General features: G+C 66.4%; 30 protein-coding genes and 1 tRNA gene. 11 read left to right on the top strand and 20 right to left on the bottom strand.

Going from position 1 to position 42,469, the window contains the following annotated elements:
* Window positions 1-210: 210 nt before the first annotated feature.
* Window positions 211-639, bottom strand: a complete 429-nt coding sequence (locus tag ACEU5R_RS21140; protein ID WP_392411512.1) for a VOC family protein — start codon at window positions 637-639, stop codon at window positions 211-213.
* Window positions 640-841: 202 nt separating this feature from the next.
* On the opposite strand from ACEU5R_RS21140, the gene ACEU5R_RS21135 reads away from it, so the two are divergent.
* The 6 genes from ACEU5R_RS21135 to ACEU5R_RS21110 all read left to right on the top strand — a co-directional run bounded on the left by ACEU5R_RS21135 (window position 842) and on the right by ACEU5R_RS21110 (window position 14,856).
* On the top strand, window positions 842-1,774 hold the full coding sequence (locus ACEU5R_RS21135; RefSeq protein WP_392411511.1) for a hypothetical protein: 933 nt from the start codon (window positions 842-844) through the stop codon (window positions 1,772-1,774).
* Between the two features lie 381 nt (window positions 1,775-2,155).
* A complete protein-coding gene (locus tag ACEU5R_RS21130; RefSeq protein ID WP_392411510.1) occupies window positions 2,156-3,697 on the top strand; it encodes a TolC family protein in 1,542 nt (513 codons plus the stop codon).
* Complete coding sequence (locus tag ACEU5R_RS21125) at window positions 3,694-4,542, top strand: efflux RND transporter periplasmic adaptor subunit (RefSeq protein ID WP_392411509.1); 849 nt, start codon at window positions 3,694-3,696, stop codon at window positions 4,540-4,542. The genes ACEU5R_RS21130 and ACEU5R_RS21125 overlap by 4 nt, the downstream gene beginning before the upstream one ends.
* A gap of 51 nt (window positions 4,543-4,593) precedes the next feature.
* The gene (locus tag ACEU5R_RS21120; protein WP_392411508.1) at window positions 4,594-11,340 is read left to right on the top strand and encodes a DUF4347 domain-containing protein; all 6,747 of its coding nucleotides are present in this window, start codon (window positions 4,594-4,596) and stop codon (window positions 11,338-11,340) included.
* A 31-nt stretch (window positions 11,341-11,371) separates the two neighbouring features.
* Complete coding sequence (locus ACEU5R_RS21115) at window positions 11,372-12,742, top strand: efflux RND transporter periplasmic adaptor subunit (protein ID WP_392411507.1); 1,371 nt, start codon at window positions 11,372-11,374, stop codon at window positions 12,740-12,742.
* A complete protein-coding gene (locus tag ACEU5R_RS21110; RefSeq protein ID WP_392411506.1) occupies window positions 12,739-14,856 on the top strand; it encodes an HlyD family efflux transporter periplasmic adaptor subunit in 2,118 nt (705 codons plus the stop codon). The genes ACEU5R_RS21115 and ACEU5R_RS21110 overlap by 4 nt, the downstream gene beginning before the upstream one ends.
* Before the next feature lie 43 nt (window positions 14,857-14,899).
* On the opposite strand, the gene ACEU5R_RS21105 is transcribed toward ACEU5R_RS21110, so the two are convergent.
* Together ACEU5R_RS21105 and ACEU5R_RS21100 are read right to left on the bottom strand one after the other, a co-directional pair.
* Window positions 14,900-15,958 carry a diguanylate cyclase gene (locus ACEU5R_RS21105; protein ID WP_392411505.1) on the bottom strand — a complete coding sequence of 353 codons (1,059 nt, stop codon included), beginning with the start codon at window positions 15,956-15,958 and terminating at the stop codon, window positions 14,900-14,902.
* A gap of 104 nt (window positions 15,959-16,062) precedes the next feature.
* Window positions 16,063-16,983: a LysR substrate-binding domain-containing protein gene (locus ACEU5R_RS21100; protein WP_392411504.1), complete on the bottom strand. Its 921-nt coding sequence runs from the start codon at window positions 16,981-16,983 to the stop codon at window positions 16,063-16,065.
* Between the two features lie 101 nt (window positions 16,984-17,084).
* Between ACEU5R_RS21100 and ACEU5R_RS21095 the strand changes: the two genes are divergently transcribed.
* From ACEU5R_RS21095 to ACEU5R_RS21085, 3 genes are all read left to right on the top strand, one after another.
* Window positions 17,085-17,912, top strand: coding sequence for an aminotransferase class IV family protein (locus ACEU5R_RS21095; RefSeq protein ID WP_392411503.1), 828 nt, complete (start codon window positions 17,085-17,087; stop codon window positions 17,910-17,912).
* Window positions 17,913-17,977: 65 nt separating this feature from the next.
* A complete protein-coding gene (locus ACEU5R_RS21090; RefSeq protein WP_392411502.1) occupies window positions 17,978-18,349 on the top strand; it encodes a tRNA-binding protein in 372 nt (123 codons plus the stop codon).
* Window positions 18,350-18,357: 8 nt separating this feature from the next.
* A complete protein-coding gene (locus tag ACEU5R_RS21085) occupies window positions 18,358-18,657 on the top strand; it encodes a hypothetical protein (protein ID WP_392411501.1) in 300 nt (99 codons plus the stop codon).
* 141 nt (window positions 18,658-18,798) lie between these two features.
* Here ACEU5R_RS21085 and ACEU5R_RS21080 read toward each other — a convergent pair whose 3' ends face one another.
* The 3 genes from ACEU5R_RS21080 to ACEU5R_RS21070 all read right to left on the bottom strand — a co-directional run bounded on the left by ACEU5R_RS21080 (window position 18,799) and on the right by ACEU5R_RS21070 (window position 20,948).
* Window positions 18,799-19,398 (bottom strand): nitroreductase family protein, encoded by a 600-nt coding sequence (locus ACEU5R_RS21080; RefSeq protein ID WP_103272973.1) that lies wholly within the window; start codon window positions 19,396-19,398, stop codon window positions 18,799-18,801.
* Window positions 19,399-19,662: 264 nt separating this feature from the next.
* Window positions 19,663-20,025 carry a cupin domain-containing protein gene (locus ACEU5R_RS21075; protein WP_392411500.1) on the bottom strand — a complete coding sequence of 121 codons (363 nt, stop codon included), beginning with the start codon at window positions 20,023-20,025 and terminating at the stop codon, window positions 19,663-19,665.
* Between the two features lie 107 nt (window positions 20,026-20,132).
* Window positions 20,133-20,948, bottom strand: a complete 816-nt coding sequence (locus ACEU5R_RS21070; protein ID WP_392411499.1) for an AraC family transcriptional regulator — start codon at window positions 20,946-20,948, stop codon at window positions 20,133-20,135.
* 302 nt (window positions 20,949-21,250) lie between these two features.
* On the opposite strand from ACEU5R_RS21070, the gene ACEU5R_RS21065 reads away from it, so the two are divergent.
* A complete protein-coding gene (locus ACEU5R_RS21065; protein ID WP_392411497.1) occupies window positions 21,251-21,721 on the top strand; it encodes a tripartite tricarboxylate transporter TctB family protein in 471 nt (156 codons plus the stop codon).
* A 6-nt stretch (window positions 21,722-21,727) separates the two neighbouring features.
* Entirely contained in the window at window positions 21,728-23,254 is a 1,527-nt protein-coding gene (locus ACEU5R_RS21060) for a tripartite tricarboxylate transporter permease (protein WP_103272969.1), read from the top strand.
* A 361-nt stretch (window positions 23,255-23,615) separates the two neighbouring features.
* Here the strand turns inward: ACEU5R_RS21060 and ACEU5R_RS21055 are convergent, their stop codons facing one another.
* The 14 genes from ACEU5R_RS21055 to tpiA form a co-directional block, all read right to left on the bottom strand.
* Complete coding sequence (locus ACEU5R_RS21055; RefSeq protein ID WP_392411495.1) at window positions 23,616-24,827, bottom strand: hypothetical protein; 1,212 nt, start codon at window positions 24,825-24,827, stop codon at window positions 23,616-23,618.
* Window positions 24,828-24,909: 82 nt separating this feature from the next.
* The gene (locus ACEU5R_RS21050) at window positions 24,910-25,413 is read right to left on the bottom strand and encodes a hypothetical protein (RefSeq protein WP_103272966.1); all 504 of its coding nucleotides are present in this window, start codon (window positions 25,411-25,413) and stop codon (window positions 24,910-24,912) included.
* The gene (locus ACEU5R_RS21045) at window positions 25,410-26,147 is read right to left on the bottom strand and encodes a hypothetical protein (protein ID WP_392411494.1); all 738 of its coding nucleotides are present in this window, start codon (window positions 26,145-26,147) and stop codon (window positions 25,410-25,412) included. The genes ACEU5R_RS21050 and ACEU5R_RS21045 overlap by 4 nt, the downstream gene beginning before the upstream one ends.
* Window positions 26,148-26,163: 16 nt before the next feature.
* Complete coding sequence (locus ACEU5R_RS21040; RefSeq protein WP_199770986.1) at window positions 26,164-27,774, bottom strand: SUMF1/EgtB/PvdO family nonheme iron enzyme; 1,611 nt, start codon at window positions 27,772-27,774, stop codon at window positions 26,164-26,166.
* A complete protein-coding gene (locus ACEU5R_RS21035) occupies window positions 27,764-28,975 on the bottom strand; it encodes an ABC transporter permease (protein ID WP_103272963.1) in 1,212 nt (403 codons plus the stop codon). Before ACEU5R_RS21035 ends, ACEU5R_RS21040 begins: the two co-directional genes overlap by 11 nt.
* Window positions 28,975-29,676, bottom strand: coding sequence for an ABC transporter ATP-binding protein (locus ACEU5R_RS21030; protein WP_392411493.1), 702 nt, complete (start codon window positions 29,674-29,676; stop codon window positions 28,975-28,977). The genes ACEU5R_RS21035 and ACEU5R_RS21030 overlap by 1 nt, the downstream gene beginning before the upstream one ends.
* Window positions 29,677-29,686: 10 nt before the next feature.
* Window positions 29,687-31,651 carry a vWA domain-containing protein gene (locus ACEU5R_RS21025; RefSeq protein WP_103272961.1) on the bottom strand — a complete coding sequence of 655 codons (1,965 nt, stop codon included), beginning with the start codon at window positions 31,649-31,651 and terminating at the stop codon, window positions 29,687-29,689.
* Window positions 31,648-32,646 carry a hypothetical protein gene (locus ACEU5R_RS21020; protein WP_392411492.1) on the bottom strand — a complete coding sequence of 333 codons (999 nt, stop codon included), beginning with the start codon at window positions 32,644-32,646 and terminating at the stop codon, window positions 31,648-31,650. Before ACEU5R_RS21020 ends, ACEU5R_RS21025 begins: the two co-directional genes overlap by 4 nt.
* A gap of 3 nt (window positions 32,647-32,649) precedes the next feature.
* Window positions 32,650-35,349: a virulence factor SrfC family protein gene (locus tag ACEU5R_RS21015; RefSeq protein ID WP_103272959.1), complete on the bottom strand. Its 2,700-nt coding sequence runs from the start codon at window positions 35,347-35,349 to the stop codon at window positions 32,650-32,652.
* 18 nt (window positions 35,350-35,367) lie between these two features.
* Window positions 35,368-38,529, bottom strand: coding sequence for a virulence factor SrfB (locus ACEU5R_RS21010; protein ID WP_103272958.1), 3,162 nt, complete (start codon window positions 38,527-38,529; stop codon window positions 35,368-35,370).
* Between the two features lie 18 nt (window positions 38,530-38,547).
* Window positions 38,548-39,954: an SrfA family protein gene (locus ACEU5R_RS21005; protein ID WP_392411491.1), complete on the bottom strand. Its 1,407-nt coding sequence runs from the start codon at window positions 39,952-39,954 to the stop codon at window positions 38,548-38,550.
* Between the two features lie 677 nt (window positions 39,955-40,631).
* Window positions 40,632-40,716 (bottom strand) — tRNA-Leu (locus ACEU5R_RS21000).
* A gap of 252 nt (window positions 40,717-40,968) precedes the next feature.
* Entirely contained in the window at window positions 40,969-41,448 is a 480-nt protein-coding gene (gene secG, locus ACEU5R_RS20995) for a preprotein translocase subunit SecG (RefSeq protein ID WP_392411490.1), read from the bottom strand.
* A 23-nt stretch (window positions 41,449-41,471) separates the two neighbouring features.
* Window positions 41,472-42,218: a triose-phosphate isomerase gene (gene tpiA, locus ACEU5R_RS20990; protein WP_392411489.1), complete on the bottom strand. Its 747-nt coding sequence runs from the start codon at window positions 42,216-42,218 to the stop codon at window positions 41,472-41,474.
* Between the last annotated feature and the right edge of the window lie 251 nt (window positions 42,219-42,469).

Here is a 42,469-nt window from a genome sequence, read left to right as displayed (position 1 = left end):
CCCCCCCCCCCCCCCGCCGCCGCGCCTCCGGGAAACTGGAACCACAGCGCGCCGGCGCCCCAGGCGGCCAGCGGCAGCAGGCAGACGCCGGCCAGCAGGCGCAACCAGGGGGAAGGACGGCGATAAACGGCGTTCGGGGCTTGGAGCATAGGCAGGAGGATCAAGGCGCCGGGCCGGACGTTGCGCGCACGGCGGGCGCGGCGCCATCGTTCAGAACGTCACCTTGACCGAGGGCGCGCTGCGGCGGGCTTCGCCATGGAAGACCGCCTCGATATTGTTGCCGTCCGGGTCCAGCACGAAGGCGCCATAGTAGCCGGGATGATAGGGCCGGTAGCCGGGCGCGCCATTGTCCTTGCCGCCGTGGGCCAGCGCGGCCTGATGAAAGGCGTCCACCATGGCGGTGTCGCGGGCCTGGAAGGCAAGATGATGGCGGCCGGTCAGTTGCCCCTGCGCGGCCGGGCTGGCGGCGGTGGACACGAACAGTTCGTCGGCCCAGAAGAAGCTGTCGCTGACGCCGCCCATGGGCACGCCCAGCACGTCGAACACCGCCTGGTAGAAGCGCTGGCTGGCCGGCAGGTCTCGCACCACCAGATGAACGTGGTCGATGAGGCGGCCTCGGTGGATTTCGTTGGTCTCCATGCGGTGCTCCGGGAATGCGCTGAGGGTGGGCTGGAAGGGAAATCGGCGCTACGAATATAGCGCCATATCATGTCGGAGCGATGCGCGCCGCGCCCCTCTACAATCAGCGATCCGCGCACCTTCCTTGCCCTGTCGCCGGCCGAGATCGAACGTCGGTCCGGCAAGGGCCGCGCCCGCCTGCCTCTCATCGGATCCGTCCATCATGCGCCTGCGCCTTGCCGCCCTGCTGACCGCCCCCTTCGCGCTCGCCCTGCCCGCCGTCCATGCCCAGACCACGGTCAAATCGCTGGATCAGGTGCGCGACGTCATCCAGACCGACGCGGCCAGGCAGATGTTCGACCAGCAGATGTCGGGCAAGCCCGCGCCGGACGGTTTCGGCACGGCGCTGCCGGCCGGCTTCACGGCGGACTTCCTGCTGCGGCAGCTGGCGCCCGGCCAGCCCGCCGACCGGCTGGTGCTGGCCGGCGCCAAGCCCTGGCCGCAGCGCGAGCGCGCCTACGTCGGCGTGGTCTGCCTGGCGGCCTCGGCCGAAGCGGCGGCGCAGTCGGCCAAGTATTCGCGCAACGAATGCGTGGCCTTGTCCGGCAGCGACGGCGATCAGAAGTCCGTGTGGTTCGGCGTATTCGAAACCGGGGCGGACGGCGCGCCCGCGCTGGTCGCGCGCACCGAAACCCCGGTGTCCGTAGAGACCGACTGGGAAGACTCCAATATCGATCCGCCCATCGACCTGGCGATGCAGGACGCGGGCAAGCCCATGCTGGCCGCGCCGCAAAGCTGGAAGCGCTTCGACCTGGCGCGCTACCAGATCCGTCCGGACGAAACCGCCTTCGGCGTGCGCGCCGGCTGGAGCGAGGGCTATTCCGGCGGCGGCGCCGATTTCGAGGCGCTGTACCTGTTCCGCATCGAGGGCCGCGCGCTGCGCGTGGTGTTCGCCCAGCCGATGGCGTTCTACAAGATGCTGGCCGGCGACTGGAACCCCGACGGCACGCGCGAGCATATCGAGTCGGACGCGAGCAACACGCTGTCCCTGTTGCCCGGCAAGACCGATGGCTACTTCGACATCCAGCTGCGCCAGCAGAAGGGTGTCTGGAAGCAGACCTTGAAGTGGTCGGCGGCACGCCAGCGCTACGAGTGAGCGGGCCGGCCGCCCGCGAGAGTCGGTTCCGCGCCTTGCGGCAGGCGAAGGCAGAACTTCGGGCGGACATGGCGAACCGGACGCGCAGCGTACTCAACACAATCCGTGGCGTGACGCGATGACGTCCGGCAAACTTCGCCGGCCCAGGCTATTTCGCAACAATCGCGACCGGTGACGACAATCCCCAATTGTGGAATTTGTTACTGCTGCCTTAGGATTCGTCCTCGCTGAACCGTTAACACCTTAGGGCTGTTCCAGGACTGCTGCGTCCTGCCAGCTTCGGACTCTCGGCAAACCCCGCTGTTGCTCCATGTTCTGCCGCCAGGGTATGGCTTTCGCACGTCTCAACCATACAAGTAACAAGAAACTACAAACAAGACGATGAATATTTCCATACAAGGCCGTTCCTTGCGCCTGCCCCCGCTGCGCCTGCGCCTGTGGGGCGTGATCGGCGCCGGCGCGCTGCTGTCGGGCTGCGCCAGCTTCACCGCCCAGCCGCTGAGCGCGGATGACATCAAGACCCAGGTGCAGGCCGACCGCCAGGCCCTGGCCAGGGACGTGGCGCCGGTCAGCGGTCCGGTGCCGCTGGAAGAAGCGATCGCGCGCGCCATCAAGTACAACGCCGGCCAGCGCCTGCGGGCGATGGAGGAAGCGGTGGCGCAGGGCACCTATGATGTGTCCACCTTCGACATGCTGCCCAAGCTGGTGGCGTCGGCCGGCTACCGCTACCGCGACAAGGACCTGATCACCCGCAGCACGGACTCGGTGACGGGGCAGCCCTCGCTGGCGCATCCCTACATCTCGACCGACCGCGACTACACGCAGAGCGCCCTGACGCTGTCCTGGAGCCTGCTGGATTTCGGCCAGAGCTATTACGCCGCGCACCAGAACGCCGACCGCGTGCGCATCGCCGCCGAGCGCCGCCGCAAGGCCATCTACACGCTGGTGCAGGATGTGCGCACCGCCTACTGGCGCGTGGTCGCCAGCCAGGCGCTGGAAAGCTCGCTGCGCTCGGCCCGTGACCAGGCGGAAAAAGCGCTGGCCGACGCCCGCAAGGCCGAGGCCGAGCAGCTGCGCTCGCCGCTGGAGCCGCTGCGCTACCAGCGCCAGCTGCTGGAGAACGTGCGCCTGCTGGAAGCCATCCAGGAAGAACTGTCGGCGTCCCGCATCGAGCTGGCGTCGCTGATGGGCCTGCCGCCTGGCATGGACACCCAGAACCTGCGCGTGGTGGAGCCCGCTTTCAACCCCCGCCCGCAATGGCTGGAACAGCCGGTCGAGGACCTGGAAGCGCGCGCGCTGATGCTGAATCCTGACCTGCGCGAAAGCCTGTACAACGCCCGCATCGCCCAGGAAGAGACCAAGCGCGTGCTGTTGCGCATGTTCCCCGGCCTGTCGTTCAACTACTCGCTGAACAAGAGCAACGACAGCTACCTGATCAACGACCATTGGCGCGAAGCCGGCGTGCAGGTCTCGTTCAACCTGTTGAGCCTGCTGTCCGCGCCGCAGCAATGGAAGCTGGCCAAGGACGGCGTGTCGCTGGCCGACCAGAAGCGGCTGGCCACGCAGATGGCCGTGCTGGCGCAGCTGCACATCGCCCGCCTGCAATTCGGCAACGCGATGAACCAATACCAGCGCGCCGACGAGATCGCCGGCGTGGACCAGCGCATCGCCCGCCATGTCGACAATCAGGTGCGGGCGCAGAAGCAGGCCGGTCTGGAACAGGTCTCGCAACAGGCCGGCGCCATCCTGTCGTCGCTGCGCCGCTACCAGGCCCTGTCCAACATGCAGGCCGCCGCCGCGCGCCTGCAGGCCACGCTGGGACTGGAGCCCGCGATCGACGGTTCGGACGCCATGCCGCTGCCCGAACTGACCGCCTCCGTCGCCCGCGGCCTGTCGCAATGGGAAAGCGGAAAACTGCCATGATTCTCCAGGACGCCGCGCGGCGCGGAACCGGCCTGGCCCGCCTGATCGGTCTGGCCTGGGCCCTGGGACTGGCCAACGTCGCGCCGGCAACGGCGCAGCCGCAGACGCCGACGCAGGCGCAACCCGCATCGGCGTTGCCGGCCATCCCCGCGCCCGCGCCAAGCGGCGCGCTGGAGCCGCGCGACATCCGCGCCCAGCTCGCGCCCCGGCAATACACCACGCTGGCGGCCGAGATCGGCGCCAAGGTGCAGCGCCTGGCCGTGACCGAGGGCGGCGCGTTCAAGAAGGACCAGCTGCTGGTGCAATTCGATTGCAGCCTGCAGCAGGCCCAGCTGAACAAGGCCCATGCCGGCCAGAACGCCGCCGACAAGACCTGGCGCGCCAACCAGCGGCTGGCCCAGCTCAATTCGGTGGGCAAGGTCGAACTGGAGACCTCGCAGGCGGAAGTGCAGAAGGCCGCCGCCGAGGTGGCCGCGAGCAAGGCGCTGCTGGACAAGTGCCGCGTGACCGCGCCCTACGCGGGCCGCGTGGCCGAGCAGAAGATCCGCGAACAGCAGTACGCGCAGCCGGGCCAGCCGCTGCTGGACATCATCGACGATACGGCGCTGGAACTGGAGTTCCTCGTGCCGTCGCGCTGGCTGGTCTGGCTCAAGCCGGGCGCGGCGTTCCAGGTGCGCATCGACGAAACCGGCAAGACCTATCCCGCCAAGGTGCAATGGCTGGCCGCCCGGGTCGACCCGGTGAGCCAGTCCATCAAGGTGAACGCCGGCATCGACGGGCATTTCGACGACCTGATCGCCGGCATGAGCGGACAGGTGCTGATGGAACCGCCGCCGGTCCGCTGACCCGTCCGGGCCGCCGGCCCGCTCCGAATTCCCTGCAAGACAGGACATACCATGACCTCGAACCAACGCTCCCTGTGGAATAAGGTCGCTCCGGCCATCAAGCGCGCGCTGCTCGGCGCGCGTCCGGATGCGGCGGGCCTGCCGGCGGCCGCGCGCCTGCCGGCCGCGCGCCCGCTGGCGCTGGAACAACGCTTCATGTTCGACGCCGCCGCCGTGGCCGCCACAGCCGACGCCGCTCATGCCGCCCGGCCGGAGGCCGCCCCGCCGGCCGAGGCGCAACGCCCCGATGCCGCGCGGCAGGCCGACGCCACGCCGGCCGGCGCCGACCTGGCCCGCGTGGCCATGGCCGCGGAAGCGCCGCGTCGCGAGATCGTGTTCGTGGACAACCAGGTCAAGGACTACCAGCAGCTGGTCGCGCAGGTCCGGCCCGGCACCGAAGTCATCGTGCTGGACAAGACCCGCGATGGCTTGCAGCAGATCGCCGACGCGCTGCGCGGCCGCAGTGGCATCGACGCGATCCACATCATCGGCCACGGCGCCGAAGGCAGCATGCGCCTGGGCTCGGTGGAGCTGAACGCCGCCGCGCTCAACGCACGCCAGGCGCAGCTGACCCAGATCGGCGCGGCGCTGACCGAACAGGGCGACATCCTGCTCTATGGCTGCGACATCGGCGCCAACGCCAAGGGCGCCGAACTGCTGTCGCGGCTGGCGCAGCTGACGCACGCCGACGTGGCCGCCTCCAGCGACCGCACGGGCGCGGCCGCCCGGGGCGGGAACTGGACGCTGGAAGCGGCCAGCGGCAAGATCGAAACGGCGGCGCTGTCCTTCGCGTACAACGACCTGCTGGCCGCCCCGCCCAGCCAGGACTTCGAAAGCTGGAACCGATCGCCCAACGGCTCAGCCGTCCTGCTCCTGGACGGCCTCAAATACCGCACCGACGGCGGCTCCGTCATCGACGTGACGGACGCGATGGACTATTTCGGGGAAACCTTCACCGGCTTTTCCGGCAAGGTCCTGCTGAGCAACATCTCCGGCAATCCCAGCACGGGATCGACCTTTCTGGAATTCGGCTCGCAGGACCGGGCGAACAACTTCGCGCTCAAATCGCTGACGATCAACGCTTTCGACAATGCCAGCGGTTTTGCCCAAAAGTACGTGATCTCCGGATACGACGACAGCTCCGGAACGAACGCGCTCGTGCAGATCAGCATCGACCTCACCACCAGCGGCACATACGGCACCGGCGACTGGGCCATCACCTATACCAAGGGCTCCTCGACCTACAGCGCCGGCACGCTGGTGTTCGGCAGCGCCTGGGGCAATCTGGATACGGTGCGCCTGACCGCCAACGACCGCAACCGGCCGGCGAGCCTCGCGCTGGACTCCATCACGCTGGGCGCGCCCGTGATTGTCGACGCGCCCCCGGTGGTCACGCCCTCGGCCGGTTCGTCGACCTACAGCAACGGCAACGGCCTGCCGGTGCAGGTGGACGCCAGCCTGACGCTGACCGATGCCGACAGCGCCAGCCTGTCCCACGCCACGGTTTCCCTGACCGGCGGCAGCTTCCACAGCGGCGAGGACGTGCTCGCCTTCGTCAACACCAACAGCGCGCTGTACGGCAACATCGTCAGCAGCTGGAACGCCAGCACCGGCGTGCTCACGCTCACCTCTTCAGGCAGCCTCGCCACGGTGGCCCAGTGGGAGGCTGCGCTGCGGGCGGTGATTTACCACGATAGCTCGACCATGCCGTACCAGGGCGACCGGACGATCACCTTCGTGGTCAATGACGGCACGTCCGACAGCTCGCCCGTCAGCAAGATCATGAAAATACTGCCCAACAGTCCGCCAGTCATCGGCAATCTGAGCGGCGACGCGGTGACCTATACCGAGAAAGGCGCCCCCGTGAGGCTGGACGCCGGCGCGCAGGTCACGGTGACCGACAGCGACACGCCCAACTTCAACAGCGGCAATCTCACCGTGCAGATGGTCAACAACGCCCGCGCCAACCAGGACGTTCTGGGCATAGACACCAGCGGCGCCATCAGCCTGTCCAATGGCGTGACCGTGGGTAGCGTGGTGAGCGTGTCGGGTGTGGCCATCGGCGTGATCGCTCCCAGTGGCGACGGCGCCAACGGAAACAAACTGATCGTGACCTTCAACGCCAACGCGACGCAGGCGCGCGTGGCCTTGCTGATGTCGGCGCTGACCTACAAGAACACCAGCAGCGATCCCTACACGGCCACCCGCAGCATCGTCTTCGGCATTTACGACGGGCGCGGCGGCAGCGCCTCGGCTGTCGTCAGCGTCGACATCGCGGCGGTGAACGATGCGCCAACACTCTCGGCCACGCCGCTCAACCCTGTCCATGTGCCAGGCGGAACGGGCGTGGCGCTATTCAGCGGCGCCAGCATCGACCCGGGCGAAGCCGGGCAGAACATCAGGCTCATTACCTTCACCGTGTCGGGCCTGGCGGACGGCGCCAGCGAACGCCTGACGATCGACGGCTCCACCATCGCGCTGGTGAACAACACCACCGTCACCACCAGCGGCCTGGGCCTGAGCGTGACGGTCACCGTCATCGGCAACACGGCGACGATCACGGTCAGCTCGGCCGGCATCAGCGCCGCCACGGCCAACGGCGTGCTCAACGGCATCACCTACCAGGACGCCAGGGCCTCGGCCTCCGGCGGCGCCCGCGTCGTGACGCTGACCGGCGTCACGGACAGCGGCGGCACCGCCAATGGCGGCGTGGACACCGCCGTCCTGTCGCTGGCGTCCACCATCACCCTGCCCTATGCGCCCGTGGTGACGCCCAGCGCCGGAAACCCGGAATTCACCATCAAGGGCTCCACGTCCGTGCCGGTGGCCGTGGACGGCGGCATCACGCTCAGCGACAGCGACAGCGCCACGCTGAGCCGGGCCGTCATCGCCATCGTCGGCAATCTCCAATCCAGCGACATGCTGCTGTTCACGGCCATGAACGGCATCTCCGGCAGCTACAGCGCCGGCGTGCTGACGCTGAGCGGCTCGGCCACGGTGGCGCAGTGGGAAGCCGCGCTGCGCTCGATCCGCTATACCAACAACGACGCCGGCGCCAGCACCGCCACGCGCACGATCTCCATCGTGGTCAGCGACGGCTCGCGCGACAGCGACAACGTCACGCGCTCCATCACGGTCAAGCAATTCGATCCCGCGCCCGTCGTGACGCCCTCCGCCGGGGCCACCTCCTTCCTGAGCAAGGGCGGCGGCTCGCATGCCGTCGCCGTCGACGCCGGCCTGACCTTGTCCGATCCGGACAGCACGACGCTGGCCAGCGCCCGGATCACCATCGGCAACCTGCAAGCGGGCGATGTGCTGGGTTTCGTCAACGACGGAGCCACCATGGGCAACGTCGTGGGATTCTATGATCCGACCACCGGCATCCTCACCCTGACGTCCGCCGGCGGCCTGGCCACGGTCGCGCAATGGCAGGCGGCGCTGCGCGCGATCACTTTCGTCAATACCCGCGAAAGCACGCCCGTGGCCTCGCGCTCGATCAGCTTCCAGGTGTCGGACGGCGTCAATAGCAGCGTCGTCGCGGCCAAGAGCATCGACGTGCAGGACGGCAATATCCCGCCGGTGCTGACGCTGCCGTCGACACTGAATTTCAGCGAGGACACGTCCGGCTTCATCACCGGCATCTCCGTGTCCGACGCGGACGCGGGCAGCGGCAGCGTCACCCTGACGCTGAGCGTGCCCGCCGGACGGCTTTATGCGCTCACCAGCGGCGGCGTCACCGTGCAGGGTTCGGGCACCGGCGTGCTGGTCCTGTCGGGCTCGGTGGCCAACCTGAATGCCTTCATCGCCGCCTTGGAAGTCAGCTTCCTGGCCGCGCCCAACGCCAATGGCGACATCACGCTCAGCGTCACGATCAACGACAACGGCAACACCGGCACGGACGGCGCGGAAACCGCCAGCGGCACGGTCACCCTGCGCGTCGCGGCGGTCAACGATGCGCCCGTCATCACCGTGCCGTCCGGCATCAGCCTGACCGAGGACATCGCCGGCGCCATCACCGGCATCTCGTTCAGCGACGTGGACGCCGGCGCCGGCCAGCTGACCGTCACCCTGTCCGTGACGGCCGGCGCGCTGTCGGCCAGCAGCGGCTCGGGCATCGTCATCGGCGGCACGGCGACCGCCATGACGCTGACCGGCACGCTGGCAGACCTGAACGCCTTCATCGCGGCGAGCAAGGTGCTCTATACGCCCGCCGCCAATGCCACGGGCGTGGTCACACTGACCGTCAGCATCAACGACAACGGCAACACCGGCTCGGGCGGCAGCCTGAGCGACACCAAGACCGTCGACCTGAACATCGCGGCGGTCAATGACGCGCCGACAATCGCCGTTCCGGTACGGCTTGATTTCAGCGAGGACACGGCCGGCGCCGTCACCGGCATCTCGATCGCCGACGTGGACGCGGGCGGCAGCGTCGTCACCCTGACCCTGGCCGTGCCCGCCGGCACGCTCGCGGCGCTCAACGCCAACGGCGTCACCGTCACCGGCTCCGGCAGCGGCACGCTGGTGCTGACCGGCTCGATCGCCGACATCAACGCCTTCATCGCCGCCAGCCGCGTCAGCTACCTGTCGGCGCCCAACGCCAACGGCGACGTCACGCTGACGGCCACCGTCAACGACCTGGGCAACACCGGCTCCGGCGGCGCCCTCTCCGCCAGCGACACGGTCGTCCTGCGCATCGCGGCGGTCAACGACGCGCCCGTCATCACCGTGCCGTCCAGCATCAGCCTGACCGAGGACACGGCCGGCGTCATCACGGGCATCACGGTGAGCGACGTGGACGCCGGCAGCGGCCTGCTGACCGTCACCCTGTCCGTGCCGTCCGGCACGCTGTCGGCCATCAGCGGCAACGGCGTCACCGTCGGCGGCAGCGCCGGCGCGCTGACCCTGACCGGCTCGCAGGCCGACCTGAACGCCTTCATCGCCGCCGGCGGCCTGCGCTACCTGCCCGGCGCCAACATCGCCGGCCAGGTCACGCTGAGCGTCAGCGTCAACGACAATGGCAACACCGGCTCCGGCGGCGGCCAGACCGCCAGCGCCAGCATCACGCTCGACATCGCGGCGGTCAATGATGCGCCCGTCAACATCGTGCCGGGTTCGCAGCAGACGGCCGGCGGTTCTCCGCTGGTGTTCGATGCCGCGCATGGCAATGCCATCCGTATCCAGGACGTGGACGCCGGCGGCGGCCAACTGCTGGTGACGCTGTCGGCGGACCACGGCCTGCTGCGCCTGTCGCGCGTCGCCGGTCTGACGTTCATGAACGGCACGGCCAATGGCTCGGCCACGCTGACGTTCACCGGCACGCTGGCCGACATCAACGCCGCGCTGGACGGGCTGGTCTACGAAGCCGCGGCCAACTATGTCGGCCCCGCGACCTTGCGGATCGTCACCGACGACCAGGGCAACAGCGGCAGCGGCGGCGCGCTCAGCGCCACCAGCAGCATCGCCATCGCCGTGACGCCCAGCGACGTCACGCCGCCCTCGGCGACGCTGACGCTGGCCGATGCGCTGCTGGCCGCCGGCCAGAGCACGCGGCTGACGATCCGTTTCAGCGAGGCGATCCAGTCGCTGGACGCCAGCGCCTTCACCCTGCCCGGCGGCACGCTCGCCGGGCTGTCCTCGGCCGACGGCGGCCTGACCTGGACCGCCACCTATACGCCGGCCGCCGGCGCGGATCTGTCCAACGCCGTCATCGCGCTGGACCTGCGCCAGGTGCGCGATCTGGCCGGCAACGCCGGCAGCGGCAGCGCGCTGTCCGGCGCCTTGCGCATCGACACGCAGCCGCCGGCCAGTCCGGCGCTCAACCTGGAACAGCGCGCGCTCGATCCGTCCGGCGGCCTGCTCAGCGGCAACGGCGTGCTGCGCGTCGACGGCCTGGAAAGCGGCGGCCGCTGGCAGTATTCGCTGGATGGCGGCGCCAGCTGGCGCGATGGCCAGGGCAGCCAGCTGACGCTGGATGCGCCCGGCACGCACGCGGTGCAAGTGCGGCAGTGGGACGCGGCCGGCAATGTCTCGGCCGTCTCGTCGCTGTCCTTCTCCGTCCAGGGCCAGGTGCCGCCCTACGTGCATCCCACGCCCCCGCCCGGAACGCTCCTGCCGCCGCTGGCCCCGCCCGTGGCAAGCCTGTCGCCAGTCGCCGATCCGCGCGACGAATTCCTGCCCTCGCTCGGCGGCGCGCAGGCCGGCTCGCGCTCTCCCGCGCACGCGTCGCCGCTGGCCTGGGCGATGGACGAGCACGGGGCCCGGCAGGCCCCCGCGCCGCGCGCCACGGACGAACGGCCGGCCGCCGCCGTCTATGCGCCGCAGCGCATCGGCGCCAGCGATGCGCCGGGCCAGGAACTCGTGGTCCTGCGCGGCCTGACCACGCTCGCGCTGGAGCCCGGCGCGGCGCTGGACCTGCGCATCCCGTCCTCGGTCTTTGGCCACACGCGGGCCGACGCCAGGATCCAGCTGTCGTTGACGCTGGAAGATGGCCGCGCCCTGCCCGCCTGGATCCGCTTCGATGCGCGCAGCGGCCGCCTGCAGGCGGAGCCGCCGCGCGGCTTCGCGGGCGAGATCGCGCTGCGCCTGACGGCGCGCGACGAACGCGGCAACGAGGCCTCGACCGTGTTCAAGCTGAGCGCGGGCCGCCATGCGGCCGAGCGCCAGGCGCCCGCCGGCCGCTCCGGCCTGGCCGAGCAGATGCAGCGCGCCACGCAGGCCCGCACGGCGGCCGGCGCGGCGCAGCGGCTGCGGGGATGAACCATGACGCATGACGGGGTCGCGCTTGAACATGCCTGAAGCGCCCGAAGCCGCCAGCCCGGCGGTGCTGCTGCTGGAGCTGGGCCACCGCGCCCGGCTCGCCGCCAGCCTGCCCGAGCTGGAATTCCTGCTGGTCAACGATACGCGGCTGCTGGCGCCCTACCGGCAGGCCGCCCTGTGGCGCGAAGCCGGCGGCGTGGCCGCGCTGTCGGGCGTGGTGCAGCCCGACCGCAACGCGCCCTATGCGCAATGGCTGGCGCGCGCCTGCGCACACCTGGCGCGGGCGGACGGCGATACGGCGCGCGCGGTCTCGGCCGCTGACCTGCCGGACGAACTCGGCGCGCAATGGCGCGAATGGCTGCCGCCGCAGGGCGTGTGGCTGCCGCTACGCATGCTTGAGGAACCGGATGCCCGCCCCGCAGGCGGCCTGCTGCTGGCCGGCGCCGATCCCGTCGCGCCGACGCTGCTGCCGCTGCTGACCGAGTGGAGCCGCATCTGGTGCCATGCATGGCGGGCCTTGCAGCGCGCCCGGCCCTGGTCCTGGGACGCCTGGCGCAACCGCGCCCGCTCGCGGCCCGCCGCGGCGGGGCGCGGCTGGCGCCGCCCCGGCCTGTGGGCCGCCTGCGCACTGCTGGCGGCTGGCGCGATTCCGGTGCGCCTGTCGGTGCTGGCGCCGGGCGAACTGGTCGCCGCGCAACCCGCCGTGCTGCGCGCGCCGCTGGACGGCGTGGTCGCGCAGATCCACGTGCAGCCCAACCAGATCGTGAAGCAGGGCCAGCCCCTGTTCAGCCTGGACGAGGCCCAGATCGCCAGCCGCCTGCAGGTGGCGCAACAGGCGCTGAGCACGGCCGAAGCCGAATACCGGCAGTTCGCCCAGATGGCGCTGGGCGATCCGCGCTCCAAGGCGCAGCTGGCGGCGCTGGCCGGCAAGATCGGCGAGCGCCGGGCCGAGCAGGCCTTCCTGGCCGAGCAACTGGGCCGCGCCAGCGTGACAGCGCCCCGGGACGGCATGGTGCTGTTCGATTCGCCGTCGGAGTGGATAGGCAAACCGGTGCAGACCGGCGAACGCGTCATGCGCGTGGCCGATCCGGACGCGGTGGAGATCGAGGCCTGGGTGCCGGTGGGCGACGCCATTCCGCTGGCCGAGGGCGCGCCGCTGCGGCTGTATCTGGCCGCCGACCCGCTGACGGCCGTGCAGGGCCGCGTGCGCTACATGGCCTATGACGCCGTGGCGCGGCCCGACGGCAGCTACGCCTATCGCCTGCGCGCCTCGCTGGATCAGGCGCAGGGACCGCGCATCGGCCTGAAGGGCACCGCCAAGCTGCAAGGCGAGCGCGTGCCGCTGGCCTATTGGATCCTGCGCAAGCCCTGGGCGGCCATCCGCCAGTTCGTGGCGCTATGACGCCGGCCACGCCCCTGCCGCCGCTGCGCGACGAACTGGACCTGCTGCCCGGCCCGGCCCTGCCGGACGGCCAGCCCAGCTGGACACTGCACGATCCGGTGCGCAACCTGTTCTTCCAGATCGACTGGGCCAGTTTCGAGATCCTGCAGCGCTGGCGGCTGCGCTGGCCCGGCGTGATCGCGCGGCGCATCCAGGCCGAGACCACGCTGCGCGCCGAACCGGACGATGTCGAGGCCATGCACCGCTTCCTGGCGCAGCACGAGCTGTTGCAGCCGGCCGCGCTGACCGCGGCTGAACTGGCCGAGCAGCGCCAGCGCCGCCGCGCCGGCTGGTCGCAATGGCTGCTGCACAACTATCTGTTCTTCCGCGTGCCGCTGCTGCGCCCGGACCGCTGGTTGACGCGCTGGACGCCAAGGCTGGCCTTCCTGTACGGGCCGGCCTTCCGCTGGCTGACGCTGGCCGCGCTGCTGGCCGGGATGTGGGGCGTGTCGCGTTCCTGGGACGCTTTCACCGCCACGCTGGTGGACATGCTGAGCTGGGAAGGGCTGGCCGCCTACGGCCTGACGCTGGCGGCGGTGAAGACGCTGCACGAGTTCGGCCATGGCGTGACGGCCAAGCGCTATGGCTGCCGCGTGCCGACCATGGGCGTGGCCTTCCTGGTGCTGTGGCCCGTGGCCTATACCGACACCAACGAGGTATGGAAGCTGACGCGCCGCGACCAGCGCCTGAAGGTCGCGGCGGCGGGTATCGCCACCGAGCTGACCATCGCCGTCTGGGCCATGCTGGCCTGGGTCTGGCTGCCGGACGGCCCGCTGCGCGCGATGGCCTTCCTGCTGGCCACCACCACCTGGGTCAGCACCGTGCTGATCAACGCCAGCCCGTTCATGCGCTTCGACGGCTACTTCCTGCTGTCGGATTTCCTGCAGATGCCGAACCTGCATGCCCGCGCCTTCGCGCTGGCGCGCTGGGACCTGCGCGAACGGCTGTTCGCGCTGGGCGAGCCGGCGCCGGAGCACTTTCCCGCCGCGCGGCGGCGCGGACTGATCCTGTTCGCCTGGGCCACCTGGATCTACCGCCTGGTCCTGTTCCTGGGCATCGCGGCCCTGGTCTATCACTTCTTCATCAAGGCCCTGGGCATCTTTCTTTTCCTGGTGGAAATCGTGTGGTTCATCGCCCGTCCCCTGTGGTCCGAGATCGGCGCATGGCGGCAGCGCGGCGCGGCCATCGGCGGCAGCCGGCGCGCGCGCTGGAGCGCGCTGCTGTTGATCCTGATCGTGCTGGGCGCCTTCGCGCCCTGGCCCGTGCCGGTGCGCGGCAGCGGCCTGTTGCAAGCGCGCGAGCAATGGCCGCTGCATGCGCCGGAAGCGTCGCGACTGGCCTCGCCCCCGCCGACCGAGGGGCACGCGCTGCAGGCCCATGAGGACGCTTTCATGCTGGACACGCCTTCGCTGGCCGCCAGCGCCGCGCAAAGCCAGGCGCGCTCGCTGCAACTGGCGCGGCAGTCCGCCGCCGCCGGCTTCGATCCCGAATTGCGACGCGACTGGCAGGTGCTGCGCGAGCGCCAGGCCGAGGCGCAGGCGCAGCAGGTCGCGGTGGACAGCGAAGCGGCGCGCTACCGCCTGGAAGCGCCAGGCGCCGGCCGGCTGCGCGACCGTGATCCGGACCTGCGCCAGGGCGACTGGCTGGGCCGCCGCGAGCTGCTGGGACGCGTCGTGAGCGCGGGCCCGCTGCAGGTGGTGGCGTATGTGCCCGAGGATGCCTTGCCGCGCCTGCGCGCCGGCCAGACGGCGCGCTTCATCGCCGATGGCGGCGCCGGACCGGACCTGGATCTGCGCGTGCGCAGCATCGACCAGGACGCCACCCGCGTGCTGCAGGAAGCGGTGCTGTCCGCCCCCGCCGGCGGCGACGTGCAGGTGCGCGCGTCGCAGAACCTGCTCTACCCGGAACGGCCGGTGTACCGGGTGATGCTGGACGTGGAAAGCGCCGATCCGCCCGCCCAGGCGCGCCAGCACAGCTGGCGCGGCCGGGTCAGCATCCATGGCGATTGGGAAGCTCCCGGCGCGCGCCTGCTGCGCACGGCGGCCAGCGTGTTCTGGCGGGAAGCGGGCTTCTAGGAACTGGCGCGTTGGCGCCGGGCGGTCACGCCGCCGGCCGCGCTCAGTGCATCACGCGCGCGCCCTTGCGCGCCCGCTTGACCACGTACATGCGCGTATCGGCCAGCCTGACCGCCTCTTCGGCGCTCAGGCCGCGCGGATCCAGCGCCACCACGCCGACGCTGGCGCCGTCGTAGGGCAGCGTGATCTCGCCCAGCTGGAAGTTGCCGAGCGTGGCCGCGGCCGTGCGGTCCTCCAGCGCGCGCGCGGCCTCTTCGGCCTCTCCGCGCAGGACCTCGTGGCCGATGGGACCGGCGTCGCCGCGCGCCAGGGCCGGCCCCGGGCCGATCAGCACGAACTCGTCGCCGCCCAGCCGGCCCAGCATGTCGGAGGCGCGCAGAGACGCGGCCAGCCGGCGCCCCATTTCCTGCAGGAAGATGTCGCCGTTCTGGTGGCCGTGGGCGTCATTGATGGACTTGAAGCCGTCCAGGTCGATCACGCCGACCAGGATGCTGCCGCCCTCGCGCAGCGCGCGGCCCTGCAGGCGCTCCAGCTCTTCGTAGATGGCGCGGCGATTAGGCAGGCCGGTGAGCGGATCGCTCAGCGCATACGACAGCAGCCGCACATTGGCCGAGCGCAGCTGCTCGACCAGTTGCTCGCGTTCCATGAAATTGGCGAGCATGGCGGAGAACAGCTTGAGCACGGCTTCGGCCTGCGGCGCGACGGCCTGCTGGCTGGCGCTGGCGCCGCACAGCGTGCCCAGCAGCGTGCCGTCGTCGGCGCGCACCGGCGCGCTGACGTAGGTCTGGATGCCGAGCTTGCGCGCGGACTCGGAGTCCGGCCAGCAGCTCGCGACATCGCTGGTGCTGGTGCGCCCTTCGTCCAGCGCGCGCTTGCACAGCGTGTCGGCCCAGGGCACGTCCAGGCCTTCGGGGATCTGCATGTCGCCTTCATTGCGCGCATAGCGCACGTGCTGGACGCCGGCCTGCAGGTCGATCGAGGTCAGGTAGGTGGACTCCAGCCCGGTGATGACCCCGAGCATGTCCAGCAACGGACGCGCCAGTTCCTCGACACTCTTGGCGTTGGGCAGGGTCGTCGACAATTCCGAGAGTATCCGGTCCACGGCGGTTCCTTTGCGAGAAGCTGGGGCGCGACGGCCATCTGCCGCGTGCGCGGGCCGGCCATGTTTGATTATGCACGGATGGCGGCGCGCGCCGCGCGGCGATTTCAGGCATCGGAACGCCCCAATTCCGCCAGCATCCAGTCGCGCAGCGCCGCCACGCCCGGCGCGTTGGCGCCGGATTCGGGATAGGCCAGGTGATAGGCGTGGTCGCCGCCCGCCGTCACGCCCACGTCGAACAGCTGGACCAGCCGGCCCTCGGCCAGCTCGCGCGCGACCAGTTCCCGCTCCACCAGGCCGACCGCGCCGCCGTCCATGACGGCCTGCGCCACATGGCTGGATTCTGTGAAGGCGACGCAGCCGCTGTCGTCGAAATCCGGCACGCCGGCGGCGGCCATCCACAGCGCCCAGTTGGGCCAGACCACGCCGCCGGGCCGGCAATCCACGTAGCACAGCGTATGCGCGGCCAGGTCGCGCGGCTGACGCGGCGCCGGGCCGGCTTCGAGCAGGCGCGGGCTGCAGACCGGCACCACCACCGTGCTGAACAGCCGGTGCGTCACGATGCCGGGATAGCGGCCCGCGCCATATCGGATGGCCGCGTCCAGGTCATGGGCGTCGAAGTCGCGCAGCGCATCGCTGATATCGAAGCTCAGCTCCCATTGCGGATGCGCGGCGCGAAAGCGCGGCAGGCGCGGCAGCAGCCAGTTCGTGGCGAAGCGCGCGCCCACCGACAGGCGCAGCGTCTGCTGGCCGCGCGCCAGCCGCCGCGCCCGGGCGGTGGCGCGGCGCAGGCCGTCCAGCGCGTCGGCGGCGGCGCCGGCCAGCGCCTCGCCCGCCGGCGTCAGCCGGATGCTGCGGCTGGTGCGCGCGAACAGCGCCAGGCCGAGCTGCGCCTCGATGTCCTTGATCTGGTAGCTGACGGCGGCGGGCGTCAGGCCGAGTTCGTCTGCGGCGCGACTGAAGTTCAGGTGGCGGGCGGCGGCCTCGAAGGTGCGCAAGGCCCGGCCGGCGGGAAAGACGCGACTCATAATTTTCAAATTTTTCTTGATGATGCTTCGAAAAATACTCGTTTCCCATGGCTGCATCAATAAGGGATATTGAACGCCATCTCATTCCGTACACGCACCCCATGACGACAGATCCGCTTTCCCCGAATACCCGCTATGTCTCTCAGGTCGACGGCCACGACGCAGACGCCGCCGCGCTGGCGCCGCTGGCCTTCGCCGGCTATGCCCACTTCACCGCCCTGCAGATCCGCGACGGCCGCGCGCGCGGCCTGGACCTGCATCTGGCCCGGCTGCGGGCAGGCTCGCAGGCGCTGTATGGGCAAGCGCTGCCCGACGAAGCCGTGCTGGCGCACCTGCGCGCCGCGATCCAGGCCGGGCCGCCGGACCTGTCGCTGACGGCCACGGTGTACTCCCCCGCCGGCGAATTCACCATCGCCGGTCCCGGCGCGCGCCCGCGCCTGCTGGTCCGCACCGCGCCGCCGTCCAGCGGGCCCGCCGGCCCCTTGTCGCTGGCGCTGGTCGAGCACGAACGCATGCTGCCCGGGGTAAAGCATGTGGGCGAAGTGGCCAAGACCTATCTGCTGCGCGAGGCCGCCAGCCAGGGCCACGACGACGCGGCCTTTGTCGATCGGCACGGACGGCTGAGCGAGGCCACGATCTGGAACCTGGCGTTCTGGGACGGCGAATCCGTGGTGTGGCCACGGGCGGCGATGCTGGGCGGCACCATGATGGGCATCGTGCGCCGGCAGCTGGACCGGCTGGGCGCGCCGCAGCGCGAGCAGGAGCTGAAGGCTGAAGACCTGCGCGCGCTGAAAGGCGCCGTGGTGATGAATTCGTGGACGCCCGGCGTGCCCCTGCTGCGCATCGGCGCGATCGACGTGCCGCCGGCGCCCGGCTTCCTGGCGCTGCTGCATCGCGCCCACCAGGCGGAACCCCTGCTGCCGGTCTGAGGCCACGGCGGAGGTAGGGGGATAATGCGGGCAGGTTTCCCCACGATTCATACAGAGAGATCCGCATGCATTACACGCAAGATCCCGCGTCCCCGCCCGCCGACGCCATCGGTTTCGACGATTTCATGAAGGTGGACATCCGCGTCGGCACGATCCAGACCGCCGAGGCCTTTCCCGAAGCGCGCAAGCCCGCCTACAAGCTGGCCATCGATTTCGGGCCGGGCGTGGGCGTGAAGAAAAGCTCGGCGCAGATCACCGCGCACTACACGCTGGACGAACTGCCGGGCCGGCGCGTGATGGCCGTGGTGAATTTCCCGCCGCGCCAGATCGGCCCGGTGCGCTCGGAAGTGCTGGTGCTGGGCTTCGCCGACGCGGCCGGCGACATCGTGCTGGCCGCGCCGGACGCGGACGTGCCGAACGGCGCGCGTCTGACCTGAGCCGTCCGATGCTTGCCGAGGAGAAAGCCGCCGCGTCCCGCTTCTTCGCCATCATGGCCGGCCTGATCGGCGCGGCCGGCGTTGTCGTCACGGTCTGGATGCTGGCCCAGAACGGCGGCATGTTCCCGGGCCTGAAACCCTGGCTGGCGGCGCTGGCCGCCACCGTGGCCAATGCACTGTGCCTGCCCTTCGTGGCGGGCTACTGGCATACCGCGGGCAAGCCGGCGGGCGCGCGCTGGCTGATGATCACGCAGGGACTGGGCCTGCTGGCGTTCGGGCTGGCCTATCTCGCCAATCTGTCGTCCTGACCGCGCCGGCCTTGCGGTTCCCCATGCGGGCCGCGCGGTCCGCAGCGCCAGGAACCGCGCCCAAAACAAAACCCGCGCCGTCTTCGTAGAGACGGGCGCGGGTTTCAGGCCAGGCCAACGGGGGAGCATGCCCCCGCTTGCTCAGCCGGCCACGCGGAAACGCTCGGCGTCGTCCATGAAGGCCTTTTCGCCGAAGCCGGCTTCGTTCGAGCCGAACGGCATCTGCGCGCGCAGCTTCCAGCTGGCGGGAATGTTCCACTCGCGCGCCACATCGGCGTCGACCAGCGGGTTGTAGTGCTGCAGGCTGGCGCCCACGCCGGCGTTGGCCAGCGCGGCCCAGACCGACAGCTGGGCCATGCCGCCAGCCTGTTCCGACCAGACCGGGAAGTTGTCGGCGTACAGCGCGAACTTCTCTTGCAGGCTGCGGACCACGTCCTGGTCTTCGAAGAACAGGATGGTGCCGGCGCCGGCGGCGAAGCTCTTGAGCTTGGCTTCGGTCTTGTCGAAGCCTTCGGCCGGGGCGACCTTGCGCACGGCTTCGATGGCCAGATCCCAGAGCTTCACGCTTTCGGCGCCGAACAGCACCAGCGCGCGCGAGCTTTGCGAGTTGAACGACGAGGGGCTGTGCTTGACCGCGTCCTTGACCAGGGCGACCAGCTCTTCCTTGGACAGGGACAGGTTGCGGCCCAGCGCGTACTGCGTGCGGCGCTTCTTCAGCGCGTCGATATAAGCGTTGCTCATGAGAATATTGCCTTTCGACTGGTAGATAGAGAGTTCGATGTGGACGAATTCTACCGTCGGGCACATGACATGAACCATCGGAAACGCATGTTCTGGTCGGAACAAACTGTTCTACCGATGGTGTTAATCCCGCCTCGCTTTCATCACCGACAGGACAGCGCGCCGGCGCTGACCGGACCTTGCCTGCGGACTTCCAGCGCCGTACAACCCCTGGGCGCGCCACCGGCGCGCGCCAGGACATCGCCACCGGCACGACGTTCCCGCCTAGATCCACACATCGTTTGGCGCGGTCCGCTCCCCTTCCTGGTCGCCGGTATTGCGCACCCCGCGCGGCTCGATCAGCAGGACGCAGGCTTCGCGCTCGGCATGGGGCCTGTGTTCGACGCCGCGCGGCACCACCGCCATTTCCCCTGCCGCCAGCGTCACGGCGCCGTCGCGCAGGTCGATGCGCAGCTCGCCGTCGATGACGATGAAGGTCTCGTCGGTATCGGCGTGCGAGTGCCAGACAAACTCGCCCTGGATCTTGACGAGCTTGAACTGGTAGTCGTTCATCTCGGCAATGACCTTGGGCGTCCATTGCTCCTTGATGAGGTTGAACTTGCGGGCGAAATTGATGGCGGCGGACATGCTGCGACTCCTGGAATGTGAAAACTCCAGGCTACCGGTCGGCGGGATAGCGGTCTTGTAAGATCGTGCAGCTTGGGCGGCCCTGTCTGGCCGCACCGTTGCACGTCTCAGGCGCCCGCCCTCAGCATCGCCAGCCAGCGCCCCGGCGGCATGCCATAGGCTGCCGAGAAATGGCGGCTCATGTGGCTCTGATCGGTGAATCCCGCGGCCAGCGCGGCCTCGGCCAGGCCCAGCCCCGCCAGCATCAGCCGGCGGCACGCATCCAACCGACGCAGCGTGGCATAGCGATAGGGGCTGACGCCGTACAGCGCGCGGAAATCGCGCGACAGGCTCCAGCGGTCGCGCCCGCTGGCCGCCTCCAGGTCCGCCAAGGTCAGCCGGCCGGCCAATCCATCATGGATGCGCTGGCGTGCCCGCTCGGCCGCGCCATAGTCGAACGCGCGGCGACCGCCGCGCTGGCCGGCGACGGTGGCCAGCGCTTGCGCCAGATCGTAGAGCGCGTCCGCCTCTTCCAGCGGATCCAGGGGCTGGCTCATCGTCCGCAGCAGCGGCTCGGCAGCCGCGCGCAGGCGCGGATCGTCGGACAGACCGCCCGGCACGAAAGGCAGGGGCTGCCCGCCCAGCATGCGCTGCACCAGGGCGGGCTCGACATAGAGCATGCGATAGCGAAAACCCGCGTCGGTGCCGGCCTGCCCGTCGTGCGCCTCGTCCGGATGCAGCACCAGCGTGCCGCCGGGCAGGCTGTGGCGCAGTCCGCGCCGGTAGTGAAAGCTCTGCACGCCGGACAAGGTGCGGCCGATGGCATAGGTGTCGTGGCGATGCATCTCATAGCCGCGACCGCCGAAATAGGCTTCGATCCGTTCCAGCCCGGCGGTCCGCGGGGCGCGCGCCACCCAATCCTTTCGCCTGTCTTTGCCATCCATGCACTCGCCCCCGCCGTCCTCGGACCGGCAACAAGCCGGCTCCGGCTTCATGGTAGCAAGCCCGCGAACCCTGCCCTTCCGCAAGCCGCCCCAGGCCCGCGCCCGCGCTTGGCGGCACCGGGGATTTCCCTTGGTTTTCCCCCGCGATGCCCCGAGCAGCCATCCGATTCCGCCGCAGTGAAAGCCAATCGGAAGTCTCGCTCCCTAGACTCGCGTTCAACTGAAATTCAGTTTCTTTTAAACCAAGCGTCAGCAAGGCGTGCGTCCGGCGCCTGCATGCCGCAAAAAGGGAGGATCGAACCATGCAGCAACAATCCCGCGCCGTGCGGCGCGAATGGTGGGCCGGAGGCGCGATGATCGCGCTGGGGCTGGGCACCGCCATCCACGCGGCCAGCTACAACGTCGGCTCGCTGGCCCGCATGGGCCCGGGCATGTTCCCGATGATCCTGGGCGTACTGCTGGCGCTGCTGGGCGCGGCCATCGTGCGGGCCGGCTACGCGCCGCAGGCGGCAGACGAAGAGGCCGAGGTCGACGCGGCGCCGGACTGGCGCGGCTGGGGCTGCATCATCGGCGGACTGCTGGCCTTCATCGCGCTGGGCAAGTTCGGCGGCCTGGTGCCGGCCACGCTGGCGCTGGTGTTCATCTCGGCGCTGGGCGACCGCCAGCACACGGTCAAGAGCGCGGCGCTGCTGTCCGTGGGCGTGACGCTGCTGGGCGTGGCCGTGTTCTCCTGGGGGCTGCAGTTGCAGTTCCCGCTGTTCCGTTGGGGTTGATCGGCCATGGAAATCTTCAACAACCTGATGCACGGGTTCTCCATCGCCTTCGCGCTCGACAACCTGATGTGGGCGGCCTTCGGCGTGTTCATGGGCAACCTGATCGGCGTGCTGCCCGGCATGGGCGTGCTGGCCGCCATCTCCATTCTGCTGCCGCTGACCTACACCATGACGCCGACCGCGGCGCTGGTGATGCTGTCGGGCATTTACTACGGCTCGCAGTATGGCGGCGGCATCACCTCCATCATGCTGAACCTGCCCGGCACGGCCTCGCACGCGGTCGCCTGCCTGGACGGCAATCCGCTGGCGCGCAACGGCAAGGCCGGCTCGGCGCTGTTCATGCTGATGTTCTCGTCGTTCTTCGGCGCCTCGATCGGCATCCTGGCGATGATCCTGTTCTCGCCGCTGCTGGTGGACGTGGCCTTCAAGTTCGGCCCGGCCGAGTACTTCTCGATGATGATGCTGGGCCTGTTGGCCGGCGCCACGCTGGCCAAGGGCTCGGCCATCAAGGGCGTGGCCATGGTGGTGGTGGGACTGTTGCTGGGCGTGGTCGGCACCGACGTCAATACCGGCGTGATGCGCTTTCACTTCGGCGTGCTGGAGCTGAGCGACGGGCTGCAGATCGTGGCGCTGGCGATGGGGCTGTTCGGCGTGGCCGACTTCCTGAAGAACATCAACCGGCTGGGCGGCGACGCCAAGGTCACCGCCGCCAAGATCAGCATGAAATCCATGCGGCCCGAGGCCGGCGACATCAAGCAGTCACGCGGCGCGCTGGTACGCGGCACGGCCATCGGCGCGGCCTTCGGCATCCTGCCCGGCACCGGGCCGACCATCGCGTCCTTCATCTCGTATGCCACCGAGAAGAAGGTCGCGCGCGACCCGCGCCGCTTCGGCCGTGGCGCCATCGAGGGCATCGCCGCGCCCGAGGCCGCCACCAGCGCGTCCACGCAGACCGGCTTCATCCCGACCATGAGCCTGGGCATCCCTGGCGATCCGGTCATGGCGCTGATGCTGGGCGCGCTCATCATCCACGGCATCCAGCCCGGACCGCAGATGATGGTCGAGCATGCCGATATGTTCTGGGGGCTGATCGCCAGCTTCTGGGTCGGCAACATCCTGCTGCTGTTGCTGAACCTGCCGCTGATCGGCATGTGGGTGCGGCTGCTGACGGTGCCGTTCCGCTACCTGTTCCCGGCGGCGCTGTTCTTCGTCTGCGTGGGCGTGTACAGCACCAACAACAACCTGTTCGACGTGGGCATGGTGACGCTGTTCGGCGTGGCCGGCTACGCGCTGATGCGGCTGCGCTTCGAACCCGCGCCGCTACTGCTGGGCTTCGTGCTGGGACCGATGGTGGAAGAGAACTTCCGCCGCGCGCTGCTGCTGTCGCGCGGCGAGCTGTCGATCTTCGTGACGCGCCCCATCAGCCTGGGCTTCGTGGCCGCCTGCGTGCTGCTGATCTGCCTGTTGATGGTCTCGGCGGTGCGGCAGCGGCGGCGTCGGGAAGTGTCGTTGCTGGCGGCGCAAGACCGCTAGGGGATATGGCATCGCGCCGCACGCCAGCCGGTACGCGCCCGGCCTGGCGGCCGCGTTGCCGCACAGGCGGCGCAGCAGGGCCTTCTGCACCCGACCGATATAGCCGCTGAAATCCGCGTCGCCGCTGCGCGGGCAGCGCACAGGCATGGCGCTCTCCGGCCAGACGGTCCGCTTGCACGGCAGCGGACGGCGGCTCACCCCCGCCGTTCGCCAGGGTGGACGCCTCGGGGTACATCAGACACACTCCTGCCGGTGCCAACACACTGAGCAGTGCCGGGATGCAACTCATCGCGCGAAATCGGGCATGGGATGGGGCAAATGGCCCTGCCATGACAATTGCGGCAGAGGGGTGGCCGGGATCTCAGGGGGCTCGCCGGGATTCTCCCACGGGAGCCAGCATCCTTGCCGTTTCCCGGGAAAGATCGACGCTCTTCTCGTCGCGCTTCACGTCACCCCAGATATACGAACCCACGCGTGGCAGCTTGCCCACGCATTCCGCCACGCCATGCGTATCGCTCAGGTCCACGATATTGACCCGTAGCCGGGGCTTTTCCCGGATGATCTGCTTTACGTACGCGCAGATGTCCTGGCCGCACGCGTCCGTACCTCCCAGGAACAGGAAAACCAGGGCGTCGCGCTTGACGCCGTCCACTGATGCCGCCGCCATCTTGAGGCCTTCGACCAAGGCGGCTTTCCCGTCGTCCGGCGCTCCTTGCACCGTCTTCAACAGATCCGGGCGCTTCTGCGCCGGAAATACGCCATGGCCCACAGGCGATCTGCACTCACCAGCAGGAAACGTGAATAGTTGCGTATCGGTATCCTTGGGCAACCTGCCGACGATCCGCTGGATCTCACCGCGCCCGATAGCCGTGCGAGACAGACCGCCTCTCTTGTTCGGCTGCGAACTCATGCGATCCGACGTTTCCAGGACAAAGGCGAGCTCCGTAGGCCACTCGGAATCTCGTTTGGGCTCGGGCTTTGGCTCTGGCTTGGGTTCGGGTCTTGATTCTGGCACCGGCACCGGCACAGGCACCGGTACGGGCACGGGCACGGGAGCAACGGCCGCAACGGACGGCGGCGCCACGGGATGCCTGAACCACCACCACAGCACGGCAAGCATCGCCGCCAGAAGGAGCAGGGCGCCCAGCGCCACGCGCCACCAACGCACCGGCGGCGCGCTGGGCGCCACCGCGATGATGGGTGGGGGCTCAGGATCCTGTTGCAGGCGCACCAACAATCGCCCGTCGACGCTGTACAGTCTGTCCAGCGCCGGCGGCGTGCGCAGCGCCTCGATCTGTCCGGCCCGTTCGGCCAGTCCTCTCGCACGCATGGCCTCGATCAGGCCATCGAGCGTGGCAAGGTGGGCATCGTAAGCACGCAGCAGCGCCTGCTGAGCGTCGGCGCTCAAGGCTGCATAGGACGTCACCATTCCCTGCTGCGACGTCCACCATTCGAGCACGCCATCCGCGCCCAGCTGCGGGGTGGCGTATACCGCGGCAACCCCCGGCGGGAAGTGCTTGCGAATGAGCGCAATCCGCTGTCCGTAGGCGCTGGACAGCGCCGACTGGGACATGTTCCCTCCCGGGTCCCTAAAAAAGCGTTGCATGACGATGTCTCGAATGATGGGCGTTGCAGGGCGCGGGTATGCGATTTCGCTAGGGAACGAGCTCCATGCTCTTCTGCAGCTTGTAGACCTCGGCCTGCTTGGCCTTGATCTGCGCCTCCAGGGCGGCATCCGAGGCGTTGACGTTGACCGGCGTCTTCAACGCCTTTTCGGACTGGGCCAACTGCCGCTTGAGCTCCGCACTGTGCTGTGACTTGGCCCTGGCCTGATCCAGCAGCTTCTTCACTGAAGCCGACAACGCGTCGCGCGCCTTGGTTTTCTCCGCTACGGACTTGCCGATAGCCTCACGCTGAGCTTCCAGATCGGCCAGCACCTGCCTGGCCTGGGCGTTCTCGACCTGAGCCGCCCTCACCTCGTCCTCGCGCTGAGCGACGTGCTTGCCATAGCCTCCGCCCGCGTCGCAGTTCATCTTGGTCAGAAAACCCGCATTCCTGTTCGAGGGATCGCAATCGGCCGCCGTGGTGGCGCAGCCCGCCAACACGACCAGAGTCAGGACGGGCACGGCCCGCAGGATTCGAATTGACATGCGCGTCATGCCTTCTGCTCCCCGAGATCAATGGCGCTACGCAGGGCGAAGTAGCTGTCCGCTTCCTTGTTGAGTTGGGCAATCTTGGTCTCCAGCGCGGCGAGCTGCTGCTGCATTTCCCGGGTTTCCTTGGCGGAGCCTCGGGTCTGCGCGCCAGCCTGGCGATACTGGTCGGCCACATTCTTCATATTGCTCAGATCCTTCTTGATGACGCCGATGTTGGCGTCGATCTGCGCGAGTTCCCTCTTCGCGGCGGCCTGATCGCCGGTCTTGGCCGTAATGTCGGACTGGAGCATCTCCAACTTCCTCTTGTCATCGGCCATCACGGCCTTGATGGAATTGCTGCGTGCCTGCACTTTCTGCGTATCGGTCTTGATGTCATCGCCCATCGCCTTGAGCTGGTCGGACGTGTTCTGGTACTGGCCGCGGCGGACATCCAGGTAGTAGTTGGCGCCCATCGCCACGCCGCAAGCCGCGACCGCGCCAACCACGGCGGCCGTCCCCTTGTTCTTTCCTCCCGCCAGCAGGCCTACCACCGCGCCCGCTGCCGCGCCCATCATGCAAGCCTCCAGGCCAGACTGACTGAAGAACTTTGCGTCGTTGCCCTGCGTCAGGCGGGGATCCGGCCTGACACCTTTGCCAAGCATGGAACTGCCCGTACTGGCGCATCCGCTGATCGCCACCGAGCAAGCCACCATGAGCGCGACGGGTATACGCTTCCACTTCTGTGCGAGAAAAGACATATGAACTCCTTGGTTTTTATTTATTGACGGCTATACACGAATCCAGCCACGCGGCGCGGTCGATTTTCCTGTTCCCCAGATATGCCTTCTGATGCGACCAATAGGCGACGAGGAACGGCCGCAGACCGTTGAGCTGCTTGTTCTGTTCGAACATCTTGTCCAAGACAGGCACCTGCCTGGCCAGGTTGTCCGCGCCATAGAGAATGGCGGAGTCGACCAGGCTGCTGGCGTAGTACTGGGTCACGCCTTCCACCCGGCGTTCATGGTTCGTGAGCAACTGCTTGCGGCGTTCGCAGGTGGCATCCGCATTTCCGCCCTCGCAGGTGGATTTGTAGACGTCACGCAGGAAATTCCGATGTTCGCCGTCATCCTTGAGCTTCGTGCACAGGAATGCGCCCAGGTTCAGGCTGGCCCGGATAGCCTGGTCGCGCGCTTCTTCCTGTTGCTGATTGCTGGCACGCAGCTTGCCTTCCAGGCTGGCCAGTTGCTCCTTCAATTTCTTGTCCGTGACCGTTCCGGCCAGCGTGTTCAGTTCCCTCACGGCCGAAGCGCCCTTCTCGGATGCATCCGACGACACCTGACCGTCGCCCAACTTGTTGTAGCTGTCTTCCAGGTCCTTGACGTGCTTGGCGGATGTCATCTCTCTGGACGCTATCACCCAGCGGAAACCCACGGTCTTCTCCTGGATCTCGCCGTTCTCATCATAGAGATTGCCCTCGCGGCGCAAGGCTGCGCGCAGGTCCGATTCCGGCTGCATGTAGTCCGAACCGCGGATCACGTAGCTGCCTGCGGAGCCGTACTGGCGATCGAACTTGTTGAGCCGGAACGCGTCCAGCGTCATTTCGGAAACGTTGCCCAGCATGTCGTGCAGCCCCAGCGGGTTGGGCAGCAGCACGCCGATGCGGTTGATCTTGCTGTTGGAGGACTGCGTCCCGCCAAACCACTCGTATTGGTTGATCTTCCCGTCCGGCATGGGATATCGTGGCTCGGCGAACTCGGCGGCATTGACCTTGATGCCGCCGCGCGCCGCAAACTCCCACTCGACCTCGGTGGGCAGCCGCACAAAGCCGGAAATCAGATCCTCCTTGGGCAGCACTCCCTTTGCATGCTGGCGCAGCCAGACGTTGTACTGGTGCGCCGTGCGCAAGGCGTCGAACCAATTTACGTTGGTGACGGGAAAGCGCCCATCCGAGGCCTCGGGATTTGGACACTGCGCAGCGCCACCATTGAGAGTATTCAAGGCCTGATACTGCGAGATCGTCAGTTCATACTTGGCCATCAGGTAATAGCTGGACTTCGACTTCTTGTCCGAGCTGCTTTCAGTGAATCCGCCGGCGATGAACGCCGGGCGGCTCTTTTCCACGAAAGAGTAGGCGCCGCCCTCCTGCCCCACCTGGATGGGCAGGTCGGCCAGCGGCCCGCCTACCGGGACGATCACTTTCCTGAAGACAATGCCGCCGTCGCACGGCAATGGCAGCACGATATCGCCGTCCGCCGGACGCGGATTGTAGAAGCGCGCATCCCATTTCGGCTTGGCGACCGGTGCATCCGCGGCCTGCACTGCGTGGCATGCCGGCAACGCCAGCAGCACTGAAACGCCCCATCGGGCAAGCAATCTATATTTCACGCAGACTCTCCGCGGGTTGAATACGTTTGGCGCTGGCCGCGCCGATCATTGACGCCAATACCGCTACTCCCAGGGCCAGCATGAACGCCAGCACGCCATGCGCCGGCGTGATCCGGCAGGCGAATTGCCCGGATGACCTGACCACACCGAGCACGCTGTTGAACACGGCGCTCCCCATGAAATACACGGTCAGTCCGGCCCCCATGGCCACGACCGTGAGCGCGATCGCCTGCGTCGCCAGCAGGGTTGCAATCTCACCTCCGCCCAGGCCCAACAGGCGCAGGGTTGCGATATCACGCCGCTTGCGCCTGACATTGGCCAGGAACGCACCCGCCAGCGCCGCCACGCAGCCGGCGATCGCAGTGAGGGAAATAATGCTGAACACCGTCGTCAACAGATGGTTGATCGCCTTTAGATTGCGTATGTCGGCCAGTCGACTGCTGGTCTCGATGCGCCGGTCGATCAGGCTCTGCTCCAGGCCTTCCACGGCATCTAGATCCGTTGCGTAGATGCGTGCGCGGGCAAACCGCTGCCGTGCGCCATTCACGGGCTGGCCGTCCTCGGCGCCCATGGAGGCGATCGCGAATCCGTCCCGATACCATTCCATGTCGCGCAACAGGGCCGGCTGGACGAATGCCGCCGGGCGTTCATAGGCATCGCCGGGCAGAACCGCGAACACGCCAAGCTCAACCACGGCTTGCTGATCCACTCCGTTCATGCGACGCGCGATCCGCATGCGCAGCGTATCCTTCGCCTTGACATCCAGGCGCTGCGCCGCCTGAGCGCTCAATACCACGCCCATGCCGCCCAATGCCGACACGTCCATGCCAGCCAGCAGGGGATCGCCTGCGGACGTAGGCAGCACTTCGACGTTCTCGAGGAATCTGGTCGCGGAGCGAATGAAATCGGCCTGCGTGTTCAGCGAGCGCGTCATGCCCACGACAAAACCAGCGCCCGGCCGCCGAGCCAGTTCATCCACCCACGCCTGGTCATAGCTGCCGCTGCTGAGCATACGGATCTCCAGGTTGCGCGGATCCCTGGCCAATTCATCCTGCATGGAACTCACCACGCCATGCTTTAAGCCAAGCAACAGGAGCAGCGGCGCGATCACCGCCACCAGCGTGGCAATCATGCACAGGGAGACGAGGCGGTCGTGCCAGAGATCCTGGCCTGCCAGTCGAGCGATCTGCCATGCGCGCATCACAATTCCCCGCGCATGCTGAAAGTGCTTAGTCCAGGCTGCAATGCGGGCTCCAAGCACGGCAGGCCGAACCGGCGCACCAGATCCCAATCATGCGACACGACCAGCGTGGCCAAGCCGCAGTCTCGCGCCAGGTCGATGAACAACTGGAACAGCTTGCCCGCATTGTCCGGATCCAGCGCCGAAGTCGGTTCATCGGCCAACAGCACGTCCGGATCGTGCGACAGCGCGCGCACCACCGCCACACGCTGCCGTTCGCCGATCGACAAGTGGGCGGGTCGCTTTTCCAGCAGCCGCCCCAGAGACAGCACCTCGATGGCATGGCGCACGCGCTCGCCATCCGCCGGCAAACTGAGCAGGCGGCGAGGCAGCAGAATATTCTCCCGCACAGACAGGTACGGCAGCAGGCCGCCGGTCTGCAACACAAAACCGATGCGCGATGCGCGCAAGGCTGCCAGGGCGGGCTCGTCATCGCGGCCCAGCAGCGCCGCGACATCGGCGTTTTCTCCCAGCGCATACGCGCGGACCCGCTCGGGCTTCAACAGCAAGCCGATGCCTTCCAACAGAGTGCTTTTGCCACAGCCGCTGCCGCCCACGACCGCCAACACGTCGCCGCGCGCCATGCGCAAGGCTGGCAGACGGACTTCGTAGGCAGAATCGCCCTGCCCGCGCCGCAGGCGCAAATCATCAATAGCAAGCATCGTCTTCCCGTCAGGGCATCATTTCCAGAGGGACGGGGTAGACGTGATCGCGCGGGTCGCTATTCGGCGCAAGAGACACCCAACGGTCTACATCAGCGTTGTAGACCTGGTAATGACGCAGTTTGGTCGACAGATTGCGGATGAATTTCTCCTGGGCCAGGCCATCCCAGCTTTTCCACGTCTGCTCATCCAGATTCAACACCTCGCTATGGTAGGGCAGGCCTTCCAGGTACTCGGCCATGAAACCCATCTCGGCCAACTTCTTGTCCGACTTCTGCAACTGGTTCGGGTCGGCCCCCATTGTCGCCGCCACGTTGCGCAATTGGTTGAACATTTCGGTCGGTGAAATCAGCCCTTGATTGGCGGCATCGACGATCTTCTTCATGATGTCGTTCAAATCGCTGAGCTGCCCCTTGGTCAAAAGCACCCGTACATCGGTCGTCGGCACGGTCTGCTTGATCGGATCGCGGTCGCTGATCCAGGCTTGGAACACGGGCGGCGCCTTGGCGCCAATGCGTTCGCCCAGATATGCCAACTTCATCGCATTGCCAACCAATGCAGCATCCGCCAGCATTTTTTCCTCAGCGGTGACGGGCTTCTTGCCAGGGTCCGCCGCGTTGGCCGCACTGCCGATGGCATCCTCGCCCTGGTAAGCCGCCTTCACCTGTTGAGTGATGGCTTCGGACAAAGCGTCCACCTTCTTGCCGAACTCGTTCACGTCGCCGGCGTTGACCGGGTAATAAAGCGACAGGTTGGTACCGCCATACGAGGACAAATTGCGATACTGGGCTTCCGCGTTCGCATGATTCTTTGCCCCTGCCGGCGTTTTCAGATGCAGCGTGTAGATGGCCACGCCCGGCTTGGCAGCCTCAAGCCGTACCTGGCTGGCACTCATGCCAGTGGAAGAAAGCTTGTCGCCCCCTTCAATGGCGCCCGCATCAGTGATCAACACCACGTAGCGCGCGCCATAAGGCCGCCAGTCGATACTATTGACCGCGTCCATCACGCCGGCATAGGCATCTTCGTCGAACGCACTGCTGGACACCTTGGCCTGCTTTAGCTCGGCCACCTTGGCCATGAAATCTGCGCCATCCTTGACCTTGTTTGGATCGGCGTAGATCTTGCTGACGTACTCCAGCGCAGGCACGGCCTTGGTGCTGGAACGGAAGGCCACCAGGCCGAACTTGACCTTGTCGCCCAGCTTCTCGGCCTCGACCTTGGCGTAGATCTTCCTGACCGCCTCGCGCGTGCGTTCGATGTAGGGGTCCATCGAAATGGTGGAATCGATGACGAACACCACCGCCGAACTGAACTCCTTGATCTGCTTGGTGCGTTCGTGCGCTGTGGACTGATCCTGACCCGCCTTGGCCGAGTCCACTGCGTCCGCGGCGCTGACGGATGCCACGTTCAGCACCCGCACCCGCATGTTCTGTTCCGTCATGACTTCTTCGCCACCGAGAATTGGCAGCAGGTAGAAGTTCTTGGCCATGTCCACAAACAACTCGGGCTCCTGAGCCACGATGCCCGGCGCCTGCCCCTTGGTCTTCAGCTGCTGGCGCACAGGCGCGATCTTTTCGACTGGGTCAATGGCGTTGAACACCGCGTCCAGGGCCGATCGGTCCTTGAAAAACAGCATGCGATCGCGCCCGGCGGGATTGGTGAACGCCAGGGACATCTGCATCCTCCAGTCCACCGTGCACGACCTATCGAGCCAACCCAGCGTCTTGCCAAAAGAGTCCGGTCCGACCTGCACCCAGCTCTTGCCTGCTTCGTCCTTGCCTGCATAGACGTAGAAGCGGCTGAAAGTCGGCTGCACGGCGCCCGGCTTGCCACCCGGCGCCTCGTGCAATGCGCAACCTGGCGTAGTCAGCACTCGCTGATAGAGCGTTTTCTTGCCTTCCTGCAACAGCGGAGGCGCTGCGTGCGCAGCAGTGACCAGGCTGATAAGGCCCAGGGCCAGGGCAATGTTCCTCATTTCGGCAGATCCTTCAGGCGTGCCAGCGCCTGTGCGTTGTCCTTGTCCTTGTCCAACACGGCCTGATACCAGTACGCAGCTGTAGCGGCGTCCGCCTTGAAGCAAGCGTTTTCCTTGTAGCCCGCGGGGTCGTACTCCTGCGCATAGGCCAGGGCGATGGGCACGTCCCCAGCCTGCGCCCGATTGGCGTAAAGGCGCTGTGCGATCGAACATTTGCCCGCCTCGCGCGCCGCCTGGATGATGCCCAGCATGGCGGCGGAGTCCTTTACGTCACGCACGCAATCCTGCACAAAGGCCATTTCCGCGGCGGAAGCCAGATTCTCCTTCGAGCAGGCAGCGGCCGCAGGCACAGGCGCAGCGGCGGGTGCAGCGGGTTTGGCCGGCGGCTGCGGAGTCTCGTCCTTCTTCATCAAGAACCATGCCGCCACACCCGCGGCGACGAGCAGCGCCAACGCACCGCCGATGATGGCACCCATGCGTTTAGGTTTGGGCATCGTGGGAGCTTGGGGTTCGGCCGGCGCGACGGCCTCCTCCTTGACCACTGACGGTGCGAGCGGCTCCTCGGCGGGCGGCGAGACGGGCTCGGGCGACTTCGGCGCGATATCGACGACGGTGGCCTGCACCGGCGCCTCGCCGGCGGCAGTGGATGGCGTCACATCATTGGGGATCGGACGAACCGGGTACTGCCGCAGTTCACCCCCGGGCTTGCGCACCTCGATGCGGAAGGATGCGTTGCGCCTGACCTCGAGCAGGGCGTCGACGATCGCCGGGCCGACCTCGATGACCAGCCGGCTCTCGCGCGCCTGTCCGTCTCCAAATCGCAACCACTGCTGCTCACCGCTCCACTTGCCCATGGCATCAAGGTGGGCCGGCGACGAATTGCGCCGGATGCTGAGCTCGACGTCCTGCGCGCCGCCGTTCCAACCCTCGACGTGGAGTTCAGCGTAACCTGCGCGCTTGCTGGGCAGCGGATTGAAAGAAACGAATACAGCCATATATCAACCCTTTTTGATGTCGGCGATGATGACGCCCAATGCCTCGTTTTGATCGTCGCTGATTTCCTGCCCAGCCGTGAAGCCGGCATTCTTCATGATCATGTCGATCAGGCACGCCACCCAGTCCTTCAGGAACTCACGCCCCTTGCCCATGTCATTCTTCTCGGGCAGGTCGGGCAGGCCGGAAGCAGAATCCAGCGCCGTGGTCCTGGCGAACACCTTGCCGTTGGCAACCGACGCGCTTGCAGGCTTGGCGCCTTCATTCATATCCAGGTAGCCCAGCCAGGCGATGAAATCGCGCAGCACCATCTGCACGCGCAGCACCTGGCTCATGACCATCTGGTCGCGCTTGGACGCGCTGTCCGTCCGCGAAAGCAGGCTTTGCAACATCTGGGCCGGCAAGTTCAGGCCCAGGGCGTTCTCCCGGTAGGCGGCGTTGCGCAGCTCTTCGACGACGATCTCCAGGATGTCCTGGGGAATGTTCTTCAGCATCGAATGCTGGCGCGTGCGGCCCGGGATCTCGCTCAAGTGGTTCAACCACAGCTTGAACGCAGAATCGGCGAACCAGTGTTCATACGTATCCACTCGCGCGGCATCCGCCGTCGATCCGGCCTGTGCGCTGTCCTCCGCGCCGCCGCCCAACAGGCTGGCGAACAGGTCATCGGCATCGCCGCTGGCGCTGCTAGCAGCCTGCGCCCCGGTCTCGGCAGTCGCCGCCTGCTGCACATCGGCACCGCTCAGATACAGGTTGCGCAACGCCTCGCTCGGCAGCTCCAGCGCATGCATCAATTCCGACAGGATGAAGTAGGCCTTGGGATTGTCGGCGATGCTGCGCAACACCGGAGCGACCTTGTCGGCCAGCGCCCTCTTCTTTTGCCTGGCGCCTTCGGCGTCGCTGCCTTCACGATGAAACAAACCAACGCCCACGTCCACGATCTTGCGATGTGTCTCGTCGAGCTGCATTCCCAAGCGGGCCAGCTTGAACTCGATGTCACTGATATCCGAGATGGCCCCGGCCAGTCGACCCATGCCACCATCATCCAGCTGCATCATCGCATCCCAGGACTCCCCCGCTTGCGGGAAGCGGCCGCGCAGTACGTCCGATTCGACGAAGCTAGCGCGCATCAAACCCAGGATTTCCTTCTTGTCGGGCGACACTCCCACTTCCTTGTCACCCTGCTTGACCGTGAAATCGGTATAAGACGGGGTGCGCACCATGAAGGTATTGCTGAATGGCCTGCCGCCTCGCCAATCCCGCATGAACTCCAGGCTTTCGTAGATCTTGAAAGCGATGTCATTCAGGCCTTTCCACTCCTGATGCCATTTATCCTGCTTCTGCAGCATGTCCGTGACACGCGCATTGAACATGGTCACCGCCCACAGCAATCCCGAGCGTTCGGCGCGGTCTCGGGCGGTATCTCCCTGCGTACGCCTGACCCAGCGGTCGAGCACGGGCACCACCGCGCTCGTTTCGGGCTGCTTGTGCGCGGGCGTGCACAGCACGAGTCCGTTCATTTCCTGGTTCTCGGTGTACAGCTCGAACAGATAGGCAACCTTCCCGCGACGCAGCAGCTCCCCCACGGGGTTGTTCGGAATTTCACTCAGCCTGGCCTTGTCGTAGCGGCCACGGTAGCCCGGAAAATCCAGCAGATCCACAGTCTCCAGGCACTTTTCCCGGGGTGAATTCGCCAACGGAAAAACCAGCTCGGTCGTCAACGCGGCCAGGTGCGAGCGCCGAATGGCGACCGGCTCGCCCAGCTTTCCGTCCTTCACTCCGCGTATCTTGATCATTGCGCTGTCGCCGCCGATCTGATCAAGCATCGTGACATTCATGATGCTGGGCGGACCATCGCTGTGATCCTGCACCGCTTCCAACGGAATATGAGCGACACCGGCGTTGCCGATTTCCTGTAGGCTTTCGGCGATCTGCGCATAGGCTTGCGTTAGCTGCCGCTCCTCGCCCCACAGTATGGAAAAGAACTCCGCGCGGTCGCCGGGAGACAGATAGGGCGCCAGCGCGGCAGCCTGGGGCCAATAGCCGCCCTGCAAATCACCTTCCAATGCCTGGACATGGTTGCCGAACGATTCCACGACGTAGTCCCAAAGGGAAACGACGTCATCGGCGTCGACGCCAGGCTGGCGTTCGCCTCCGGCGCGGCCGGCGAACCGGTCCAGCATGGACTTGCAGCGATTGGCATCGATCTTGTATTCAACCTTGCCCTGGTCGAAGTCCTTGAACCACGCGTTGGCCAGTATCTTGGCCAGGTCGATTTCCCGGAACAACCGGACTTCTATCGGATAGCCGCTATCCTGGATCTCGGGTTTGACGCGCGTGAATCGCGTCACCAGTCCAGTCGCCTCACTGCCGCCCCCGGAGGGGTTGACCGAGGTAAGGAAGTCCACTCGCTGGCCGCCATATTCGGTTTCCAGGCGGCCGTTCTCACCCGCCGCCAGTGTGGAAATCAAATAGGACTTGCCCGCCTGGGACAAGCCGAAAAAGCCGATAGCCATGGGATGGCCAGCCGCCCGCTCCAGGCTGCGCGCCTTGTTGCTCGCCCGGCGCAAACCGTAGATCAGGCCGTCAGCCTTGTCTTCAAGTTTTCGGGAATTCCCGCGCACCGCATCTATCCATGCAATCGCGCGGCCCGCACCTTCATGAATCGCACGCCACTGGCGTGCAAGTTTTTCCTGAGATTCGCTCATGTCGCCATCAACCCTGAATCAACCTTTCACGCTGCCGCTGTCCAGCCAGTAAAAATTCGCCTTCCCGATCCGGAGCTGGGTATTCAATTGCAGCCTGACGCTGGGCTTTCCGCGGCCGTCATCGGTCAAGGGCGCCGTCTTCGCGACCAACAACCGGTCGCTGATCAGGCCTGCCTTGCGTTCCTGGTCAGTCGGCTTGGCCACTTTGAAATACACGCGCCCCGAAGCATGGGACTTGTTCGGATTGGATTCCTGGGAGCGCTTGTATTCCTGCTCCCATTCCCGATCGAAGCCCAGGACATACGTGGGCGTGGCGGGCCAACGTTCGGCCTTCAACTGCCGATAACCCAGGCGGGCGGTGTTTTCAATCTTGAAGGGGATGACCTCGCCATCCGCATCTACTGGCAACTCGATGCTCTGGTCCATGGATGTCTTGCCATCGTCCGACTGCTGCGTACGGATGTCGGAGAACAGCACGTTGCCATGCTTGAGCATGTTGTCATTGCCAATCTCGCCGAAGTAGCGGATCAGCGGTTTCGGCCGGAGCGTGCCGGTATTGATCTTGAAGGTCGGAATACGATTGTTTTCGCACAGCCAGATGACCATGGCGCCGACCGAGGCCGTCGTCTTGGGATCGTCGATGCAGCCCGCCTTGCGGAACGGGAACCAGTCGCCCGTGCGGTAGTTGTGCATGGGCACCAAACGGCCCGGCGGGAGCGGCACTGCCTTGCGTATGACGGCCTGCACGCCTGGCAGCACCGACGGCCTGCCAGTCAGCAACAGTACATCGCAATCGTAGTAGTTGACGATTTCGCACAGGTTCCGCAGGGTATTGCAGATGTCCAGGTTATCCGTCAGGAAGTCGAAATGCATCTTGAGCGGCTCGCAGGTCAGCAGCACGCCCTCTAGATCGAAATTCACCGGCCGGCCGGCAGACTCATTGAGCGCCTTGCCAACGAACCCGCGTACCGCGGCGCTCAAGGGCTGCCTGTCGCACAACCATTCACCTATCGTCTTTTCCTTGCGCTCCGTCGGCACTTCCGGATCGTAGCCTTCATACTCCTTGAGCAGGACCAGCGCCAGGGGATAGAAGCACTGCAGGGTAAGCTGCTGTCGCAGCAGACGTTGCCTTTCGTCATCACCCGTGCTGCCACACAGCACGTCCATCAGCGCGGCGGCATCCCTGGCGCCCGCCGCCTTCAGTGCAACCTCAAGATAGGGCAGCACATATTTTCGAATGACTTCCAGCACTATGTCGTCACCGGCCACCTTGAAACCATCGCGAAAGCGCTGCGTAGGCGTGATGGGAACGAAGCTGTTTGCCGATTGCCGCGCGCCTCGATCGAGCTTGTAGTCGGTAATGACCAGATCGGTCGTGCCACCGCCTATATCCAGCGAAGCCACAGTGATGCACTCACGATCCGCCTTTTCCCGGCGCGCCAGCGCGTCGAAGAACTCTTCGGCATAACCGCTGAAATTCGTCACGACCTCGGTGTACAGATACACCAGCTGTCCGCAGGTCGCCTCGTCCCACTTGATGACGATCTTGGGCAAGGGGAGGACGAAAAGATCAAGCTTCTCGTCCTCGTCGTCCTCGACGGGATCTCCTTCGCCAACATGCCAGCCCATGCTCTTCCATAGCAGGCTCAGGGCACGCTGCGCGTGCTGCTTGAAAATGCCGCGCTCGACTTGTGGCATGCTGGGCGGCACGGTCAGGATGACGGCGCGCAGGTAGCGCGGCAAGGTGCGGTCCTTCTTGCGCGAACGGTATAGCCAGCTGTTGATCTGCGAAACCGCTTGCGCAAACACCTCATTGAGCATGAATCCCATCAATGAACTGCGCGTGTAGTGCGCTTCGAACGCGGGAAAGCCCGAGGTTTCCTCGTCCTCGTAGAGCGGGCACGGCCCATACAGGGGAATGCCCTTTTCATCGATCAGATTCTTCAGGGGACCGAGCGTCGCCCATTCCGGCGATTCGCCCTTGATCGTCGACGAGTTGGGCCGCCATCCGGACTCATACGCATCCTCGGCATCCCACAAATAGCGTTTGGGGCTGGACAGTCCAGTGGATCCTTCTGTTCCTTCCTTGCGCGCGGCCAGGTTGCTTGCTTCGGTGCCGACGCGCGCCATCGAAACCCACACGAACGCGTCATCCCGCCCGCCCTGCATGGACAGATCGTCCTTGCCAAAGCTTACCGGCGCGAACTCCACGCGCGATTCGAACGGATGGTGATAAACATGCTCCGGCCTGGTCATGTCGCGCAAGGTCAGGAAGCTGTAGTCATTTAGCCCATTGTCGTTCTGCTTGTGCTCCTCGATCAGGATGCCGCAGGTACGCGAATTTCCCACGTCCAGCACCAGATCGACCGGGATGCTGCCACCCTTGATGACCTTGCGGCCATCGCTGTTGGGTGCCAACATGTTCAGCACCTTGATGCGCGGCAGCTTGATCTTGACCTTTTCCTTCAGTTCTTTGTTGGAACGCGTGGTAGGCGCAGCTTCGCGCATCAAGCTGAGCAAGTTGAGGTAATGGGCGAGATGTTCCTTCTTCGCCAGCGCCTTCTCGATTTCCCGGTTCTCAAGATCGTCGCGACGTTCGCGGAAAATGCTCTCCAACCATTTGACAACCCACTCCTGCTCGTCCAGGAACCACTCCATTTCGTGCAGATTGAAGGCAAGACGGAACAAGGCGCCGGTTTCCATGTCTTCATCGTAGGGCTCGATGTAGTCACGGGCGTCATCCCTGGCACGGGTACGCGTATCGAAAGCCAAGGTCAGGCGGTGCGTATTGCCATTGGCGTCGGCCTGCGCCAGCTTGACGAAGCGCAGGCGGGCCCAGTTCTTGGGGCCCCGATCGAACTGGCTGTCCGACTTATAGCGAAAGAACGGCACCGGCAACCAAAAGCCGTCGAAAAGCTCCAGGCTTTCCTGCATAGGCAATGAGAACGCAGCCTTGGTTTCGAAGAAGCTTCCTGGTTTGTCTTCATAGCCAGGCTTACCGTCAGCGGGCACATAAAGGCGAATGGGCATCCGGCCCGATGGATGCATGCAGAACTCGCCTTCCGGCTCGCGCTTGAGGTCTGGCAACGCGCACGCCAAATCCAGGAACTGGACGCCTGTATTGCCGAAAAGCTCGACGTTATCCTTGTCAGCATCGTAGGTATCAACAGGGGGCAACATGGCAAATACTCTCGACGATTAGGGTTGGACGCGGCGCATGGATATGGGAAAGCTCTCATTCCCATAATTGCCGGCGCATGAGGCGATGTTGGTCATGCCCGGCTTGCACTGGATCAAGGGCATGTCGTAAGTGCCACCATCCGTGCATCTAGCAGCCACGCTATTGCTGATCGATAGCGCGCCCTTGTCCACTGCAGCGCTGACCGGCGCCGCACATTGCACGCCGTTATGGCGATTGACCGTGACCTGCCCCTCGCCATTCTTGAACTGATAGTGCAAGCGCAACGGTTCACCCGTGTCGCGGTCCTGGATGCCGGCCCCTGCACGCCAGTTGCCGTTGAGGAAATCGGCATTGCCATCGCGGGCATCCGTCGGAATCCGCAGGTCATCCTGGCTGTCGGGCAAGGTAGGAGGCGCGACATAGCCATGCTCGTCAGCCCCTTGCGCAGCCTGCCGAGAGGGCAACGTTCCGGGGCCTTCAACCGCGGACTGCGCGGGCAGCTTTGCGTCACCGTTCGCCGCAACACCTGGAGGCAGTGTGCCGACAGCCGGAGCATCAACCGATGCCGGTGCGTTGGCCACAGAGGCTGCGCCACGCTGCGCGCCGGGTAATGCGAAATCGCCTCCCGTGCCGCTACCCGTCAGCGCTGCGCCACCGGGGATGCCCATACCCGAAGTGCCGGCATGCGGCAGCGACGGCGTGGACAGCTTGACATCTGGCAAGGTCGCGTCACGCGGAGCGGAACCCGGCAAGGATAGGCCCGGCACCAGATTCGGGGCGCAAGCGCGCAGGCCGAACAACAAGGCCAGCAACAGCAGCAGCAGTGCCAGCCAAAGCCACCAACGCTTCCACCATGGCCGGCGTTCGAGCGTCGCGTCAAGGAGGGTGGTAGTCGCCGCCGCCGTTTCAACTGCCGGCGCACGCACTGGCGCGGCCACGGGCACGGCGGGACGCAAGGCATGCAAGGGGTCGAGCGTGCGGTCGGCGCCGTTGTGGACGAATCCCCAGAATGTGATGACGGGCTGCCCGTCGACCAGGAAAACAAAGCTGGAGTCGGGATGATGCAGAATCCACTTCAGCAACTGCCCCAGCAGAGCCGCGTCGTTGCCGCTACCTTTGGCCAGAACGGAGTCGCGCAGTTGCGCAACGCCGGCGCGCACTGCGTCTAACCGGACCAGCGCACCGGCTTGCTCGGTTGCGGTCGCCGCATTCCAGGAGATCACCGAACCGGGAGTCGGCGCATACCAGTCTATGCGGCGACCATTTTCGCTCGGTTGAGGCACCGCGAAATTCACAAGCAAGTCGGGACGCTTGTTTTTCAAAACGGTGAGAATCTGGCTCGCGACCAGATGAATGGCTTGTCCCCGCTCGCCCAGAACATCGAATTGATCGATTTTCTCGCTACGTAATTTTACGCCCAGCATATTTTGTTACTTCTCTGCTACAGATGGCCAGAAATGGGGAACAAACGATGGACCTTGCCCAGCCCTTGAGCAAGACGATCGCCTCAAGCGTTAATTTGAGATAATGTTAGATTATAAGGAATATGTTAACAATGCGTCACAAAAATTTGCATCGTTACCTTCTTTGCCTATTGGTGCCATTCTTGCTGGCGGCCTGCTCGCGAGAACCCGAGTTCGACCGGAACTTCAAGAAAAGCTGCGAAGCGACGAGCTACGGCAAGACTAGCTATTGCGAGTGCGCATTAGGGATCGTGAAGCGGAATATCAAGGGAGACGCGCTATTGACCATGTCCACAAAGGACCTTGAGCCACTGGCCCCCGAAATTCTCGGAACCTGCCCGGCAAAATAATCAGGATGAGGCAATAAAAAACCCACATTTCCATACAAGAAATGCAGGCATTTAATCTAGCCAGACGACGGTTCGAAAAACCCTATTCCGACGGCAACCAGGATCAGGCCATACCCCTGTCGACAAAATGCCGTGGCGGCCAGCCCTTGCAGCAAAGCACATGCCCCATCGATATGGCGGACCAACAAACAAAAACAGCTCACCCACAGGCCCAGATAGCAGAAAACCCGCAATCTCGCGGCGGAGATGCGGGTTTTATACTCCCAGGACGGAGCCCGGACAAATTCTTGGTGCCGACGGCGAGACTCGAACTCGCACAGCTTTCGCCACTACCCCCTCAAGATAGCGTGTCTACCAATTTCACCACGTCGGCGGGGTCATGCGTCTTGCTCGTTGCCTCAAGCCCGAAGGCCGGCACCTGCTATTCGCATGCCATTCTGGCGCTTGTCATGAAGGCAATGCCAGAAAGTCGAGCATTCTAGCATGAAATCACGTAATCAACTCACGCTACTCACGGCCCAATGTGCTTGACGCCCACCAAGCAAAAAGCCGGCTCACGCCGGCTTCTCGCTGCGTAGCCACAGCCGCCCCCTGTCCACAGGGGCCGGCCGCGCGAGCGCATGCCTTACTTGGCGGGAGTTTGCGCCGGCTTGTCGCCCGAGGCGGGAGCCGCCGGAACCGAAGGCACCGAGGCGTCGGGCTTGGCCGGGGCGGAAGCCGCACCGGGAACCGACGAAGCGCCAGGAACCGACGAAGCGCCCGGGACGGACGAGCCGCCGGGAACCGATGCGCCGCCCGGCACCTGGGGCACGGAACGGTCGGCCGGGAAGTTCTGCATCACGCCGCCGTCCAGGACCGAGGAGGAGCCCTTGTGGCTGACATAGGCCAGGCCGGCGGTGGTGGCAAAGAACACGACGGCGGACCACTTGGTCATGCGCGACAGGAAGTTGGCCGCGCCGGTGGCGCCGAACAGGCTGCCGGCCGAGCCGCTGCCAAACGCGGACCCCATGTCGGCGCCTTTGCCTTGCTGCAGCAGGACCAGGATGATGATGGCCAGCGCCGAGATCACTTGGACGGCCAGCAGAACTTTGAGAATCAGGGGCATTACGGACTCCGGAACGGAAACTTTTAGATGGCGGCGATGCGCAGGAATTCATCGGCCACGAGCGACGCGCCGCCGACCAGGGCGCCGTCGATGTCGGCCATGGCGAACAGGCTGGCGGCATTGGCCGCCTTGACGCTGCCGCCGTACAGCACTTGCACCTGGGCCGCGCCCAGCGCGCGCAGGGCGGCGCGGATGGCGCCGTGGACTTCCTGGGCCTGCTCGGGGCTGGCGCTGCGGCCGGTGCCGATGGCCCAGACCGGCTCATAGGCCAGGACCATGCGCGACACGGCTTCGGCGCCCAGGGCCAGCACGGGCTTGAGCTGGCGCTCGATGACGGCCAGCGTGTTGCCGGCGTCGCGATCGGCCAGCGATTCGCCCACGCAGACCACGGCAGTCAGGCCGGCGGCCAGCGCGGCGCGCGCCTTGTCCGCCACGATCTGGTCCGTCTCGCCGTGCAGCACGCGACGCTCGGAGTGGCCGGCCAGGGCCCAGCGGCAGCCGAATTCCTTCAGCATCGCGCCGGAGACTTCGCCCGTGTAGGCGCCCTTTTCCTGAGCGCTGACATCCTGCGCGCCCCAGCTGACGCTGCTGCCGGTCAGGGCGGAAGCGGCCTGGGCCAGGTACGGGAACGGCACGCAGACGCCGATCTGGCAATGGCTGGCGGCATCCACGGCGCGCAGTTCGGTCAGCAGCGCGGCGTTCTCGGCCAGGTTGCCGTTCATCTTCCAGTTGCCCAGCACGAGGCGGGCGCGGTTTTCGACTGAAGTCATGGCGCAAAGGTCAGAAAGGGTGAGCCCGGGAGGCCGGCCGCCGGCCCGCCGCGAGGCCAGACCGCCGCCGGACGGGTGCCTCCGGGCCGGGGGGCTGCCGCGTGGGCGGCACCAGGAGTGCGCCGACGACGGCAGGCTGCGGCCCATGAAACATTCGCCCACGGGTCTGCCTGGAAAAAATTCCAGGCGAAACCTGCGATTGTATCCTGTTGTGGGGGGGGGGGGGGGGGGCCCGGCGGGGGGCGGTTCGG

Origin of the sequence: Achromobacter sp. 413638, from assembly GCF_043119405.1 — a bacterium.
Taxonomy (GTDB): domain Bacteria; phylum Pseudomonadota; class Gammaproteobacteria; order Burkholderiales; family Burkholderiaceae_B; genus Achromobacter.
Note: the sequence above shows the minus strand (reverse complement) of the source record. Positions and strands in the feature narration are given on the sequence as shown.

Bases quoted from the DNA above. Each gene is read 5' to 3' on its own strand.
- ACEU5R_RS21140 (WP_392411512.1), bottom strand. From the start codon at position 639: ATGGAGACCAACGAAATCCACCGAGGCCGCCTCATCGACCACGTTCAT.
- ACEU5R_RS21135 (WP_392411511.1), top strand. From the start codon at position 842: ATGCGCCTGCGCCTTGCCGCCCTGCTGACCGCCCCCTTCGCGCTCGCC.
- ACEU5R_RS21130 (WP_392411510.1), top strand. From the start codon at position 2,156: ATGAATATTTCCATACAAGGCCGTTCCTTGCGCCTGCCCCCGCTGCGC.
- ACEU5R_RS21125 (WP_392411509.1), top strand. From the start codon at position 3,694: ATGATTCTCCAGGACGCCGCGCGGCGCGGAACCGGCCTGGCCCGCCTG.
- ACEU5R_RS21120 (WP_392411508.1), top strand. From the start codon at position 4,594: ATGACCTCGAACCAACGCTCCCTGTGGAATAAGGTCGCTCCGGCCATC.
- ACEU5R_RS21115 (WP_392411507.1), top strand. From the start codon at position 11,372: ATGCCTGAAGCGCCCGAAGCCGCCAGCCCGGCGGTGCTGCTGCTGGAG.
- ACEU5R_RS21110 (WP_392411506.1), top strand. From the start codon at position 12,739: ATGACGCCGGCCACGCCCCTGCCGCCGCTGCGCGACGAACTGGACCTG.
- ACEU5R_RS21100 (WP_392411504.1), bottom strand. From the start codon at position 16,983: ATGAGTCGCGTCTTTCCCGCCGGCCGGGCCTTGCGCACCTTCGAGGCC.
- ACEU5R_RS21095 (WP_392411503.1), top strand. From the start codon at position 17,085: ATGACGACAGATCCGCTTTCCCCGAATACCCGCTATGTCTCTCAGGTC.
- ACEU5R_RS21090 (WP_392411502.1), top strand. From the start codon at position 17,978: ATGCATTACACGCAAGATCCCGCGTCCCCGCCCGCCGACGCCATCGGT.
- ACEU5R_RS21085 (WP_392411501.1), top strand. From the start codon at position 18,358: ATGCTTGCCGAGGAGAAAGCCGCCGCGTCCCGCTTCTTCGCCATCATG.
- ACEU5R_RS21080 (WP_103272973.1), bottom strand. From the start codon at position 19,398: ATGAGCAACGCTTATATCGACGCGCTGAAGAAGCGCCGCACGCAGTAC.
- ACEU5R_RS21075 (WP_392411500.1), bottom strand. From the start codon at position 20,025: ATGTCCGCCGCCATCAATTTCGCCCGCAAGTTCAACCTCATCAAGGAG.
- ACEU5R_RS21070 (WP_392411499.1), bottom strand. From the start codon at position 20,948: ATGGATGGCAAAGACAGGCGAAAGGATTGGGTGGCGCGCGCCCCGCGG.
- ACEU5R_RS21065 (WP_392411497.1), top strand. From the start codon at position 21,251: ATGCAGCAACAATCCCGCGCCGTGCGGCGCGAATGGTGGGCCGGAGGC.
- ACEU5R_RS21060 (WP_103272969.1), top strand. From the start codon at position 21,728: ATGGAAATCTTCAACAACCTGATGCACGGGTTCTCCATCGCCTTCGCG.
- ACEU5R_RS21055 (WP_392411495.1), bottom strand. From the start codon at position 24,827: ATGTCCCAGTCGGCGCTGTCCAGCGCCTACGGACAGCGGATTGCGCTC.
- ACEU5R_RS21050 (WP_103272966.1), bottom strand. From the start codon at position 25,413: ATGACGCGCATGTCAATTCGAATCCTGCGGGCCGTGCCCGTCCTGACT.
- ACEU5R_RS21045 (WP_392411494.1), bottom strand. From the start codon at position 26,147: ATGTCTTTTCTCGCACAGAAGTGGAAGCGTATACCCGTCGCGCTCATG.
- ACEU5R_RS21035 (WP_103272963.1), bottom strand. From the start codon at position 28,975: ATGCGCGCATGGCAGATCGCTCGACTGGCAGGCCAGGATCTCTGGCAC.
- ACEU5R_RS21030 (WP_392411493.1), bottom strand. From the start codon at position 29,676: ATGCTTGCTATTGATGATTTGCGCCTGCGGCGCGGGCAGGGCGATTCT.
- ACEU5R_RS21025 (WP_103272961.1), bottom strand. From the start codon at position 31,651: ATGAGGAACATTGCCCTGGCCCTGGGCCTTATCAGCCTGGTCACTGCT.
- ACEU5R_RS21020 (WP_392411492.1), bottom strand. From the start codon at position 32,646: ATGGCTGTATTCGTTTCTTTCAATCCGCTGCCCAGCAAGCGCGCAGGT.
- ACEU5R_RS21015 (WP_103272959.1), bottom strand. From the start codon at position 35,349: ATGAGCGAATCTCAGGAAAAACTTGCACGCCAGTGGCGTGCGATTCAT.
- ACEU5R_RS21010 (WP_103272958.1), bottom strand. From the start codon at position 38,529: ATGTTGCCCCCTGTTGATACCTACGATGCTGACAAGGATAACGTCGAG.
- ACEU5R_RS21005 (WP_392411491.1), bottom strand. From the start codon at position 39,954: ATGCTGGGCGTAAAATTACGTAGCGAGAAAATCGATCAATTCGATGTT.
- secG (WP_392411490.1), bottom strand. From the start codon at position 41,448: ATGCCCCTGATTCTCAAAGTTCTGCTGGCCGTCCAAGTGATCTCGGCG.
- tpiA (WP_392411489.1), bottom strand. From the start codon at position 42,218: ATGACTTCAGTCGAAAACCGCGCCCGCCTCGTGCTGGGCAACTGGAAG.